Below are 57,671 nucleotides of genomic sequence, written 5' to 3'. Positions count from 1 at the left end.
GGGTTTACACTAAACCATTTCAGAACTAGCAAATAGAGCCGGCATATCTTTGCGGCCTCCGAGCCTTCTCACGACCGCTGTGTTTAAATTCAAACAGGAAAAGAATTAGAGCCAAAAATTGCAAAACCCTCTCCTCCAAAAAAGAACCTGCAAACAATTTCCTTTAATAAGTAAATATAAAGTGGTTATCTTGTGATCGAATATTGATAACCTTACCGCAGATAAAAGTGATAGAAAAAGAGAGTACCATTAGCATCAGAAAACCCAATTTTATCAAGTTGATAGTTATGTTCCTGTTGCTCTTTGCGGGCAGCAGGGCAATGGCCCAGCAGAACATGTTCAGCTATAACCAGTATGCAGATAACCTTACGCCCGTTAACCCTGCTTATTCGCTGCTTGATAAGGCCAACAGCCTCAACGTGCTGGGTCGCAGGCAGCTGATAGGCTTGGAGGGCGCGCCGAGCAGCCTGTTGCTCAGCGGCAGCTTTGCGCTGGAGCAAATGGGGGCAGCGGCAGGGTTCTTCGTGGTGAACGATAAGTTCGCGGTAGAGAATCAAACGGAGGTGAACGCCTTCTTCGCCAAATCGGTACAGTTGAGTGGCGGCAGCTACCTTTCGGTGTCATTGAATGCGGGCATCCGTAGCTACGTGGCCAATTACTCCACGCTGGATGCCAGCGACCCGCTCTTCAGCCAGGACGTTAGGGAGACGAAGCCCAACATCGGCTTCGGGGTGATGTTCTACGGGGATAATTACTACGTGGGGCTTTCGGTACCGGAGCTAAGCTTCCGCAACCTGGGGAACGCATCGGTACAGCAGGCCAATTACCTGCGCAGCCACTACTACTTTAGCGGCGGCTTCCTGGCAAAGCTGAACGAGGACGTGCAGCTGAAGCCTGCGGCATTGGTATCGTACCTGCAGGGCTCGCCTGTGGTGGCGGATTTTTCGGGCACTTTCTACCTCAAAGAGCAGCTGGGCCTTGGGGTAAATTACCGCACCAACAAGCAGGTGGCGGGCATCATCTCGGTAAATGCCAACAGCTTTAAAGTTGGCTACAGTTACCAGTTCAATACATCATCTACCAACCTGGGGGGCTTCAACAATGCCACCCACGAGGTAAGCATCAGCTACCGCTGGGGTACCGACCTGCAAAGGAAACTTTTGTAAGTATTGTCAAAACTTTAAAGAAGAGAGTCTGTATCATAAATAAAACCCAGGGTTAAACAACAACCAACTAAATTTGGTCAAGATAGGCTTTGTGCCCTTTGCGCTAAACTATATGCCAATCTTTGCGGACTTTGTGGTTAAAATTTTACCACAAAGTCCACAAAGGGAGAAACGCAAAGAACACAAAGCCAAATTTAATTTAAGTAAAATGCCTAAAATGTATTTATGATACAGCCTCTTTTTGTACGTAAAATCACCGAATTTGATGTCGCCGATGAACTCTCATCCATATTAATCAGCTAATTTTATCGGCCAGCAAAATGGCAATGGCTTCCTTGCCGCAATTTACGTGCAGCTTGCGATAAGTGTTGCGCAGGTGCGATCGGGCGGTATCGTAGGCAATGCACATCTCATGTGCTATCAGTTTTACGCTGTAGCCTTTGGTAAGCAGCTGCAGTATTTCGGCCTCGCGGTTGGTTAGGTCGTACTTAAGCTGCGGGCTACTGCTGCTTGCGGGTTTTTGCATTTTAAAGGAGTTGATTACCTTTTTAGCAATCAGCGGCGACATGGGCGCACCGCCATTCAGCACATCTTTAATAGCATCGAAAAACTTTTCGGGCGAGGTTTTTTTGAGGATGTAGCCATCTGCCCCAGCGCAAATGCTTTTGAACAGCCGTTCGTCATCTTCAAACTGGGTGTACATAATAATGATAGTTTCGGGGCGTACCTCTTTTATTTCGCCTACGGCGGTAATGCCATCTTTGCCGGGCATGTCAATGTCCATAATCACCAGGTCGGGCTGGGTAAGGTTTATTTGCGTTAACGCATTGTTTACGTTGTTATAATCGCCTACTACGTTATAATTCTGTGAGTTTAAAAGATATACCAGCGAGCTGCGCAGGGCCTCATTATCTTCAAATATCACCAGTTTCTGTTCCATATTCTTCTAGGTTATACCCTTTGGAAACGCTTTACGCCCCAGGGTTTGTTTTTTTTGGTTATCGGGATGGTGACGCTCACCAGCGTGCCATTATCTGATTGCATTGTCAGTTTGCCGCCCCATTTTTCTATACGGGTTTTAATGTTCTGCAGGCCGTTGCGGCCCTTGCTTTTTACGGCATCCGGGTCGAAACCCCTGCCATCATCTTTGATGGTTATCTGCATCTGCCCCTTATCGGCCTTAAGCGATATAGCCACGTTTTTGGCGGCAGCATGCTTGCGGATATTGTTTAGTATCTCTTTATACATCAAAAATACGTCACGCTGCTTTTCGTGCGAGAGGGTGTTATCGGCAAATTTTTCGTCCATATCCAGTCGGTATTCGATGTCATGGTCGTCGAATATATCTCCGGCGTAGCGCATCATGCGCACCTGCAGAGTGCTGTGGTCGTCGGGCTTTGTCTTCATGTTCCATACGATCTCGTCGAGCGCCTCGGTAGATGCCAGCAACTCTTCCCGTATATCTATGATGAAATCCTTCTCGCTCTTCGGCCCGGTAATGGGCTGGCGGAAAAGCTCGGTAAGGAACTGGATATTGGTAAGCCGCGAGCCGATATCATCGTGCAGGTCGCGTGCAATGGCTATGCGCATCTCGTCCATTTCTATGATACCCTTCGCCTTTTGGATGGTACCGTTGCGGTAAGCCGCTATGGCGATGATGAGCAGGAGCAGGCCACCCACTACAATGTATGCATATCGCAGCGTGGTTTGCTTTTCCAGGTTTGTTTTGTTTATCTTTTGGTCTTTCTTCAGCAGGGCAATTTCCTGTTCTTTGCGCTGTACGTTAAAGTTTTCTTCCAGTTTTTTTATCTGAAGGGTAAGTTCGTTGTTTTGGATGGCATCTATGGCGGCGTGGTATTTCTCGTTATACAAAAGGGCCTTCTCAAAGTCCTTTTCGTCGGCATAAAATTTGGCCAGGTATTTATAATTATCAACCTCCTGTTGTTTATCCCCCCTTTTTATCGATGTATTTACAGCCGTAAGCAGCTTCTCTTCCGATTGTTTTTTTGCCTTTGTGCCGGCCTGCAGGTAGTTTATTTTGGTATCAATAATGGTGGCGGCAGCGGTATCGCCCATTTTTGCAGCCAAAGCCCGCGCTTTATTAAGCCAGGCAATGGCATTCTGTGGCTTGTTCATTTCGCCGTAGGTGTTGCCAATTTCTGTAAGGGTAGTTACCTGCTCGGCAGTCAAATTCATGTCTTTTAATACTTGCAGCGCTATATTAAACTGTACAAGGGCATCTTCATATCTTTTTAACCCCCGGTATATAATGGCCAGCCCAATACTTGCCGACGATGCCCCGCGTTTATCGTTTATTGTTTTTTTGAGGGCTTGCGCTTGTAAGGCATAGGGGAGCGCCTGGCCATACAGTTGCAGCTTGGTAAAATCTTCGGCCAGGGCCTGGTAGGAAAACGATACGCCCTTTTGGCTATTAACCTGCAAAAAAAGCTTCAAGGCCTTCAGGTGGTAGGCCAGTGCTTTTTTATAGTCGGCAAGGTTTACATAAGTATTGCCAACATTAAGGGATTGCCCGGCAGTGCCTTCAAGGTCCGAGGGGTCCTGCCCCAATTTTTTACTCAATTCCAGTGCGCTTAAAAAATTAGGTTGGGCCTTGTTATAATTGCCTTCCATTTTATAGAGCAACCCCGCCGAACTATAATAATTCATTTTTGCCCTGATATCATTTTTAGAGCCCGAATTGGCATTGTCTGCTATCTCTTTCGCTTTACTTAAATAATATTCGGCACTGTCTCGCAACCCTGTACCATAATAAATAGTGACCAATTGCGCGTATGATGCGCTAAGGCTACGCGGGCTGTTTACTTTAGTACCCAGCCTGATGGCATTGAAGAGGTGATACTTCGCCTGGTTCATATCGTACCGGGTAAGTTGCGAGGCCAATCTGTTCAGGGTGATGCATTCAGTTTCATCGCCCTTGTGCAATGCAATAATTTTCTTCAGGCTATCAATGGCCGGGTTTTGCGCTTGCAGCCTAAGCGTTACTATAAATAGCAGTAAAATTAAGGCGTAAAAACGTTGCATTCGGTGTAGGTTTTATAAAAGCATATACTTTCACCTAAAGTAACAAAATATAATGTTTTAGCCCCGCAGATTTTTACTGATGATTATTCACCAAAATCTAACCGATATTCTGCGTTTTAAGTCGCCTCAAAGCAAGCAAAAAAGCCGTGATTAAAATATCACCCTAAAAGACGATTTTTCACCAGCGTGCGCACAGGTATCTTTGTGCAAAATATAGCCGTAAGCAGTAGCTTTAAATGTTTGAGGAGATTGGCATACGGTGATACATACTACTTAACACCTTAAAATCACACCTATGATAAAGTACCTACGCCGCAAACTGGAGGAATTACTTCTCTTTCTGCTAAACAAGTTTAGCTGCAAATTTGCCCTTATATGTTTCTTGAATTTAACATTGGGGCTAACGGCCTTTGCGCAGCAACCGGTGGTAGCCAGCCGCCCCCGCATATTTTTAGATGCGCCCACCAAAGCGGCCCTGTTTGCCAAGAAGAACAGCAACAGCGCCGACTGGACCAACCTTTTGGCTGCTGCAAATAAATATTTACCACATACTGTTATACCGTGGAACCCGGTTAACGCAGGGAGTTCGGCTTACTACAATACCGGCGACGTGTTTTATTCCTACTGCGGAAGTAACTGGGAAGAAGCTGCCCTTATTTTGGGTATGGCGCACCAACTCACCAAAACCAATAATGCCGGCGCAAACGCTACAGCTTATTCTAACAAAATGCTGGCATTGGCAGATGTGATTATAAAAGGCTATGCGGACTACCCTCCGAACACCACTTATCAGCCAAATATATTTCAATACAATAGTTCTTATGCCACCCGCCATGTGGGTAAAACAATAGCCGTTATATACGATTGGTGTTATGATGAACTTGGCGCAACACGTAAAGCCGCGCTGCTGAACGTAATGAAGGATTGGTTCACGTTTATGAGCGCCAAACCTTATGTACTGAACCAGCTGCAGGACGACCCCACCGGCAACTATTTTATTGGGCACCTGATATGTGCCGGCTATATGGGCTACGCCATTGGCAGCGACGACCCGATGTCGCAAAAGATGATTGATTTTGCCCGTCAGCGCGCTATAGGTACACCCGGCAGCTTAAACCCGAATACCACAACATCTGCAGAGACTGCACACAATTATTTTACGCAATCAGTTAAAGGCGGCTTACCTTCTGGCGCTTCAAAATCATACCTCGGCCCTAAAACTATCTTAGCAGCCCCGCAACAAGATGGGATTCCTGTACAGGGCTGGAGTTATGGAGGTGCCTCAACCAGTTTCCTGATAGATTACTATTACCTAGTAAAAAGCTGTACCGGGGAAGACCTGATGCAAACAGACGCCAGCTTTAAAACATTCATGACCAAAACGGCGGAGGCCTTGGTGCACGCCTATACCCCAAGTAATTTTCAGTACGATAACGCTAATGATAACGGCTCTTTTTTGGGTTGTGTAACTTCTTATGGATTGCCGCTGCGTTTATCTGCCATATTAGAGGGCACACCGCAGGGGCCAAACATAGAATACTTTTATAAAACTGCGCTTAAGCCGGTAAACTTGTTGATTTACAGTGTTGGATACCTCGAAACAACCTGGGAGAAAATGCTCTATAGCAAAACGCGTGCATCTGCGGCTTATAATTACAAGCCTTATTACCCTATTCCAACGGTTAATACTTATAACGCCGTGCCGGTTAACACCGGTCTTAATAAGTTTTACATGCGGTCCGACTGGACGACTGGCGCAACCTGGGCGGCGCTGGAGATGGGGGTAGCCGCATATGATCAGCATAACCATAACAATGCGGGCCACTTTAAAATTGTACGCGGCGACGGCCATGATGGGGATGATCTGCTATTGGTAGGGGCTAATGAGGTGCCTGCAAGCGGCGGAAACGGAATTAGTGGGTCTACAAACTACTCTTATTGGAGCAGCCAAAGCAATACATTATTCATAAACGATGGCACGGATTACGACCCACCATACCCTGATCCGTCACATACCGTTGGTGGCCAAACTTCATTTGGATATGATGAGCCAACTCACCAGGAGCAAAACGATCAATTTTCGTACTTCCGGTCGGACCTTACCAGCGCGTACTACATAAGCTATTATAATCCCGACACCAGCAAGCGGTCCGTCCGGTATTTTTACCGCTCTTTTTTGTACCTGCGTAACTCCAACGTATTTGTAACTTATGATAATTTCCAGGCAAAGAACAGCACCAACGCTGCAGGGCAATACAAAAAACATTTACGCTGGCACTTTTTAAACCAGCCGGTGGTAAACGGTAATAACGTTACCGCTACCATAGATAATTCAAAATTATTCATACATACGGTTATCCCTGCTGTGGTAAACGTGGCTGCTGTAAACGAAAGCAATAATCCTGATAATGTTTATGGAAGCGGCGTTAATTACGCATTCAATACCAACACCTGGCGGGCAGAAGTAAGCGTACCCAACAATCCGCTTAAGCAAGATATAGTAACGGTAATGCAGCCCGGGGCCAAAATAGCTACGGAAATGGTGACCACAGCCATGGCCACCACCCAGAACAATATGGAGGGTAGCCTGATAACCGTAAACGGTAATACCGAAGTGGTTTTATTCAACAAGAGTATTGCCAAGTACCCTGTTCCGGTTTCGGTAGCATCGTATGCTTATGCCGGCCCCGTTGCGGGCACCCACACGCTTTGCGGTTTAGATCCCGGTAAAAAATATGCAGTTGCTTATAATGGCACCATGGTTACGGTAACAAAATCTGCCGCTGGTACCGAAACAGCGTCGCCGTCCGGCGTGCTTAGCTTTAGCTTGCAGGTGCCAGTACAATCTGCCAATGCCGACCTTATTAAGCTTACTTGTAGTAATAGCCCACTAAGCCCCGCTGTTACGGCAGCAACTACAGCTTACACCGCGTTAGTAGGTAATGGCACCGCAACGCTTACTTTTACACCCACAGTTGCTGATGCAACCGCAAGTGTTACAATAAACGGAGTAGCCGTCGTCTCGGGCATGGCATCGCAGCCTATTGCAGTGGCAGTAGGGGCAAATGAAGTTACAATAGTAGTAACCGCCCAAAACACTGCTACAAAAACCTATAAGGTTACTGTTACCCGCAAAGCATCATCCAACGCAGTTTTAAGCAGTATTGTTACTAACCCGGTTGCTGCGCGGGTTGCCACAACCGGCCCGGCAGATTATAACAGTGCGATTACGGTTGAGTACAGCACCAGCACCATTAGCATAGCTGCAACACCACAAGATGCTAATGCAACTATTAAAATAAAAGGCGTGGCTGTGGCGGCCGGAGCATTTTCTGCACCAATTCCATTGGGTGTCACTACGCTCATCAACATAGTAGTTTTGGCACAGGATGGTACTACCGTAAAAACGTATGCAATAACTGTAAACCGCAAGCTGCCATCATCAGTGGCTACCTTAAGCAGTATTGTAACCAACCCAGCCACCAAATTGGTAAATACTGCAGGCCCTGCCGACTATAACCGTGCGGTGTCTGTTTCGGCGAGTGTAAACAATATCACATTTGCCGCAATACCTCACAATGCCATGGCAACTATACAGGTAAACGGCGTAACCGTACAGGCAGGGGTTGCTTCGGCACCAATACCTTTAACCGGCACAGCAACTTTAGTAACTATTTTAGTTACGGCAGAAAATGGAACAACTGAAAAATCGTATGAAATAACCGTTAACCGCCCTGCGCCTGTAGCATTGGCATGGGCCGGTAGTAACCAGGTGGATGTGCTACAGCCAAACCAGGTAGATGATAAGCCGGCACGGGAGGAATTGATTGTGCGCCAGGGCTTATCGCCAAATGGAGACGGCATTAATGACAGCTTTGTAATAGAAGGCATAAACGCTTACCCCGACAACAAAGTAAGCATCCTGAACCGTAACGGCGGCCTGGTTTACGAAGCCAGGGGTTACGATAACTATGGCAAAGTATTCCATGGCCGCAGCGCAGGCGGCGCGCCATTGCAAGCCGGAACCTATTTTTACTCGATAGAATACAAAGCAGGTGATACGGTAAAACGCAAAAGCGGTTACCTGGTAATAAAATATTAACAACCATACACCCAGTAAAATGAACAATACAAGGGCGGCGGGTAAGCATCAACTACCGTTGGGGTAGCGGCCTGCAAAAGAAGCTTTTATAAGAAAGCATGTTTTGGGGGTAGAACGTCGTAGGTGTAATGCCTGCGGCGTTTTTTTGTTATATTATCAAGAAATTATTTAGATTTATAGTGATAAACCTCATCATGAAAAAAATCTCTCTTATCCTGTTTTATATAGTGCTGATGCCCTTTTGCTACGCGCAGGAGATGCCATTTGATACGCTTTTGAACCGGGCGAAGGCCGAGTTCGCGAAAGATTTCGATGCGCAGGATTACGGTGCTGCTATAAAATACCTCACCAGCGCTATTGAATTAAACCCCAGAAATGCCGAAGCGCATTACTGCCTGGCATATGCCTACAGCCGCTTTAATTCCAAGGATGCGTCTACCATACCCTCGATGGGGCCCAAACTAGTTTTAAAGTTGACGGACGAATTGCAGCAGGTTTTTAGTTTATCGCCAAAATATAACGGGCCGTTCGTCATACTGGACCCTTATTCCAAATTAACTTCCGAATGGGGAAGTTTGGCTATCGGTTACCAGTTTATGAACAAGCCCGACTCTGCCCTATGGGCACTTAAAGAAGGCAAAAAGCGCGGTGCATTCGATGACTTTATTTTGTCTATAAACCGCGCGATGTTGAACAGCTGCAGTAATAACGCGATTTTGATAGCTTCCGGAGACAACTACACCATCCCTTTATATTATTTACAAAAAGCAGAGCATTTACGCACCGACATCACTGTGGTAGATATAGCCATGCTGAACACCGTATGGTATCCTAAAATGCTCCAAAAGGACTATAACGTAGATTTCGGCATGACAGAAATGGAGCGGGATTCACTAGGGTACAGGGCCTGGGCCGACTCTGCCATCTTCATCCCGACAAATATTCCCGGTGAACGGTTCGCCTGGGTAATTAAGCCAAGCTATCAGCAAGGCTATCTTCTAAGAGGCGATAGGCTGTTCCTGTCTTTGCTGCAAAGGAACAAGTTTAAACGCAATGTGTACTTTACCAAAGGGTTCAGTACGGAAGACCAGTTGAGCCTGAATACGAATTTACGTGCTTACCCGATGGTAGACAAACTAAATCCGAATGGCAGCAAACAGCTCAGCCTTAAAGAATATCTGGCAGAACTGAAAAAGCACGTCGCGACTTTTACGAACGTCAATAAGAACGCCCCCAACGAATTACTGCCGATAGATTTGATTAGATACGACCTTATAGATTTGTTTGGCAAAGATACCCTGAGTACCGACTCTGCTAAAGCGAAACAATTACTAAAGGTATTGAAGACCTATCTGCCGGAGGATAAATATCCCTATACAACAGAAAGCCTGCGCGAACTTTTAGGCTCACCGAGAGAATAGGCAGGCTTTTGCCTCATTACCGCATGCCGCCCACTTCCGAAAAAAAATAAATCCCGCTAAACCTTAAAAGCGATTTCCCTGGTAGATTGTGCATAAAACGGGCTTCCTGGTGTTGAAATATTATTTACAGGAGAGCTGGCGGGGTTAACAAAGAAAAACCTCTAATAAACATAACGGCCCGCGGTGAAAACCAGAGGCCGTTGCGTTTATGAACTATCCTGAAGTATATAATTATACTGTTAATCAGAATATTATTTATGACTACTTTTGCATCGTTAAAAGAAATATCGGTTATATTTAACATGTTATAATTTAAAAGAAGATTTATCAGCAATACCTAAGCCTTTATATGAAGAAAACCTTACTTTTTAGCGCCTTTTTTGCTGTATTTAGTTCGTTTGTATTTGCGCAGGCCCCCAATATAAGTTACAGCGCCGCGCCTGTTTTTACTGCAGGGGTAGCCATAACTTCGTTACAACCATCAAATACCGGTGGCATAGTGCCGGCTAACAATTACGGAGAGGTTAGCGGCGTAGCCGACTCTACCGGGGTTTACAGTAGCACCGGTGTGCGCAACCCGCCTGCGGGTTTGCGGTATATCAGGGGCTTAACAATGGATAGCCAGGGGAATGTTTATGTTGCCATGGCGGTGTCTAATCTTATTAAAAAAATAACCCCGCAAGGCACAGTAAGTACATTTGCCGGTACAGGCGGATCTAATGGAAAATTCTATTTTCCGGGTTCGATGTGTATTGATAAGGCCGGGAATATTTTTTTGACAGACAGTTTGTATAGGCAGGTAAAAAAAATTACCCCGGCGGGTGTTGTCAGCAAATGGGGGGCGGCATCAGATTACCTGGGTGGAATTGCGGTGGATAAGGCCGGTAACGTATATGTAAGCGAGGGTATAACCAACCGCATACGGAAAATTGATCTTAGCGGGCAATCAAGTACGTTTGTTAGCGGTATGGCACCTTCCGCAATGACAATAGATAAAAATGGAAACTTTTTTGTTGGTATTGCAAGGCAGGTAAAAAAGATAACGCCCGATGGGGTTGTCACTACTATTGCGGGCAAAGCCGAAGGAGGCATTGTAGATGGTGCCGATACCTCAGCCAGGTTTTGGGGGCCAAGTAGCTTAACTACGGATAATTTAGGTAATATTTACGCGGCGGACTATTATACCATCCGCAAAATAACTCCGGCTGGTGTAGTATCTACCATTGCCGGCGCACCCTTTAAATATGGGTATGAAAACGGAATAGGCCCGTCGGCGAGATTTTACGGAGTGGGGCACATCACATTTGACGGTACGGGAAGCCTGTATGTAGCGGAGGATATCGATGTAAGGAAAATTGTATTAACCGGTTATCGTATTGATAAACCCCTTCCGCCAGGTTTAATATTCGATGGAAAAACAGGGATCATCAGCGGTAAGCCAACCGGCACCTTTCCGGCCACCGTATTTAAAATTACTGCCCACAATTTAATAGGGGAAAGTACCGCATCGGTAACCTTGCGTTCGGTGTCATCAAATGCCGGGCTTACCAGCCTGTATATGAGCAACGGCGTGTTAAATCCTCTTTTCTCCTCCAATACGCTCAAATATAGCGCTACTTTTGCCAGCACTATACTAAGCACTTTGATAACGCCTACCCTTATCGATAGTACTGCAAGCATAAAAATAAACGGTGTTACAGTAAGTAATGGGTCGCATAGGCTTGTACAATTGGTTACCGGCACAAACACTGTTAATATTGCTGTAACAGCTTCAGACGGTGTTACCAAAAAAAGCTATACCCTAACGTTATTCAGGCAGCCATCTGCCGATGTAAGCACTACAGCACTGCAAATAAGTCCGGGTATTTTAAAGCCCACTGCCAAAACTGACAGCCTGATGGCGACAGTGGCCGGCAGCATAAGCAGTATAAGCGTGCTGGCAACCGCTACAAATGCCGGTGCTACTGTTAAAGTAAATGGCGTAGTTACGGCACAAAACACCTATTCGGCCCCGGTAGAGTTACATCTTGGAGTAAACGTTATCCCGGTAGTAATAACTGCGCAGGATGGCTTTACTCAGCGCAAGCTTACCATAACCATCATACGCGGCTCGGCAAGTACCGCCGTAACGCTCATAAAAATAAGCCCGGGCAAGCTTTTAAGGATAGGCACTTTAGACAGTTGGACGGCAGCCGTTGGGGCAACAACCACCAGCGTGCGCGTTATCGCAGCAGCGTCAAATGCCGGTGCTACTTTTAAAGTAAATGGCGTAGTTACGGCCCAAAACACCTATTCGGCAGCGTTGCCTTTAAGTATTGGTGTAAATACAATTTTAGTAGAGCTAACGGCAGAAGACTGTGTTACCAAACGTACCCTTACCCTAACCGTTGTACGCGGATCTGCCAATACCGGCGTAAGCGCTTTGAAAATAACGCCCGGTACCCTAAAAAGGGATAGTGCGAGCAACTACTGGAACGCGGCGCTAAGTGCAAGTGTCACCAGCCTGCGGGTTCTTGCTGCAACCTCAGATGCTAATGCTAAAATTAAAATTAACGGTGTTGCTGTTGCATCAAACACCTATTCGGAACCGGTGCCTGTGCACACAGGTGTCAATTACATTCCTGTAGAGATAACTGCGCAAGATGGCGTAACTGTACGTTATCTATGGCTAGCCATTGCCGTAGGCTCTTCAAGTACCAACATTGCCGAGTTGCAGGCATATACACGGGTAGGAACCCTTACGCTTAAACATGTAGCAACCGATAACTGGATAGCAACGGTAGATAATATAGCCGATGGGGTGCTGTTACACATCATTCCAAGTAACCAACACACCGTAATTATGTGGAATTTCATATGGTTATATGCCTCCAACTATTACCCGGTTACCATTCCTTTAAACGTTGGCATCAATTACATTCCTGTACAGATTTACGCACAAGACGGTGTAACAATACGCAATATTGTTTTAACGATTACAAGGCTGCCGGTCGGCACCGTGAACAGGCAAGCATTAGCCGTAATACAAAAAGCCGGACTTTTGCCTGAGGCATTGCCGCAGGAGATAAACGTTAAACAGGCTGTATCCCCTAATGGCGACGGTATTAATGACAATTTTGCCATTGAAGGCATCAACGCTTTCCCCGAGAACACCGTAAAGGTGATGAACCGAAATGGTGATGTGATATACGAAGCGAAAGGCTACGATAACGGTAGCAAGGCCTTTGACGGGCACAGCAACAGCGGCACCCTACAACAGGCGGGTACCTATTTTTATTCGATAGAGTATAAGGCAGGCGATGTGAAAAAACATAAAACAGGTTATTTAGTGCTCAAATACTAACCGCAGTATCGCCCCAGTCTGCCATAATCGTTTATTTACCTAAAACCAGCAAGCTTATAGCCGGCTGGTTTTTCTATTTTACGCCTGAGGTGCGTAACCAAATACCCGCCTGGGGTACCTACATTCTTCCCGGTATTGAAATGCCTTGTCCGATATCGGACAAATTCCCAATTGAATATTATTGCAATAATCTAATAATCAATAATTTAAGTTTGGTACAAGGCTTGCAAACCCCTGTGCATATAACATTATCGCAACAATATGGATCAGGTAATAGAACAAGAAGTAACAGCCCGCAAAAAGAAGAAGGGCATCATCATAGCCATCATAGCCATTGCGGTGCTGGTAGGGGCCATATGGCTGATGCGCAGCACGCTGAAATCGAGCGTTAGCCGCTCGGAAATAACCACCGCCGTGGTAGGCGAGGGCAGCGTAGAGAACACCCTCAACGCCACCGGCGAGGTACTGCCCGAGTTTGAAGAGATACTTACCAGCCCCATCAACGCATCTATCAAAAGCGTGGTGATGGATGCCGGGAATAAGGTTGCTGCCGGGCAATCGATACTGGCACTGGACAAATCGGCCGCACAAACCGAGTTCGAGAAAATCAACTTCCAGATGCAGAGCAAACGCAACGAGATTGCTAAATTGAAGCTCGACCTGAACAAAAGCTTCTTCGATATCCAATCGAACAACGATATCAAACAACTACGCATCAGCAGCCTGGCTGATGCGGTTGAAAATGCCAAACGCCTCTTCAAAGCGGGCGGCGGTACCCGCGAAGGCATAGAACAGGCCGAGCTTAACCTGCGCGTAGCCCAGCTTGAAAAGAAACAACTGGAAAACGAGATAAAAAGTAAGCAGCAAACGATGCAGATTGAAATAAAGGAAGCCGAGATTGCCCTTGCCATACAACAAAACGACCTTACCGCCCTGCAGCGAAAATTACAGCTGGCCAACATCGTAGCTACCCGTAGCGGCGTGGTAACCTACGTAAATAAAAACATTGGCGCAACCGTGCACGAGGGCGATGCCCTGGCCCGCATTGCCGACCTCAGCAGCTTCAAAGTGAACGGCAGCATATCCGATACCTACCTGGATCAGCTACACGCCGGTATGCCGGTAATTGTACGTATCAACGAGGTGCAGATGAAAGGTCACGTCATCAACGTCTACCCATCCATACAAAACAGCATCGTTACCTTCGATGTGCAACTGGACGAGCGCAACAACAAACAATTGCGCCCAAACATGAAGGTGGACGTTTACCTGGTTACCGATGTGCATAGCAAAACCCTGCGCGTAGCCAATGGCGCAGCCTTTAAAGGCCCTGCGGATCAGGACATCTTTGTGCTGAATGGCGGTAAGGCTGAGCGCCGCCATGTGCACATAGGCCTTGCCAACTTCGATTTCGTGGAGATTAAGGATGGCGTAAAGGCCGGCGATGTGGTCATCACATCAGACATGAGCGAGTTTAAAAACGCTAAGGAGCTAACCCTTAAAAACTAAGGCCATGAAGTACTTATATATATTTATCTTCCTGTTTATCGCCACCAATGCCAGCGCGGCAGCCGGCGGCGATACCCTGCGCCTGAGCTTACAGGATGTGGTAGAGATGGCCAAACGCAATTCCATCGCTGCCAAACAGGCCACCACCGTGCGCGAAACCAAGTATTGGCAATGGCGCACCTTCAAATCGAACTATCAGCCGCAGTTATCATTAGGCGGCATATTGCCCGGTTACAGCAAAACCACACAACCGGTACTGCAGCCTGATGGCACGATACTGTTCCAGCCCGTGCATAACGATAATTCCTCGCTGCAATTGGATTTCAGTCAGAGCATCACCGCAACCGGGGGTACCGTTTACGGCACCACCTCCATGCAGCGTTTCTACGATTTCGACAGGCATAACCAGTTTTACAATGGCGTACCTTACGCAATTGGCTACAGTCAGCCACTCTTCCAGTTTAATGCCTTAAGGTGGGATAAAAAAATAGAGCCGCTTAAATTCAACGAGAGCAAGCAGGCGTACATCGAATCGCAGGAGCAGATTGCGATTACGGTCACTGGCTACTTCTTCGATTTGTTGCTGGCGCAGGTAAACCTGCAAATCGCCGAGACCAACTTTACCAATACAGAAAAGATATTGACCATAGCCAAGCTGAAGTTCGACCTGGGGAAGATATCCAAGAACGAGATATTGCAGCTGCAGTTAGAACGCCTTAACGCCCTGAAAGCCGTGGGTACCGCCAAACGCGATATGGAGATTGCCACCCTTAACCTGCGCACTTACACGGGCCAGGAGGGGGACGATAAAATAGCCCTGCAACTACCGGGCGCCACTATTGATATGGAAGTATCGGCTGATAAAGTGCTGGCGGAAGCTTTTGCCAACCGCAGCGATGCCATTGCCTTTGTACGCAAAATTGCCGAAGCCAAGCGCGACGTGGCGAAGGCAAAGGGCCAAAGTGGATTGGTGGCTACATTAACCGCTAACATTGGTTTTTCCAATACCGCCCGTAACATCCCCGATGTGTACCGTAACCCGCAGAACCAGCAGTTGCTGCAATTACAGTTCAGTATCCCGGTGCTGGATTGGGGTCGTTCCAAATCGCGCGTGAAAACGGCGCAGGCAAACGAGCAATTTACCGAATACGCCGTAGAGCAGGACAAGCAAACCTTTAAGCAACAGATAGTAACCCAGGTAACACTCTTCAACATGATGAAGGATCAGCTGGTATTTACCGCCCAGGCCGACAGTATAGCATCCGAAAAATACAAAATAGCCCGCGATAGGTATGTGCTGGGAGACCTAAGCATTACTGACCTCAGCATAGCCTTCCAGGAAAACGACCAGGCCAAACGTGATTATGTAGCCGCCCTCCGAGATTTTTGGGGAGCATATTACCAGCTAAGGTATTTAAGCCTTTATGATTTTGAACGGAAAGAGAAGATAAACTACAAGTAGAGGCGTAGCCTCACCCCAAACCCCTCTCCAAAGGAGAGGGGCTTAAAAGGAATATTTTTTTAGAACCCTCTCCTTTGGAGAGGGCAGGGTGAGGCTCAGACAAAGCGATTAGCAAACTATAAATTAACAATAAATCAATAATTCAAAACCAACCCATGATACAACTACAAAACATTGAAAAGGTGTACCGTACAGACACCATCCAAACCTTAGCATTAAACAGCATCAGCCTCGATATTGAAAAAGGGGAGTTCCTTTCTATAATGGGCCCGTCGGGCTGCGGTAAAAGTACCCTGCTGAATATAATGGGTCTGCTGGATGCGCCTTCTAAAGGCAGCATCAAAATAGATGAGCAAGTTACCGGCGGCTTCAACGATAAGCAGTTGGCTGCTTTCCGCAATAAAAAGCTGGGCTTCATTTTCCAGAGTTACCATCTCATAAACGATTTGCAGGTGCTGGATAACGTAGAGCTCCCCTTGCTTTATCGCAACACCACCGCCAAAGAGCGTAAACAACTGGCTACCGAAGCTTTGGAGAAAGTAGGGCTGAGCAACCGAATCAAACACTTTCCTACGCAGCTATCGGGCGGGCAACGCCAGCGCGTGGCAATTGCCAGGGCCATAGTAGGCAGGCCCGAGATTATCCTGGCCGATGAGCCTACAGGTAACCTGGACAGCGCCATGGGCAACGAGATAATGGATATCCTTTTACAGCTAAACCGCGACGAAGGCACCACCATAGTAATGGTTACGCATGATGAGAACATGGCCAAAAAAACGCACCGTTTGGTGAGGCTGTTCGATGGTTCGCAGGTACAATAATTCATCAGCGTAAAACATTAACATCATGCTAAAAAATTATTTCAAAATAGCCATAGCGGTGCTTAAACGCCGCAAGTTTTTCACCTTTCTCAGCCTGTTCGGTATCAGCTTTACGCTGACGATTTTGCTGGTGATGACCGCCTTTATAGATAAGGTAGTGAACGACGATTACCCCGATAAAAAACGCGATCGCTCGCTTTATATCAGTCGCATGGAGCTGAGCGGAAAAGAATCGATGAACTCGAGCGCATTGAGTTATTACTACATTAACCATTACGTGGCCAAAATGAAAACGCCCGTTAAGATCGCTATTTCATCAGGCTTTGGTTCTACCAATACTTATGTAAACAATCGTAAGATCGTTATCAACTACAAGTACACCAATGCCGATTTCTGGGATGTGCTCGATTTTGAATTTGTGGAGGGTAAACCCATCAGCAAGCAGCAAACTGATAATGCCGAACGCGTTACCGTGATATCTGAGGATATGAAAAAGGAGTACTTTGGCGACGACAACAGCCCCGCCGTTGGTAAATACATAGAAGCCGATAACATTAAATACCGGGTATGCGGTGTAGTGAAAAGCCTGCCGATAACCTCGTACGTGCTGTACTCAGACATCTACCTGCCTATTACTACCTCAAAAACAAAACTGGATGCCGATAAAAGCTATTTGGGTAATTATGGCGCTATTGTTTTGGCAAATAACAGCGGCGACGTAGCAAAAATGAAAAAGGAGTATGCCGATATCGTGGCCAAACTACCTATACCGGGCAAGGAGTGGGACCATATTTATAGTCACGCCGACTCGTACCTGGAAGGCTATGTGCGCACCGGGAACGAAAAAAGCTCGGGCATGGTGTATGCTTTAACAGCCATCAGTCTTTTCGCCTTGTTTGTGATGCTGTTGCCTACATTGAACCTGGTGAACGTAAACATCACCCGTATTATGGAGCGCTCATCAGAAATTGGGGTGCGCAAAGCTTTCGGGGCATCATCAAAAACACTGGTGTACCAGTTCATTGTAGAGAACCTTATCCTTACTTTTTTGGGCGGGATGATAGGCGTAGTACTATCGGTAGTGGTGATGTACTTTATCAACCAGGCGCAGTTTATAGCCAACCTTACGCTCCGTTTAAACTTCACCGTGCTGGGTTACGCCTTGCTTACCTGTATCTTTTTTGGACTGCTATCCGGCGTTTACCCGGCCTGGCGTATGTCTAAACTCAACATCGTAACGGCTCTAAAGGCTCAATAAAATGGAGGAGAGCGCTTTTAATTCCCCTCTTGAGAGGGGGCGGGTAGGGTTGAGCGAGTGGAGGGGTGTGTTAGCCATCAACAGTTTCGCGTTTAACACACCCCTGCATCCCTCTCAAGAGGGGAACCGCACTGGCCTTTGCGCGCTTTATTATCAAATATATTTATCAACCTTAAAATCAACATATTATGTTCAAGCATTTATTTAAGATGATCTGGAATAAAAAGAAGCAAAACTCGCTGCTCATTGTGGAGATCCTGCTTTCGTTCCTGGTTATATTTGGGGTGTTCAGCTTCGCGCTCAACTCCTATAACAATTACGCCAAGCCCATGGGTTTCAATTACGACAAGGTTTGGGCAATTAGCTACAACCATACGCTGGAAACCAAAAACCCCGATTCGGTAACCTTAGTTTACCAGATGTTGCTCCGTAACATCAAATCGATGCCATTGGTAAAAGATGCGGGTTACGCCAGCAGCAATATCCCGTTTAGCAACAACCATATGAGCACAGGTATAACCCTAAATGGCGTGCATGTAGATCACGTGAACAATTTTTTTATCGATGAGAACTACATTAACACCATGGGGGTTAAAATGCTTGCCGGCCGCTGGTATAACAAAGCAGATGCAGCATCTAAAGCAAAGCTTATTGTGGTAAATAAAACACTTAAAGAAAAGTTATTCGGCAAAACCGATGCTATTGGTAAAACCCTTGGCGACAAGGCGGAAGATAAACAGAAGATCATTGGTGTGATAGACGACATTAAAACCGACGGCGATTACCAGGCGGCAGCCCCCGGGCTTTACAACCGGCACGATACCTCCGCTTATAAATGGATGGGCAAGATATTGGTGAAGGTTACGCCGGATGCCGACGCCACCTTCGAAGGAAAACTTTATAAAGTGATGTCGAACACGTTTAAAAACTCCAATATCGAGATAGAGCACCTGGACAATAAGCTTACCGCTTATAATAAGTTTACGCTGGTGCCGCTCATCATCCTGTCTATTGTGGCAGCGTTCCTCATCATCAACGTGGCGCTGGGCATATTCGGCGTGCTTTGGTACAATATCAACAAACGCCGCGGCGAAATTGGGCTTCGCCGGGCGGTGGGTGCGCCGGGTAATGCCGTATCGGCACAATTAGTTTACGAGGCTTTGATATTGGCCACCTTGTCGCTCATTATCGGGGCGTTCTTCGCGGTTCAATTCCCGTTGCTGAACGTATTCGATTTGCCGGCAAGCGTTTACCTGTTTGCCATGCTCTTTGCAGTGATATTTATTTACCTGCTGGTGCTGGTATGCTCGCTTTACCCGGGCAAACAAGCGGCGGCAATTTATCCGGCGGTTGCTTTACATGAGGAATAAAAATTTAGCTTTGGCATATGATACTGGTTATTGACGATGATATTGCGGTACGCACCTCGCTACAGCTTCTGCTAAAAAGCGAAGGCTACACGGTAACCGGTGCCGAAACGCCCGAAGATGCGCTGCATATCATCAAAAACGATAACCCCGAACTGATTATCCTCGATCTGAACTTTTCTATTAGTACCACGGGCGAGGAGGGGATGCACTTATTAGCGGATATAAAGAAGCTGAACGCAACTATCCCCGTAATACTGATAACCGGCTGGGGCAGCATTGCGCTGGCTGTGCAGGGCATGAAGATGGGAGCCAACGATTTCATCAACAAGCCCTGGGATAACGGGCATTTGTTGCAATCGGTAAAAACCCTGTTGAACCTGCGCGAAGAGGTTGCTGTAAACCGGACCCGCAAGCAATTGGATAAGGAGTACAACTTTAAGCACATCATAGGCGAAGACCCACAGATGCTGCAGATACTGGAAACCATTGGGAGGGTGGCAGGTACCGATGCCTCCATCCTGATAATGGGCGAAAGTGGCACGGGCAAGGAACTGATTGCCGAAGCTGTGCACCAGAACAGCCTGCGCCGCAACAAGCCGTTTATCAAGGTGAATTTGGGTGGGATATCTACGTCCTTGTTCGAGAGCGAGATGTTCGGCCATATACGCGGGGCTTTTACTGATGCACGGTTCGATAGAGCAGGCCGTTTCGAGATGGCCAACAAAGGCACCATCTTTTTAGATGAGATAGGCGATCTGGATGCGGGCAGTCAGGTGAAATTGCTAAGGGTTTTGCAGGATAGGACTTACGAGGTGCTAGGCAGCAGCCGCACCAAATCTGTAGATGTACGGGTGGTTTGCGCCACCAATAAAAACCTTACGGCTATGGCTGGTAACGGCACCTTCAGGGAAGATTTGTTGTACCGTATCAACCTCATTGCCGTAACCCTGCCCGCCCTGCGTGATCGGCCAAAGGATATCCCGCTGCTGGTAGATTTTTTTATCAATAACCTCAAGCAAATATACAACCGGCCGGGGCTATCAGTAAGCAAAAGCGCCATGAAATGGCTGCAGCAACTGCCGTTGCCGGGCAACATACGGCAGCTAAAGAATTTGGTGGAGCGTTCCATACTGGTGAGTAGTAAGAACGTGCTGGAGATTGATGATTTTAAATCGCAGCTGGAGCTATCGCCCCAAAAAAACGGCAACACCAAATGGCCGGGCGTGGGTACCGTTACGCTGGAAGAGATGGAGATAGAGATGATAAAGCGCGCCATGGCCTTCCACAAAAACCGGGTAAGCAAGGCAGCAACGGCATTGGGCCTCACGCGTAGCGCGCTATATCGGCGGTTGGATAAATTCGAGATACCTTACGATGAAGCTGAGGACTAAGTACATAATCTTCGTTGTATTGCTGCATGGGCTTGTGCTCGCGCTCAGCTTTTATATTTTCGATAAAGACCGGGTTTTCTTCATCGTATCAGAGGTGGTGGTCATCATATCCATCATCATCTCCGTGAGCCTTTACCGGCAGCTGATAAGCCCGATAAAAATGCTGCTGCAAGGGATAGAAGCCATTAAAGACCAGGATTTTAACGTGAAATTCCTGCCCACGGGCAAACACGAAGTTGATGAACTGATAAACGTTTACAACCACATGATAGACGAATTACGGCAAGAACGTACCCGGCAGGAAGAACAGCACTTTTTTTTGGAGAAGCTGATACACACCTCGCCAACCGGCATAGTGATACTGGATCATGATAACCGCATACAGCAGCTTAACCCCAAGGCTGTACAGATATTGGGCCTTACCGAAAAGGAGCTGAAGGGGCAGGAGATAGGCGCAGTGCATAATCCGCTTTTAGAGCAGGCCGCCGCTTTGCGTGCAGGCGATACCCTCACTGTAAAGCCCGATGGCATCAATACCTACAAGCTACAGAAATCGCATTTTGTGGATAGGGGCTTTCAGCGCGGCTTCCTGATGATGGAAGAGCTCACCGCCGAAATTTTGGCGGCAGAAAAAAACGCCTATGGTAAGGTAATACGTATGATGGCACACGAGGTGAACAACACCATCGGCCCGGTAAATTCAATATTACAATCGGCCCTGCGTACCGACAGTCTCTGGCAAACCCAAACCGATGGGCTGCTAAACAATGCTTTGCAGGTAGCTTTCGACCGCAACCAGAACCTAAACCACTTTATGCGCAACTTTGCCGATTTGGTTAAGCTGCCCCCCGCCAACAAAAAACAAACCGATTTAAACCTGCTGCTTAGAGCTGTGATAGAACTGATGCACATAAAAGCAGAAAGTAAAGGCGTGCAACTCGTATTTACTGCTCCTCCCAAACCCTGCATCATCAGCGCGGATGTGGAGCAATTAGAGCAGGCGCTTATCAATATCGTAAAAAACGCTATTGAAGCCATCGAAGGCAGCGGTTTAGTGGAGTTTGCCATCAACCCCAAAACACGTCTGCTTACCATTACCGACAGTGGCAAGGGTATTACCGGGGAAGAGAGCGCCCAGCTGTTTTCACCCTTCTTCAGCACCAAAAAAGATGGGCAGGGCATAGGCCTTACGCTGGTGCGCGAAATTATGCTGAACCACGGCTACGAGTTTTCCTTAAAAACCCTCGCTCCGGGTACAACGGTCTTCACGATCAGCCTTAATTAGGGAAAACCTTCCTGTGCCATGCCGGAATGCTGTATGTCAGTCTTTTAGCTTTGGCTATCGCCTCAATTTATAATTAAAATGTTTGTCGCATTCGTAAGCCGCGCCGCGTAATAAATGCGTTACAATTAAGTTTTTAGTTCGTTTTTTCTCAAAGTGATTGATTGTTAATTAAAAGTACGTAAATTCATAATTCCAATTACCATATTAAAAAATGAGAAGTACTTTTTACAAATACGCAATAGGCTGCTGCACAGGCCTGCTTGTGGGTATCAGCAGCTATGGCCAGGGCAGCTATCCCGATACCGCTGCGCGCCAGGCGCAACTGGATAATATCGTTGCAAACTATTACGGCACCATTGGCGATCAGTCGCGTTTGTACAATGGCCCCGAGTACAACTTTTATCCCAAATCGATAAAAGGGAGCGCCTATTTTGCCGATGCGCTTGATTTTAACACCGGCGGCGTGCAGTACGATGGCTTTGAGTACAAAAACCTGCAGGTGATGTACGATTTGAATAAAGATGCTATAGTAATGCAGATGCCAAACAAGGAGGCCAGCATTGAATTGATAAGCGAGCGGCTGCAGGGCTTCGATTTGATGGGCCACCACTTTATACGCATAGAACCCGCCCTGCTGGCTAACGCCCAAAACCTTACAGCCGGTTTTTACGACCAGATGTATAAGGGCAAAACCGAGTTTATCATCAGGCGTGAAAAAGCCATACAGAACAATACTTCGGGCGTGCTGGATCGTTTTTTTACCGATGAGAGCCGCAAGATGTATTTGCTCATCAACGGGACATACAAAAGTTTCAGCAACCAAAACGGCTTATACGATGTTTTGGGCGATAAAAAAGAAGAATTGAAGAAATACGTGAAAGATAACCACATCAGTTTCCGCGACGAAAAGGAGCAGGCCATGGTAAAGGTAATAGCCTATTATGACCAGATAACTAACTAAATATGAGAAAACTTTACTTGTTTTGCCTAAGCCTTCTGTTTACAATCCACTTCGCATCCGCGCAGCAAACGGCTAACAAAACCATCAGCGTAAACTTTCAGCAGGCAACCATCCAAACAGTAGTTGCCGATATCGAAAGCAAAAGCGGCCTTTACTTTTATTACGATGCCGCCCAGTTCGATAGCGTTAGGGTTACCCTGCAGGCAACCGACAAAACAGTAAGCAACATATTGGATCTAACCTTTAGGGGAACAGATTTTAGTTACGCCATCAATGGCAAACAAGTATTCATAACCAAAACGCAAATCCTGCAAACCGCACTCGCGCCGGGCTACTTTGGCACTTCGCCGGCACCTGTAACAGCGCCGGTTGTTACCGTACCCGCAGGTACGCCATTGGCACTTACCACAATAGCAAAAGCCCCTGCGACAGCGGCCCCGACTCCGGGAGGTGCCCCAATTACAGCAACTGCGCCCACAACGGCCCCGGTTACCGCCCTGTCAGATAATCGCGACAAGATAATCGCTGCCGCTAACGAAAATAAGCTTTACGAGATAGGCATAAAAACCAACGATATAAAAGCGGGCAAGGCCACGCTCTCGGGTTACGTACGGGATATCAAATCTGGCGAACCGGTAACAGGCGCCAGCATTTATATAACCGAACAAAAAACCGGCGTGGCTACGGATCAGTTCGGCTATTTTACCATTACCCTGCCTCGTGGCAAGCATTTGCTTAACATACGCGGTGTAGGCATGCGCGATACCCGCAGGCAAATTATGCTGTACTCAGATGGTAAGATTATCATCGAGCTACAGGAACAGGTGACTACCTTAAAAGAAGTAAAAATATCGGCAGATAAGGTTGCCAACGTAAAAGCGGTTGAGATGGGTATTACCCGGCTTGATATCAAAAGCATCAAACAGGTGCCCACGGTATTTGGCGAGGCCGACGTGCTGCGCGTTGTATTAACGCTACCCGGCGTACAAACCGTAGGCGAGGCTTCAACAGGCTTCAACGTGCGCGGCGGCTCGGCAGATCAGAACCTGATTTTGCTTAACGATGCCACTATCTACAACCCATCGCACTTCTTCGGCTTCTTCTCAGCGTTTAACCCCGATATCGTGAAAGGGGTGGAGTTGTACAAGAGCAGTATCCCCGAGCGGTTCGGTGGCCGCCTGTCGTCGATATTAGATGTTAGCGATAGGGAGGGCAACAAAAAGAAATTTACCGGTTCGGCAGGCATTGGTGCCATTACCAGCCGCTTCAATATCGAAGGGCCGATAATTAAAGATAGAACCTCGTTCATTTTCGGCGGCCGTGCCACCTATTCAGATTGGCTGCTTAAGCTATTGCCCGATGCTTATAAAAACAGCCAGGCATCTTTTTACGATTTCAACCTCGATATCAGCCACCAGCTAAGCGATAAGGATAATATCTATATCACCACCTACATTAGTCGCGATAAATTCAAGCTCAATAGCGATACTGGTTACAGCTACAGTAACCGCAACTTCAATATCAAGTGGAAGCACAACTTCAATAATAAGATGTTCGGCGTGTTTTTAGCCGGTAACGACCGCTACCAATACGATATCTCCAGTTTCGATAACCCCATTACAGCCTATAAGCTTAAGTTCGATATCAACCAAACCAACTTCAAATCCGATTTTACTTACTACCTCAATACCCGCAATACCATCAGCTTCGGCCTAAACAGCATTTATTACAAGCTGCACCCCGGCACCTATGGGCCAAACGATGCGGCTTCTTTAATCATACCTGATGTTGTGCCCGCGCAACAGGCCCTTGAAAGTGCCCTTTACCTCGGCGATAAATTTGACCTGAACGACGACCTTTCGGTTAGCTTCGGTATCCGGTATTCGCTCTATAACTTCCTCGGCCCACAAACCGTAAATAATTACGCCCCCGGCGTGCCACGCAGCAACACTACGTTGATAGATAGCACGCAATACAGCAGCGGCAAGCTCATCAAAACTTATGGCGGCCCCGAAATAAGGCTATCGGCAAGGTACAACCTGGGCGATAACCTGTCGGTTAAGGCAGGCTACAATACCTTAAGGCAGTACATACACCTGCTATCTAATACCACTGCCATTGCGCCTACCGATGTTTGGCAGCTCAGCAACCCCAACATAAAACCACAATTTGGCGATCAGGTATCCTTGGGCCTCTACAAAAACCTGAAAGATAATACCATCGAAACATCCGTTGAGGTTTACTACAAACGCCTGCGCGATTATTTAGACTACCGCAGCGGCGCTACGCTGGTGCTTAACCACCACATAGAAACAGATGTGATCAATACCAGGGGCAAGGCTTACGGCATAGAATTTATGGTGCGCAAAAACACCGGGGCCGCCAATGGCTGGATAACTTACGCCTACTCGCGCACTTTCCTTAAACAGGACGACCCAACCCTGGGTCAGCCCGTAAACAATGGCGATTTTTACCCCGCCAATTACGATAAGCCCCATAGCTTCAATTTTGTAGGCAACTACAGGTTTACCCACAGGTTCAGCATATCGTTAAATGTTACGTACAGCACGGGCAGGCCAATTACGCTGCCAACGGGCAAATACTACTACGCAGGATCCGAGCGGGTGTATTATTCAGACAGGAACGCCTACCGCATCCCAGATTATTTCCGTAGCGATTTCTCGCTGAATATAGAAGGCAACCACCGGGTGCACCAGTTTTTCCACAGCTCGGTAACGCTGGGCGTGTACAACCTTACGGGCAGGCAAAACGCTTACTCAACCTACTTTACGCAGGAGAGCGGCGTTATTACCGGGTATAAGCTATCCATATTTGCGCACCCGATACCGTTTATCAACTATAACCTGAGGTTCTGATGATGCATAAACCGGCATTGATATTCCTGATTTTGGCTATGGCCGTGGCAATTGCCGCGTGCCGTAAACCATATTTGCCGCCGGCCGTTGCTGCGAGTACCAGCTTGCTGGTGGTTGAAGGCGTAATTGTGCCCGGGGCCGATTCTACCATCATCAGGTTGAGCCACACCGTAAAACTATCCGAAAAAACAACAAGCCAGCCCGAAACGGGCGCTACCGTTACCATAGAGGGCAACGGGGCAACCTACAGTTTGGCAGAACGAAGCAGTGGCACCTACGCCGCAACCAACCTCAGCCTGAGCGCTGCGAATAAATACCGCCTTAAAATACGCACCGCATCGGGTCAGGAGTATCAGTCGGACGAGATGGAAGTAAAAATTACTCCGCCTATCGACAGCCTCGGTTACAAGATAGAGGCAGACGGGTTGCACATCTACTCAGCCGCGCACGATGCAACCAACAACACGCGTTATTACCGTTGGGACTATCAGGAAACCTGGCGATACAATTCGCTTTTCGAATCGAAATACAAGGTGGCCCCCGATACCGTTATACCACGCGAATACCCGCAGGACGAGATTTACAAGTGCTACGGCTCGTACCAGGCCAGTACTATTCTATTGGGCTCTACCGTTAAGCTGGCTCAGGATATTGTGACGCAAAACCCCATAACGCAGATTGCGCCCGGCACCGAGCGGCTGAGCATACGTTACAGCATCAAACTTAATCAGTACGCCTTAACCAAAGAGGCTTACGCTTTTTGGGAAAACCTAAAGAAAAATACCGAGCAATTGGGCAGCATTTTCGATGCCCTGCCGTCAGAAATATCGGGCAACGTGCATAACCTAAGCAATCCGGCCACCCCCGTTATTGGCTATGTAAGCATCAGCACGGTAAGCTCTAAACGCATCTATATCGACAGGACGGAGCTGCCTTTTACGCCCGAATGGCAAGATGTTTACCCCTACGATGGCTGCAAATCAGATTACGGCCTTTACGTTGACCCGCGCTATAACAACACTAACACCGTTGAGGGGAATATTATCCAAAGCATCAATTTCCCTGTCGATGCTATAACGGTGCCCAACCCGCGCACCAAAACAGATTCTATAATAGGGTTTTCGTATGCCTCGCGGCAATGCGTAGACTGTACGCTGCGCGGCAGCCCGAAACGCCCGGCATTTTGGGCAGACAAATAAGGAAGGATATGGTAATGACAGGGAAGATAAAATATATCGCGTGCATGGGGCTTCTATTAATGGCTTTAGGTTGCCGTAAGGCCTACCTGCCGCCTGCAATAGCATCAGCAGGCGGCGTGCTGGTAGTTGAGGGGGTAATTGTGCCTGGAGCCGACTCTACCATTATCAAGCTTAGCCATACCGTAAAACTATCCGAAAAAACCACCAGCCAGCCCGAAACAGGCGCAAAGGTTACCGTAGAAGGTAACGGCGCAACTTATAATTTAGCAGAAATAGCTGGCGGCACCTATGCAGCCGCGGGTTTGAGCCTCGATGCAGCAAAAAAATACCGCCTGAAAATACACACCGCCGGTAACCAGGATTATTTATCTGACGAGATGGAGGTAAAGATTACGCCGCCTATAGATACACTGGCCTATGAAATCCAAAGCGATGGGGTGAACATCACCTCCGCTGCGCATGACCCGCTCGATACCACCAGGTACTACCGTTGGGAATACCAGGAAACCTGGCGTTTCAATTCCGAGTTCGAATCCAAGTATAAAGTGGTGGGCGATACCCTGCTGCCCCGCCAGCATACATTAGAAGATGAAATATATAGTTGTTGGGGCAATCATGGTTCAAACGTTGTCCTTTTAGCTTCCACCGTAAATTTGCAGCACGATGTAGTAATCAAAAACCCAATCGCGTTCATTAAGGCCGGCGACGAAAAAATAAGCATTAGGTACAGCATGCTGTTAAAACAGTATGCGCTTACTAAACAGGCCTATTTTTTTTGGACGGAGTTGAAAAAGAACACGGAGAGCCTGGGGAGCATTTTTGATGCGCTGCCTTCGCAACTAGCGGGTAATATACATAATACAGCAAATCCTACGGCACCGGTAATCGGTTTTGTAAGCATCAGCACCGTATCCACTAAAAGGATTTTTATAGATAGGAGCGAAATGCCTTTTACCACGGCCTGGCAAGTAGTTTATCCCGATTTTTTTTGCGAGGGAGGCACAGCGCAGGATCCCGATGCGTTTGGTAACAACACCATAAAAGCCGATATAATTTATGGTCCGCATTATGCATTGGATGCGTTTTTTGATCCTAAGGGGCACATGTATGCCGCAGAATACAACACCGGCGAATGTGTAAACTGTACATTGAGGGGCACAAACAGGAGACCATCTTTTTGGAAATGAATATAAACGGCATCATAAGATATATAGCTTTTGCCTTACTGTTATTAACGGCAACTGCTTGCCGTAAGGCATACTTGCCGCCTGCAATAGCATCGTCGGGCAGCTTATTGGTGGTAGAGGGCGTAATTGTGCCGGGTGCCGATTCTACTTTTATAAGGCTTAGCCACACCGTAAAATTATCCGAGAAAACATCCAGCCAGCCCGAAACAGGCGCAACAGTTACGGTAGAAGGTAACGGCTCGACTTATAATTTAACAGAAATATCGGGCGGTACCTATGCATCGGCAGGTTTGAGCCTCGATGCTGCAAAAACATATCGGCTGAAAATACATACCGCCGGGGGGCAGGATTACCTGTCTGACGAGATGGAGGTGAAGATTACGCCGCCTATAGATTCAATTAGCTATAAGATAAAAGGCGATACGCTCGATTTTTATTCGGCGGCGCACGATGCCACGGGAAAAACGCAATATTACCGCTGGGATTACCAGGAAAACTGGCGCTTCAACGCGGCTTTTTTATCGGAATTTAAAGTGTTTGGCGACACCATCATAGAGCGCGAATTCCCGCAGGATGATATTTATAAATGCTACAGTTCGTCTAAAAGTAGTACTATCCTTTTGAATACATCGGTGCGTACGAGCCAGGATATCATCAGCCAAAACCCTATTACCCAAATACCGGCCGGTTCCGAAAAGATAAGCATAAGGTACAGCATGTTGCTGCGGCAGTATGCACTTAGTAAGGCGGCCTATGCTTTTTGGGAAAATCTGAAGAAAAATACCGAGCAACTGGGAAGCATATTCGATGCGCTGCCCTCAGAAATTTCGGGCAACATACACAATGTGGCCAGCCCGCAAACGCCGGTTATCGGGTACATCAGCATAAGCACCATTGCATCAAAGAGGGTGTATGTGGATAGGTCCGAAATGCCCTTTACCCCGGCCTGGCGTACGGTGTACGCCTTCGAGGGTTGTTCCATCAGGATACCCGAGGGGAATGAGATACAAGAGAGCGTGATTGATGGCAACGGTGTAAATATTCCCATTAAGGCCAATAACTATACCAGCAGGCAATGCGCCGACTGCACTATACGCGGAACGCTGCTTAAACCTGCGTTTTGGACGGATAATTAAAATATACTGTAACCGATATAACAATATTTGATGAACATGAACAGTAAGAAAATATTAGAGTTGCTTAAGCACACTTTGTTTATGCCGGCGCTTGCGCTTCTGGTTGCCCAGAGCCACGCTCAGGATGTACAGCCACTGCAAAATGCTTTTAACCAATACACGCAAAAAGCCTTGCAGGAGAAAATATTCGTGCACACAGACAAAAGCACCTACCTGGCCGGGGAGATTATCTGGTTCAAAATATACTGCGTAGACAATGCTTTGAACCGCCCTTTAACCCTTAGCAAGGTGGTGTATGTAGACATTTTGGATAATACCCAGGCAAGCGTAATGCAAGCCAAGATAGCGATGAAGAATGGTACAGGCAGCGGCTCGCTGGTGGTACCTGCATCAGTTGCAAACGGCAATTATAAGCTACGGGCTTACACCAGTTGGATGAAGAATTTTGGCCCGGAGGGCTTTTTCGAGAAAGTAGTTACCATCATAAATCCATTGCGCACGCCGGAGCCGACAGCCAAAATACAATCGCCCAATCTCCACGTGCAATTTTTCCCGGAAGGGGGCAATCTGGTGGTTGGCTTACCTGCTAATGTTGCTTTTAAGGCCACGGGCAAAAACGGGGAGGATTTAACATTTAAGGGTGCCATCCTAAATGACCATAACGATACGGTGGCTCGTTTCCAGCCGCTTAAATTCGGCATGGGGCATTTTGCCTTTACGCCTGTTGCGGGCAGTACCTACCGGGCCGAAATAAAGGTCGGCAACACATCGTCGGTTGTGGCGTTCCCGGCTGTAACCGCTAAGGGTTATACCATGCGCGTTACCGATGCAGGCAACGGCACGCTGAGCGTAACCGTAAATACCAATGCCGGCGATGGCCAGGCGTACCTTTTCGCCCAAACCCGCGGAGTAGCCAAAGTGGCCCTCAGCACCGCCGGCAACGCAGGCGTGGCCGTATTCGCCATCAGTAAAGATAAACTGGGCGATGGCATTACGCAGCTTACCGTTTTCGATGCTAACCGCCAGCCCGTTTGCGAACGTTTATATTTTAAACGCCCTAAACAAAGCCTGTTTGTTGATGCCGCCGCCGATGCGCAGCAATACGCTACGCGCAAAAAGGTGAACGTAAGCGTAGCCGCTAAGGATGCCGCAGGCAAGATGCTGGCATCGGGCTTATCGATGTCGGTTTACCGTATCGATTCCCTGCAAACGGCCGACCGGCAGGATATCCTGAGCTACTTTTGGCTCGGGGCCGACCTTAAGGGCAATATCGAATCTCCGGGGTATTACTTTACCGCTACCGGCCCCGAAGTAGACGAGGCCACCGATAACCTGCTGCTTACGCAGGGCTGGCGCAGGTTCCGTTGGGAGGAGGCCCTGTCTGGCACTGCGCCCGCATTTAAATACCTGCCCGAGTATAACGGTCACTTGGTGATTGGTAAAGCAACAGATGCCGCACAAAGAGGAGCTAAAGATGTTACGGCCTACCTGGCCGTACCGGGCAAGCGCGTACAGGTTTTTGCGGCAAGGAGCAACGCCGACGGAATATTATACTTTAATACCAGCGAATTGTATGGTGCCAACGAGATTGTAGTACAAACCAATACCGAACGCGATACTGTCCACAAACTGGAGATATTGAGCCCGTTTTCTGAGCAATATAGCACTACCGCCCTACCTGGCTTTGAACTTACGCCCGGCATGCAGGGCGCATTGACGCAGCAGAGCCTGAGCATTCAGGTGCAGAATATTTATGCCGGCAATAAGCTGAGGCATTATAACCTGCCCGCGGTAGATAGCGCGGCGTTTTTCGGCAAACCGTTTAAAACCTACAAGCTGGATGATTTTACCCGCTTCGTTACCATGGAAGAAGTGGTACGCGAGTACGTGCGTGAGGCCTACAGCGTATCTAAAACAAAGGGGCGGTCGCATATCACCCTGATGGACAACAAAACCCCGCTGAACGGCGACCCGCTGGTAATGGTTGATGGCGTGCCGGTGTTCAACCTGAATAAACTGATGGACGTAGATCCGCTTAAGGTGCAACGGCTGCAGGTTATGCCCAACCGCTACTTTTGGGGGCCCGCAATATTCGAAGGCATCATGAACTACACCACCTATAAAGGCGACCTGGGCAGCTCCGAATTGGACCCCCACGCCCTGGTAATGGACTACGAAGGCATGCAAATACAGCGCGAGTTTTATTCACCCGCGTACGATACCGAAGAGCAGATACGGAGCCGTATGCCCGATTTTCGCAACCTGCTGTTCTGGTCGCCCGATATAAAAACCGGTACGCAAACGGCCAACAAAGTTGCTTTCTATACATCAGACCAGACCGGCAAATACTTCGGCATAGTACAGGGGATGGATGCCAAGGGCGATGCTGCCGCGCAAACCTTTACTTTTGAGGTGAAGGCGGATAGCAGGCCTTAAGGGGTAAGTCAACAAACCGTAAATTTCGGTAGGGGAGACGCCAAAACCGGTGTAGTTGCGCCATCTTTATCGCAAAAAAAAGATGGAGCAGCAATTATTCGTAACCATGGCACTGCAGGGATGGAACACCCAGGTRGCACGTGCCGAAAAATATTTTAATGCCCTTAGCGATTCCGATTTCCAGAAGACGATAGCACCCGGCAAAAACCGTATCATATACCTTTACGGCCACCTTACCAGCTACCACGGCCTGCTTAGCGAAACCCTGGGCATTGGTGAGGCCCTATACCCCGAATTGGCCCCCGCATTCCTCCGCACGCCAGATGGCCCCAGCGTAGATGCTTATACCGTTGGGCAGCTAAAACAATATTGGGCAGATGTACACAGCCGTCTAAATGAGCTATTTGCCGCTTTGCCAGCCGAAGATTGGTTTAAACGCCATAACGCCATGACGGATGAGGACTTCGCCAAGGACCCCACCCGCAACCGCCTAAGCGTGTTGCTCAGCCGCACTAATCATATAGCTTATCATTTTGGGCAATTGGTGTTGGCGTAGGGATTTAGATTAACATCATGCATGCTTGTTTCAGTACCCCACACGGCGGGTTTACGGTATGCAAAGTGGGTTAGCATAGTGGCCACTATTATGATGGGGTGCTGAAAAGATCAGCATGACGTTATAGTGTTTAACTACCCTTTACTATCCTTACCACATCCATATAATCCTTCCCCCTATAAGTTACGGTAGCATCGGTGTGGCGGTCGCCCGGGTCAAATAGGAAAGTATCTATGCCCAATTCTACGGCTGCTTTTATTTCAGATTTGGGGTCGTCGCCTATTACCAGAACATCCTCGGTGGCGTAGCCATTTTCGGCCATGATGTTGGCAAAAACATCCTTTTTGGTTTGGGATGACTTCTCGGGGTCCACGATATAAATACCTTTGAAATCTGCTTCAATACCCAGCATTTTTACCTTGCTCATCTGCAGCTTAGTAAAGCCGGTTGTTACCAGGTATTTATCTATAGCAATACTTTGTATCTGTGCGTATTGCTCAAACGCCCGCATGGGTATATCCAGCTCAATGTTATTAAGCATTTCCATGCCTGCGGCTTTCAGTTCGGCACTGAAGCCGAATTCGTCGGCCACGTGTTGGTATGGGCGGCGGGTAAGCTCGTCTTTGGCTTTGTTTACCATATCGCTGTCGGCAGGTTCTAACCGCTCGTCTATCAGTTTAAACAGGTGACCGAATAGGTGGTTGGCTATAGAGTTTACCGGGTAGATGGTATTATCAAGATCGAGGATGAGGACGCGTTTCATGGGGGTAAAGATAGGGAGGAGGGTTGAAACTAAGGGTTTCGAAAATTTAAATTAACGTGTTGAAAATTACTTTAGTTAATTGGTGAAACCTTTTGCCCAACCCTGCGTTGCCTCCATAACATATTCACAATTAAATCCTTACAATACCAGCATGACAAACCCATCCTCCCCCAAAAGAATCACCTGGATTATTGGCTTAGCCTGCGGCATTGCCGGCATCATAGGCCATTTAATAGCCGTGCCCTATTTAACCCTTTACAGTTTTACGCTGGTGATGATAGGGTTTATTGTTTTGGCCGTGGGCACAACTTTCCGCGGCTTTTAAAGGCCTCATTCCTGCATCTCCGCTTCGGCGGCTTTGATGTCGGCCACTACTTTGCTTTCGGCGTTGAATTTATACATCAGCAATACGCCCACGGCTACTACAGCGCAAATGCCGCCAAGCAAGCTCCACAGTACCTTAAAGCCGCCGTGCTGTATCACCTGTGCACCTAATGCCGGCGCTATAACCTGCGCTGCCGACCAGGACATGGTGTACAAAGCCGCGTACTGCCCACGGTTATGATCAGACGAGCGCGTAACCCAAAATGAGGTACCGAACGGCATGCTCAGCATCTCGCCGAAGGTGATGATGATAACCACCAGCAAGCCTGCGACAGCAGTGGGCGGCAGGTAGTTGAGCAGCAGGAAGCCGCTGCCTGTAACCACTACGCCACTTGCAATGTATATCAAAGGGTGCTTTTTGCCCTCCAGGTAATTGATCATCACCATCTCTACCACCACGATGATAATGCCGTTAAGTGCCAGCAGGAAGCCGATAAATCGCTCGCCGAAGTGCCACTCCAGCTTGTAGAAAACCGGCTCCATTACAAAAAACTGGAAAAAGCAGATATTGAAAAGCGTGGTCAGTCCGATAAACAGCAGGTACGTTTTATCTTTATAAGCCGAGGAGGCAGCAGCAACCGCGCCCACAACTTTAACCGGCTTTTGATAGCCCGAGCGAGGCATCAGCCATAACAGCATCAGCGCTGCCAATATATTGGTGCAGCCATCTACCCAAAACAATAAATGATAATTAAAAGATGCCAGAAAACCGCCGGTTGCCGCGCCGACCGTCCAACCCAGGTTTACCGCCAGGCGATGCAGCGAGTAAGAGCGTGTTTTGTTTTCGGGACTGCTGTAATGGGCAATAGCCATAGAGTTTGCCGGGCGGAAAGATTCGTTGCAGAAACTGAGTACGAAGGTACCCGCCCCCAGCATAACGAAGGTATGTGCAAAGCCCAGCAGTATAAACATCAGCCCGCCTGTAACCAACGCACCCACTTGCATATCGTAAAAGCCAATCTTATCAGACAGCAGCCCGCCGCAATACGCGCCGATGATAGAACCAATGCCAAACAAGGCCATTACGGTCCCCGCCTCGGCCACCGTAAAATGAAGTTGGTTGATGCAATAAATGGTGAGGAACGGCACAACCATGGTACCGCTGCGGTTTATAAGCATCACTATGCTTAGGTACCAATTGTTGCGGGCTAACCCGCTGTAAGCGTTTTTGTAAAGTTGTAACACGGCTTTAGTATTAAGGCGAATTTAACAGGATTTAACTGCCTGGTTATCCGCCGGTGGCTTTATTTTTTATATGGATCTCTTTTTTGCCTCAAGGCAATTTGCAAAGGCCCTAAAAACAGAACACCCTCGCCGGTCAAGCCGGGAGGGTGTCGTTATACGTTCCGTCCTGCTGGCTTGCTATTTATTCCAGGTAATTTTTTCTTCAATAGGCGTTTTGCGGACGCCTGCTGGCTGTGTTTCGGTGTAGCCCAGGTAAATGACGCCTAACACGCTATCCTCTGCACCCAGGCCGAAATGCTCGGCAAAGGCAGGCTTAAGGGCCATACCGCCGGTGCTCCAAAATGCGCCTATGTTAAGAGCCGTTGCACCCAAAAGCATGTTCTGCACGGCGCATGATGTCGCTATCACTTCTTCAAACTGCGGTATCTTTGGTAAATCGCCGCGTTTTTGGTAGGCGATAACCACATGCGAGGTATTATTGCCCTGGCTGCTTAAATTGGCAAAAGTGGTTGGGTTAAAAGTTTCTTCGGTAGTGCCGGCCTTATATATTTCGGCGTGCTGGGCGCAATATTTCAAAGGTTCTTCAAAAACAATGAAACGCCATGGTTCGGTTAACCCGTGGGTAGGCGCCCAGTCGGCGAGCTCTAAAATAGAGGCTATGTGGCCGTTGGGTATCTTATTGCCGTTCATGGTAGAGGGCTTAATGGTACGGCGGCCTTTGATGATATGAGCGATAGTTGCGAAAGTAGTCTCCATTTGTGATGCTTTTTTAGCTGAAAGGCAAAAGTAGCAAAATAGGCTTTGATGCTGTGCAGATTTATCAACTTTCTGAAAAGTCTTGGTCACAGTCGGTCCCACCGCAATATAGTCCGATAAATTTTTTACTTTCACCGATGCCGTTTTGTGGAGGCTTAATTTACTTATGAATAACAACTGGTTTAAAAACTACAGTAGTATTATCTGGCTGCTTACGGGCATTATTGCGGGTACTATAGCAGGTATCGTGCTGAAGAAAGATGCCGAGGTGTTGAAGCCTATCGGCGATCTGTTCCTCAACCTGCTGTTCGTGGCCGTGATACCGCTGGTGTTCTTCGCTATTTCATCGGCAATAGCCAACCTGCAGGGCACGCAGAAGCTCAGCCGCATCATGGCTATCATGACCGGCGTTTTTCTGGGTACTGTGATTGTAGCGGCACTATTAACTATTGCCGCATTATGGGTGTTTCCGCTGGATAACAGTATGGCCAAGGCTGCAGCCGATGTTTCACAGGATGCCGGTAAAAAATTCTCGGGCGATTCTATCGTGCAACTGTTCACCACCAGCGAATTCTTCAATTTACTTTCCCGCAAAAACATGCTGGCCATGATCATTTTTGCCATTTTAGTGGGTTTTGGCGCACTACGAGCGGGTGAAAAAGGGAGGGCTTTCAGCGATTTTTTAAACGCCGGCAACGAGGCTTTCAAACAAGTTTTCATTATCATCATGAAAGCCGGGCCGATTGGGCTTGGTGCCTATTTTGCCTACCAGGTGGCAGAGTTTGGCCCGGCATTATTTGGCACCTACGCACATACACTAGGCATTGGCTACGGGGTGAGCCTGTTTTATTACGCCGTATTTTACAGTCTATATGCATTTATCGCCGGTGGTGTAAAAGGCATCCGCAGGTTTTGGAAAAACAATATCATCCCCTCTGCCACAGCGGTTGCCACATGCAGCAGTATTGCTACTATACCCGCAAACATCGACGCTGCCAAAAAAATGGGCGTAAGCGATGTTATCGCCGGCATAACCATTCCATTGGGTGGGCCATTACATAAAGACGGTTCCAGTGTGTCCTCAATCCTGAAAATGGCTGTGGTGTTTGCCATGTTCGGCAAAGGGTTCGATAGTGCCGGCGTAATTGCCGTAGCGCTGGGTATGACGGTGCTGGTGAGTATTGTAGAAGGTGGCATCCCCAACGGTGGGTACATTGGCGAATTGCTGTTCATCTCGGCCTACGGCTTCCCGCCCGAGGCGCTTCCTCCCGCCATCATTATCGGCACATTGATAGACCCCGTAGCAACCCTTTTGAATGCCACGGGAGATAACGTAGCGGCCATGGTGATTAATAAGTTTGCGGAGGGGAAACTGGTGCCTGAAGAAGGATAAGATGCCCTCGCTAGTTTCTCCTGCCTGGCATATGTCGATATACCCGAAAGCCCCGTTCAATCTGCTTTAAAAACAGATTAAACGGGGCTTTTGTTTGAAATATACTCGGAGTGATTTAATGTAAAGGCTGGCTGCTGTCTTACAGTTTCGAATTGCGGTTCCTTAACCAGTGGTCTGCCAGTACCAATGCGGCCATAGCTTCTACAATGGGCACGGCGCGCGGTACTACGCAAGGATCGTGGCGGCCCTTGCCGGATATTTCGGCGGCGTTGCCTTCGCTATCTACCGTTTGCTGGTTGTGCATAATAGTAGCTACGGGTTTAAAGGCCACCTTAAAATCGATAGGCATACCATTGCTTATACCACCCTGGATACCGCCGCTGAAGTTGGTGATGGTGCTGACCTTACCCGCATCGTTGGTGATAAAAATATCGTTATGCTCCGAGCCGCGCATTTCGCTGCCGCCAAAGCCCGAGCCGAATTCAAAACCGTGTACGGCGTTGATGCTCAGCATAGCTTTACCCAGGTCGGCGTGGAGTTTATCAAATACCGGATCGCCAAGACCGACGGGACAGTTCTGGATATGGCAGCTTACTTTACCGCCAACGGTATCGCCTTGTTTGCGGATACCGTCGATAAATTCTATCATCTCCACGGCAGTGGCCGGGTCGGCACAGCGGACGATGTTCTTCTCGCGTTCGGCTAAGAAATCTTCCGCGCTGGTAATGGTAACATTAGGCGCATCAATCTTACCGACGCTGCTTACATGCGCCAGTACTTCTATGCCTTGTGTTTTTAGTAGCAATTTTGCTAAGGCACCTGCAGCTACGCGCGCTGCAGTTTCGCGGGCAGAGGAGCGGCCCCCGCCGCGATGGTCGCGGATGCCATATTTAGTATGGTAGGTATAATCGGCATGCGAGGGGCGGAAAACATCCACATTGTGCCCGTAATCCTTAGAGCGCTGATCCTCGTTGGGGATGATCATGGCGATGGGTGTGCCGGTAGTTTTGCCTTCGAACGTACCCGAAAGTATCTTCACGGTATCGGCCTCTTTACGCTGTGTGGTTATTTTGCTTTGGCCGGGCTTGCGTTTATCCAGTTCGCCCTGTATGTAATCCAGGTCTACCGTTAAGCCCGCCGGGCAACCGTCTACTATTACGCCGATAGCTTCGCCATGCGATTCGCCAAAAGTCGTTATCCTGAATAATTGCCCGAATGAGTTACCTGCCATGATGTTAGATGTGCAAATGTGCAGATATGCAAATGTGCAGATTGTTTAATGTTATATTAATGATCGACCATATTATCCACTACGTCATTGCGAGGCACGAAGCAATCTCTAAGCTTTGCATCTCCGCCTTGCTTATCGGGAGATTGCTTCGTGCCTCGCAATGACGCGTTGGTTTTATTTAAACTTCGCGATACGCGAACCCTACTTTCTCCAGGTCTTTCCAAAATGCCGGGTATGATTTTTCTACTACGTCGGCATCTTCTATTTCCAGTTCTGGTATCAATATCGCCAACGGCGCAAAGGCCATGGCCATGCGGTGGTCGTGGTATGTGCTTACGAACATGCGCTGCGGCAATTGCTTTTCGCTGCAGTCCAGTTTGTAAACCTGGCCCTTTTCAATCAGCTTCACGCCAATTTTGGCCAGTTCGGTTTGCAGGGCCAAAATACGGTCGGTTTCTTTGATTTTTAAGGTTTCCAGCCCGGTGAAGGTTGCTTCGTGCCCTAACGTCGCGCATACTACGATTACGGTTTGCGCCAGGTCCGGGCATTCTTTCATGTCGAATATCTTGCGGAAGATGGGCTTTACCTCTTTGGTTAAATACACGCCGCCATCCTTAAACTGCGAGGTGATGCCGAAGTTGGCCATAATCTCGGTAATCACGCTATCTCCCTGCAGGCTGTATGATGTCAGCCCCGGCAGGAATAGTTCGGCTTCGTCGCTCAAAGCGGCTATGGCGTACCAGTAAGATGCTGCGCTCCAGTCCGGTTCGATGTGTAACGATGTAGTTGCAAAACCTTGATTTGGTATAGAGATGACATTCGCCTCCCAGGTGTGCAGTATATTCGCTTCCTTAAGCATAGCTAAAGTCATTTCCACATATGGGCGCGAAGTTAATTCGCCTTCGATATGTAATTCCAAACCAAAAGGCAGCTTGACAGCGATGAGTAATAGCGCAGTGATATACTGGCTGCTGATATTACCTTTTATACTGATCTTACGAGTACGCTGCTCAAAGCTGCCTTTTAGTTTGATAGGGGGGTACCCCTCTTGCTCTTCATAATCAATTTCGGCACCCAACTCCCTCAGCGCATCAACCAATATCCCTATCGGCCTTTGCTTCATCCTCTCACTGCCTGTTAATATTATTTCTTCATTACCAATAGCATAAAACGCCGTTAAAAAACGCATTGCTGTACCGGCGGGACCGATGTTTACAAGTTTTAAGTCTTGAGTCTGAAGTCCTGAGCCTGAAGATAGGAGTTTATCTTCGATAACTTCTACTTCATGTACCTCATCATCACCCACGACTACTTCCGGACTTTCGACTTTAGACTTCCTCAAAATTCCCGCCAACAACACGGCATCTGCCGCATCAGAAATATTCTCAACTTTTACCTTACCGTCGCTAAGCGCCTCTATGATCAAAGCGCGGTTGCACTCGCTTTTCGATCCGGTGAGCTGTATAGTGCCCTTTGCCGATTTGCCTGTTTTGGTAAGTATGATGTTATGCTTCATTTACTTAATAGTTCTCGGATAGTTTAATTTGCCGCTATCCATGTTTTTGCAAATTCAATAAATGCTTCGTTTACAAAGCTAAATACAGTTACGTTGGGGATATGGTTCACTTCCAGCAAGTAATTTTGTCCATCGGCACCTACCATATAATCTACCCCAACAATTTCGAGAGCGAAATGAGCAGCGATGTTTATGCTGTCTGCCAGTAAGCCCTCATTTATCTTCATTTGTCCCGCACCATCATTATGGATGGATTTTAGCCAGTCATCGCCTGTAAGTTTTATCTGCCAGGCTTTGTCGCCTATCAGCATAATTCTTACTGCATCGCCGGTTATAAACGTTTCAATAACAGAGGTCTCGTTACTTTGCCAATTGCCTACGAATCGTTCCTTGTCTTCTCCACAATGCCATATACCCCATTTTGCAACGCTTTCCGTTTCAGCAAAATACTCGTCCCGGCCAATAACCATTCCACGCTTGATACCCGGAAACCCGGATGCCTTCAGCGCCCTTTACCAAACCGGGTATGCGCTGCCGGAGGTCCATCATGGCCATAGCGTTGGGTAAACAAGGCCCGTTCCACAATGCGAGTAAGGTTATAAAGTCAAAGTCGTCCTCAAATATCCCGTGAAAGATAACAGCATTTATCTTGAGGTATTTGCCCGGCACTGTCGTGCTTTCGGCAAATAACTCCCCTTCAATAAGCTGCACTTTCGGCAAAACATCGGTGTGTAAAATAAGGTAGTTAAACCCGATACCTTGTTTTATTGCCTGTAGGTCTTGAGGTTCTAATCCTACTATCAGTAACCTTTTCTTTTCCATTGCCTTCAATTTTATAGGGGCAAAGGTGTAGTTTTTGCGCCCTGTGATACACGGCGCAAAAACTTATTTAAAGTTCCTTACGCGTGCGTTAATTTCTCTGCTGGTGCTGCTGCCTGGTCGCCGTTCATGATCTCGGTTTGCTTACGGATAGACTCGCTGTGCATCAGCTCAAGCAATTTCTCGGTAAACTCGCCGCTCAACTTAAGCGCTTTGGCGTAGCCAATACGTTTGTTTAATATCTCGTCCCAACGGTTTACTTGTAAAATGGTAATGTCGTTGTCTTTTTTGTAGTTGCCAATTTTCTCTACTATTTGCATACGCTCTGCCATTTTCTGGATAAGCAGGTCGTCAATTTTGTCGATCTGGTTACGCAGCTCGGCCAGTTTGTCGTTCACCTCAGCATTGCGGACTTCCGGTTTACGCAGGTGCAGGTTGTTAATGATATCTGCAAGGGCAGCAGGGGTAACCTGTTGTTTGGCATCTGTCCAGGCTACGCTTGGGTCGATGTGCGACTCGATCATCAGACCCTGCATATCCAGGTCTAACGCTTTTTGCGATATGTAGCCAATCAGATCGCGGTTGCCGGTGATGTGGCTTGGATCGTTGATGATAGGCAAGTGCGGCGCAAGGGTTTTAAGGCCAATAGCCAGATCCCACATTGGTTCGTTACGGAAAGCTGATTTCTCGTATGAAGAGAACCCACGGTGAATAGCTGCCAGTTTGGTGATGCCTGCATTGTTAATACGCTCTAAAGCGCCAACCCATAAGGAAAGATCGGGGTTAACCGGGTTTTTAACCATCACCGGTATATCAACGCCGCGCAATGCATCGGCAATTTCCTGTACGGTGAAAGGGTTAACGGTCGACCGTGCGCCAACCCAAAGGATATCAACACCTGCTTTCAAAGCTTCTTCTACGTGTTTGCCGGTAGCAACTTCTACTGCGGTTGGCAAGCCTGTTTCAGCCTTAGCGCGTTTTAACCACTCTAAGCCAATGCTGCCAATGCCTTCAAATTCGCCCGGGCGGGTACGTGGTTTCCATATGCCAGCACGCAACGCGCTAACCTTGCCGGTTTTTGCTAACAGGTGTGCGGTGGCTACCAATTGGTCTTCTGTTTCGGCGCTACATGGGCCGGCAATTAACAGGGGTTCTATACCGGCTTTATTGATCCAGGTATTAAGCGGTTGTATGTTTAAATTCAGTTTCATATTATTTTTTGTTTTGTGATTTCACCGATTAGGATGATTTCACCGATTTTTTTGGTTTGTCGTTAAATTGATTAGGGTATCGTTTATTCTATCTTTTTTATGGTGATATACTTTTTTGGTTTTTGCGCTTTTGGCAACAGCGGTGCAACTTCGTCTTCAAAGCGTTCGTACTCGCCCAAAATATTGAAGTTGTGGGTGTATTTGAGTATCTGGCGGATGCAGGCATCGTAGTGCTTGGTTTCCGTCCATTCAATGTCTACATAAAAATTGTACTCGTTGCGTTTACCCAAAACCGGCATGCTCTGTATCTTGCTCATGTTTACGTTTTCCTGTGCAAAAATATTGAGCACCTTGGCCAGCGAGCCCACCTCGTTGCTCACCTGGAAACAAAGCGAAGCCTTGTTACCTGGTTTCTTTTTGGCATTCTCGTGCGTGGTGAGGATAAGGAACCGCGTAAAATTCTTCTTGTTCGATTCTATCCGGCGCTCCAATACGTCGAGTTCGTAAAGCTGCGCGGCCAGGGCGTTGGCAATGGCAACAGTATCGGTAAGCTGCTCATCGCGGATGCGTTTGGCGCAGGCAGCGGTATCATTGCTCTCTACCATTTGAAGGTGCGGGTACTCGTCAAAAAAATCGATGCACTGGCGGATGGCAATGGGGTGGGAGGTTACATATTTAATATCCTCGAACTTTACGCCAGGCAGCGCCATAAGGTGCAGCTGTATGGGCACGTAAACCTCGCCTACCACCGGGAAACTGTAGCTCATCAGCAGCGAATAGTTGGGCAATATGCTGCCGGCAATGCTGTTTTCTATGGCCATTACCAGATAATCGGCCTGGTCGTTCTTCAGCGCCTCGAAGGTTTGCTTAAAAGAGTTGCACTCTACGGTGGTTATGTTTTCGCCAAAAAATTTAAATGCGGCTTCCTCGTGGAAGGAAGCGCGTATCCCCTGTATGGCAACTCTTGGTTTCTCGATTTTCATCATTCGTGTTAAAGCAAAAAGTCCCGCCTTTTTGGGCCGGGACTTTTCAGTTTTGTATGTTTTGTTAGTACATATCAGTCCCGGCTTTTACTGCTAAAGTAAAAGTAGAAACCATAAAAATATGCACGTGAGTTGTTCATTGTTGTTCTTATGCCGTAAATGTACAAGTAAAAAACAATTTGTCAAGAGATAATTTCATTTTTTGTGAATATTTGTAGGTGAACAGAATTTAATTGGGCGAAAAAGGCTAATTTCAGTTTAAATCATTATTATATATTGTTGACGATATATGGCCACACGTAAGCTTTGGATATTAGGAGTAGCAGCAGTAGTTATAGACCTGGTTGTTTATGCTTCGTTCGGGTTAATGCTGATGGGCTATGATGATGCTCATGACGGCGTCGAACCGGATTATTACAAATGGTCAGGTTATACAACTTTAGATAAAGCTGCAGTAATTGGCCTTTGGTTTTGGAACATTGTAAACATTTTGTTTTGGGGATATGTGGTTTATAGGGTTGTTAAGGAGAGACTGGTTCCACTTACAACTCGACCAAAATCCACTTTTTAACTATAACCCATTCCGGTTTAAAATACATGGGGAACTTTTGCGCGAGATTTACTGACAATAAGTTAGGGAATCTTATGCTTGACGAATCTTTAAAAACAACTTCCGTAAATGTTATTGCAAAAGGTTGTTTACGATTTATTGATGTAGTTGTAATAATTTTAACAACATCGGCTTTGTTGTAAGTTTTTGTTTCATCTAAAGTGTTGCCAAACGTAAATTCATTACTACCTCTTGCTATATGTAAATGTTGCCCTTTATAATTTTGCATTTTAACAAAGCAATAAATTGGCCCAACCCAAAACAATGTTGCTGTTAAAGCGAGATAGACTCCCGTGGTAATTGATGTTGGATTGTTAAATAATCCCAAAATAAAAATTATGGTAAATGCTAAAGCGGTTAATGTTATCCAAAACGTGCAAAAGAATACTTGCCAAGGCTTAACGGCATAGTTGAAATTTTTAGTTAAAAAATATTGCCGCTGGAGGTACGTCCATGGTTGTTTTTCCAATTGCTGCAAATTCAAGCCTCTTTCGAAAAAATCAATTACCATTTCCTCCACATCGTCTATATGGATGGGGTAGCGTTCGTAAAAACGGTTCTCCTTATTCAGGTAATAAATGTGAAAAGTTCCGCCATAATGGATGCCTATCTTTAAAAAATTACAGTCATTATCAACTATGGTTACAGATGGGCCGGTTAGGTCAATTTCAGCATAGCGTTCCCGTTCCCAGGGAAAGTTATTTATCAAGGCCAGCGTTTCCTCGAGCGTACGTGCCTGTTCCTCGTAATACTCGCCATCCTCGCAGGTTTTATATTGAAGTTTGGATATAAAGGCAGGCATTTGTTTTAAGATTGACGATGCCAAATTACCAATTTATCTTATTCGAATTGCCGTATCTTTAAACATCAATTCAAACCTATGTCCCCAACAGAATACATCAGCCAGCAAGCACCAGAACGGCAAGCTATCATGACTACCCTGCACGAGTCTGTTTTAGCAAATGATAAAACAGTAACACCCGTTGTAGAACCCATGATGGGTAAAGAAATGATCATCTACAAAGAGGGCAGTACCACGATGAAATACGCACTATCCGGTGTGAAAAAATACATGTCGGTACACTGCCTGCCCATGTATATGAACCCTGCTATACATGGAAAATACTCAGCTTTATTGCCGAACGTAGAATTTCAGAAGGGGTGTTTCAATTTTACAAAGGCAGACGAGGTACCATTGGATATTGCCGGCCAGTTATTTGCCGAGTGCGCCGCAATAAGCATTGTGGCGTTGTTGGCAAACAGGAAGAAGAAATAGAAAGATTAGGCGCTGTCTTTACAAAAAAGCTGTATAGACGACCTTTTGATTTTCCTCTCGGCGTGCCACACCTCGTAATTGTTTTGCAGGTTTATCCAAAATTGGGTAGAGTTGCCGAATGCTTCTGATAGCTTGACAGCGAGTTCGGGGCTTATGCCTAAATGCCCGTTAATAACGGAGGATAGGTTTGCCCGTGCCATGTTCAATCCTTTGGCTACTTCAGTAATAGTTAAGCCGCGCTCAACAATAAACATCTCCTTTAATATTTCTCCCGGGTGGGATGGCGGTAAATCTCTTTTTTGCATAGCCTCAATTTTGTAATCCTTAAAACTAAAGAGTAAATTTATCATATGAAAAACTTAAAGCGGGCTTTTCTTTCCATTTTCATGATATTACCATTTTCTGCTTTCGCCAGCGGAGGAGAGGCTTTGTTGGGCATAGAACTTCAGGTGACAGCGTTTCTTATTTTAATCGTCATGGTGCTGTTTAGCCGCCTGCCTTATTTGGCTAAAATTGGTTTATTAGCCGTTTATTTGTGGGTGTCCTTTTTAAACTTTTATCTTTTAAAGGATTTAAAATACGGGTATTATTTGAATAATGAAGTTGTAGCTAATATTCGATTTTTTCTGCCTCAAATTTTCGCTACAATATTGGTGTATTACCTGATACTAAAGAAATTAAAGAAGAAAGATATAGGTAATTTCTCTTTACAAGAATCTGTAAGCCGTCAAGACTCAATCCCTGAGGTTTTCAGTGATTTCATCCCAGAGAAATCCGCTGAAGAATTAATAACCGAACTTAAAAACGCAAGAATTTCAACACGCAAAATCGACGAAATTTAGAGATTATGCCGTATCCTTTTTATACTCCCTCTGCATCAACCTCGCCGTTTGCGTACTGCCATCGTGGCATCGGTTGAGACTTTTATCTACTGCAACACAATGTGAACATCGCCGGTAATTTTACTTTTCGCATTTTCCTTGTCAAAAAAGCGAACACTTACATGATATGTTTCGCCAACAAGGAAGGGGGGGCGCAGTGTCATATTGGCCGACAAGGCTGTAGCACTTGCAGGCTCAACGCCGTTTTTTGAATATGCTGCCATGGCATCGTCAATATGGCCCAATATCTTACCGCTTTTATCCTTAACCGTAATCTCACAGCCCGGATACGCCTTGCCATCTCTTAAGGTATAATTACTCACATTATTTGCAACCATAAAGATTGTGGAGCTAATAGGGATTTTGTTTGAAGATAAACGTTCGCCCGCTTTGTTGGTCAGAAAAACATCATCGACCTTGAAACCATTGTAGGATACTGAAAGGCCTGTGTTTAAGTCCTTTTTTGTTCCTACGCTAAATTGGCATCCCATTAGCATAAACCCTGCCAGGGCAAAAGCAAAAACGTTTAAAAAAGATGTTTTTTTCATTTTGATTGTGATAGTAGGTGCTGGATTCAAATAAACAAAAAAAGTTCGACTTAAAACTATTAAAAAGGGGCGTTTACGCCACATCTTTCTTATACTCCCTCTGCATCACCCTTGCCGTCTGCGTACTGCCATCATGGCTCCAACCCGGAGGGTTAAGCAAGTACAACAACTTATTCCTTAAGCCCGGCGCGCGTTTTACATCGCGCAGCAGATCCTTCCATTCGTGAAAAAGCACATTTACAGGCCCCATGTCTTGGGGTTGATGGGTGAGGCCGTATTTAACAGGTTCGGCAGGGTCTTCATCATGGAAGGTGCCGAAGAGCCTGTCCCACACGATAAACATCATACCCATGTTTTTATCGAGGTAGGGGATATTGCTGGCGTGGTGCACCCTGTGGTGCGCGGGTGTTACAAATATAAAAGCATACCATTTGGGCAGCGGAATCTGGTACTGTGTATGCACCAGGTTGCCGTAAAGCTGCGTGAGCAGGTAGGCGTATAAAATATCCACCGCGTTAAAGCCGAACAAGGCCAGGGGCATATAAAAGAAAGTGCGGTATAAAGGCTCGAAAACCGTAGAACGGAAGCCCGTGCTGAAATTGAAATGTTCGGATGAATGGTGCGTTACATGCATGGCCCAAAACAAGCGGCAATAATGCCCGCTGTAATGCAGCACCCAATACAAAAAATCCTGCGCTACTACCAGCACCAACCAATATGCAAATGGATTGCTTATTTGCACGAACCTGAATTGATAAGCAAAGCTGAGCAGGAAAAAGCCCGTGCCATTCACCAGCAGGTTCATCAAAAAGGCCAGCGTAGTGAGGTAGATATTGGTAAGTGTATCCCGTTTTTCGTAATAATGGCGGTTTTCGCGGTAGCTGAACCACATTTCGGTAATGGTTAAGCCTACCAGCAAAGCAACCAGCAGCACTACTGCTTCGTGGCGTGCATCTAAAGGGGGCATTTTTTTACAGGGTAGTGTAATATCTTAAACTATCACAAAGTTCTTGCTCTGTGCAGATATTATCAATACTGTAGTGTCCAATGCGTGTCAATAAAGTGCAATTTATTTGGCCGTTTTGATTTTTCTTGTCCTTCTGCATCAGTTCGAATAATGCAGGATAACAATCATCGGCTATTGAATGTTTTGGGTAAAGTTTGGTCAATACTTCGGCTATCTCCGTCAGTTCGGCATCAGGCAGGCCGGTTTTTAGGTTAGCCAGCCAGGCTTCGCAAACCATCCCTACGGCAATAGCCTCGCCATGCGTTAAAGGGTTGCTGTCGTTAAGCATAGAATAGGTTTCCACCGCATGACCCACGGTATGGCCAAAGTTAAGGGCCTTTCGGATGCCTTTTTCGTGCGGATCCTCAATTACCACTTCGTTTTTTATCTCTACGGAACGGTGTACCAGTTCTAAAGAAGGAATGCTAAGGTCGCTGGTTTTCAGCTTACCCCAGTAGGCTGCGTCGCAGATGAGGCCGTGTTTCAGCATTTCTGCAAGGCCGGATAAGATTTGGCGTTCGGGCAGGGTTTTAAAGAAATCGGCCACCATAAATACCGCTTTTGGCTGCGTAAAGGTGCCGATGATGTTTTTGATGCTATCTAAATCTACACCGGTTTTGCCGCCTACAGAGGCATCTACCTGCGAAAGCAGGGTAGTGGGCACTTGTACAAAATCGATACCGCGCTTGTAGGTAGAGGCCACGAAGCCCCCCAGATCTGTAACCACGCCACCGCCCAGGTTTATCATCAGGGCTTTGCGGTCGGCACCGAAGTCGATCAGCATCTTCCAAACGCCGATGCAAAAATCAAGGTTCTTGCTTTCTTCGCCGGCGTTTATTTCGATAATGTCGTAATTATCGGCATCGCCAAGATATTGCTGCAACAAGGGCAGGCAATGCACCGCGGTGTTCTCATCGGTTAAAACAAAACTGCGGGAGTATTTGCCTTCCTTTATAAAATTAACCAGTTGGGTTAGGCTATCATCGAAAAATATTTGGTAGCCGTCGCTTTGTATCGTATCCATATTTAAATAACCTTGATGGTCGTCCCCCGGAATTCCACCAGGTCGCCTGCTTTTACCTTGAGGCGTTTGCGGTAATCGACGGTGCCATTATAGCTTACCTCGCCATATTGCACCGCTATTTGCGCTTCGCCGCCGGTTTGTACCAGCCCCGCGGCCTTAAGCAGTTGTATCATGGGGATAAAATCGCCGATTACTTTAAATTCGATCATGGGTGGCAAAAATAAACTATTCGTACAATAATGGGTTATCATTTTATAATTTTGCACATTGGTTCATAGTTAATAGATTATAGTTGACGGGAACACCTGCAGCTACCATGAACTATCAACCATGAACTACGAACATTTTAGCATGAACGAAAAACTCTCCTTCGAAAATACCCAAGTCGCTTTTAAACATTCCAGCAATACCGACCTTAACCGCGCCTATTGGCTGTTCAGGGTTATCAACGTGAACTTTTTGGTAAAGATTGGCCCGCCCATCACCAACTTTTTTATGAAGATAGGCTTGCCCATCAAAAGCCTGATAAAGACCACCATATTCAAGCATTTCTGCGGCGGTGAAACCATTGCCGAGTGCGACAAAACCATTAAAAACCTGGCAGATGGCGGCGTAGGCACCATCCTTGATTATTCGATAGAAGGGGAAGACGACGAAACCGTTTTCGATAACACGCGCGACGAGATTATCCGCACCGTAGTGCGCGCCTCAAAAGATAAGGCTATCCCGCTTACCGTTTTCAAGGTGACGGGCGTTGGCCGTTTTTCGCTATTGGAGAAACTGGACGAGGGCTTGAAGCTAAATATGGACGAGCAGATAGAATGGCAAAAGGTGCAGGACCGCGTGCTGGAGATTTGCGAAATGGCGCATAGCGAGGGCGTACCAGTGATGATAGATGCCGAAGAAAGCTGGATCCAAAAAACTATCGACAACCTCGCTATCAACATGATGCGCTTTTTTAATAAAGAGGAAGCCATTGTTTACAACACCTACCAAATGTACCGCCACGATAAATTGGCATCGCTGATAACCGATTTTACCGTTGCCGAGGATGAAGGTTTTATCCTGGGAGCAAAAATTGTTCGTGGCGCTTATATGGAAAAAGAACGCAAACGTGCCGAAGAACGCAGCTACCCATCGCCCATACAGCCGGATAAGGCGGCTACCGACCGCGACTACAACGATGCCCTGGTTTTTTGCGCCGACCATGTAGAAAAGATAGCCATTGTTGCCGGCACCCACAATGAAGATAGCTGCCGCCTGCTGGCCGACTTGCTTGACGAGAAGAAAATCGCCCACAACAACCCACATGTGTATTTTTCGCAGCTGCTGGGCATGAGCGATAACCTGAGCTTTAACCTGGCCGATTCGAAATATAACGTAGCCAAGTACGTACCCTATGGCCCTATAAAGGCCGTGCTGCCATACCTTTTTCGCCGTGCGCAGGAGAACACAGCCATTGCCGGCCAAATGAGCCGGGAGCTGAGTTTGATTGTGAAGGAGAAGAAGAGGAGGGGATAGAGGTTTTTCCACCACCGCGTCATTGCGAGGCACGAAGCAATCTCTACACAGGCAGAGCCACTGAGCATGTCCGATTGTCTTGTCTGGAGATTGCTTCGTGCCTCGCAATGACGCTGGAGTAATTATTCCCTCACCACATCCGTATCCACAGGCGTATAATCGAGTTGCCTGCTCATACTTACCACCTGCCCTTTGTGGTGGAATTCGTGGGTGATGACGTGCGTGAATATCTCGAATGGCGAGCGGGTGAGCTGCGACCCGTCCGGCCGGGTAATGAGCCGCTGCTGCTCCAACGAGTCCGCAAAATAATGGAGGAACTCGTTCATCAGTAAATCTATCTGGCCAAATACCTGTATTACCGAAGCGATATCCTTATGTTCCTCGTTGTTGAAGAACGGTCGCGGCTGCTGCATCGCCGATTTAGATAGCCAGAACAGGTAGCAATTGGCTACGTGCATCAGCTGGCTCAGTATGCTTGCGTTATTGAACGATGGCAGCGGCCTGAGCAAATCTTCCGGCTTAATGATTTGGCAATAATCGAAAAGCGCGCTGCGCGCCGAAAGTACTAAACGGTATTGCTGAAGCAGGATTTGTTGCATGGCATTTTAGATTAAATGTTCGCGTTGGGCGAAAGCCTGCAGGGTATCCGGCGCGGTCATTAAAAACGTTTGTATGCCTAGCGTTTTAGCGGCTTCCAGGTGCTGCGGGCTATCGTCTATAAATAAAGTTTCTGCTGCAATAAGGTTGTTCTCTTTTAGCACTTGTTCAAAAATATGCGGTTCGGGCTTGCGCTTGCCCACCAGATGCGAATAATACGTTTTCTCGAAGAGATGCTCGTTATCCTCAAAGCCGAACTCATCCTTCAGGTACTTCATGATATAGGTGTAGTGGATATCGTTGATGTTGCTGAGCAAAAAGGTGCGGTATTTATCTTTCAATTGCAGCAGCAGATCATGGTTGCCGGGGGCGATGCCTAATAACAGGCTGTTCCAGGCATCTGTAATTTGCTGGTCGGTAACGGCGGGATTACCAATCTTCTCTTTTACGTATGCGCGGAACTCATCGGCACTGACCTCGCCACGGTCGAACTTATCGAATATCTGGTCCTGCTGGCGGTGGCCGAAGAAGCCCTCTGCATCGGCAATGCCAAGCTTCTTAAATTCCTGCTGCGCTATGCGGAAATCGATACTGAAGATAACGTTGCCGTAATCGAATATGATGTTTTTGATGTTTTGCATAAACATTTCGTAATTTGATGGCAAATATGTGCAAATGGCTTTAAAAACCTTTGCGCAAGGCCTAAAATTTAAAAATTGATACCATGCCCGGCACCCGCGCAAACTGGCAAATTTTATTGATACCCGCTTTATGCCTGGTAGCATTCCTAATCCTCACGCTAATGGGCAAACCGGTTGCCGGTTGGATGCTTACCCTGGCTTTCCTGTCGCTTGGCATTAGTTTCAGAGCCTACCCAAAGCTAAAGGGCTTCGCATTTACCATGACCATATTCGCGGCATTTGTAGTTGCTATGTATTACCCGCAGTATTTTAAGCAAGTCGGCGGGTTTAAGCTTTCTGCTTTGATTATTCCCCTGCTGCAGGTAATTATGTTTGGCATGGGGGCCGAACTCAGCTTTAAAGAACTGGCCGGCATCATCAAAATGCCTAAAGGTATTTTGGTGGGCGTGGTGTGCCATTACACCATTATGCCGTTGATTGGCTTCGGTTTGGCTAACCTGTTCCATTTCCCTAATGAAATTGCGGCGGGAATTATCTTAGTGGGTTGCTGCCCCAGCGGACTGGCATCAAACGTAATGGCTTACCTGGCGCGGGCAAACCTGGCGCTTTCTGTAGCGGTAACCACGGTATCAACCCTGCTGGCCCCTTTGTTTACGCCATTGCTGATGCGTTTGCTGGCCGGCAAGTTTATCGAAGTGCATTTTTGGGATATGGCCTGGGATACTACCCGCGTGGTGCTTATCCCAATATTTGCAGGGCTGTTGTTTGATAAGCTGGTACGCGGACGTCTGAAATGGCTGGATAAGCTGATGCCGGTTATATCCATGGCGGGCATCGGCCTCATCATCGTAGTGATAACCGCCGCCGGGCGCGATAGCCTTATCAAAGTAGGTTTCCTGCTGTTTGTGGCGGTGTTTATCCACAATGTGTTAGGCTATACTTTAGGCTATTGGTTTAGCAGGCTATTGCGCTTTAAGGAGAAAGACTGCCGCACCATATCCTTAGAAGTAGGTATGCAAAACAGCGGACTTGCTGCCGGCCTGGCCCTGTTAATGGGCGGGATGGGTACAGTAGGCCTGGCGGCGGTGATATTTGGGCCGGTGATGAATATATCGGGTTCCACGCTATCAAACTGGTGGCATGGCCGCCCGCCCGCGGACGACAAGGAAGCCTTGAACAATAGCCCGGTAAATAAAATTGCTAAAAAAGAGGTAGTTACAAACTTGTAATAAAAAAGGGAAATGAATTTTGCAATTTTCGCATCATTTCCCCATATTTGCAGCCTCGAAAATAACCGCGCCTATAGCTCAGTCGGTTAGAGTAGAAGACTCATAATCTTTTGGTCCCTGGTTCGAGCCCAGGTGGGCGCACAGAGATAAAAACCGCGATTCCAACCAGGATCGCGGTTTTTTTATGCTTTCCGCAGTATTTTCTCCATCTTTTTGCCTTTGGCCAATTCGTCTACCAGCTTATCTAAATAGCGAACTTGTTGTGTTAATGGGTTTTCAATTGTTTCTACACGGTAGCCGCAAATGAGCCCGGTAATGAGTGTAGCATTGGGGTGCAGCGAGGCCTGGCTAAACAAGGCCTCGAAGGTTGCTCTTTGCGCTATAAGGTCCTCGAGTTGCGCTGCGGTGAAGCCGGTGAGCCAGGTGATAACCTCGTCGAGTTCTGCTTTGGTGCGGCCTTTCTTTTCTACTTTGCTGAGGTACAGCGGATAAACGGAAGCGAATATCATTTTGGCGATGCGTTCATCGTGGGTGCTGGTGTTAGTCATTTTTTGATAATGAAAGGGGTAGTGGAGCTAAATTTAGGAATAAATCCGAATATTATTTAGTGTTCGGAGATGCCCGCGTAATGAGGGTTTTTGTCCAACTTTTATTTTATAGAAATTCAAAAAAAACAGGTGGAATTGTACTAATCCCGGGTGGACATATGACACCTTTATTTGGCTTAAAAGTCATAAAAAAACCTTAAAAATCTTTGTTTTTCTGTGTTTTTCGTAGTTTTTTAGCGTTTTTTTGACGAGATGCAAAACGGCCTTTTTGCATGGAAACGGCTTTTTCATGCAAAAAGGCGCAAATTTTTTCCAGCTTTTTCCAATAATCCGGGATGTTTTAGCTGTGATTTTCCAGGAAATTCCAGGGGTGTTGCAGGTATGCAGAAACTCATAGCGGGCATCAGCACGACCTGCTCTTGCAGGCCACTAGCTTGTTGAAAGGCTCAGCTTAGCCGCATGCGTTGTTGGTATGGGTAACCTTTCGCCGGACCTTCAGGGTATGCTTGAACAAGCGATCAAAATCTAATCTACAGCAACACCATTTCGTTAAGCAGCTGTTTGTTGATTAACAAAAAGGGGTGGATTATGAAAGCAATTGTTGTAACAGATGAGAATGCAGGAATAGCCGGGATGAAACTTGTAAACCTATCCGAGCCGCAGGCAGCGATAAACGATGTCATCGTTCAGGTTCATGCGGCCAGTATCACCGGCGATGAGCTATCGTGGCCATCAACCTGGACCGACCGCGCCAGCCATGACCGGACGCCGTCGATCCCCGGCCACGAACTGGCCGGCGTGGTAACTGCACTCGGTTATGGCACCACCGGGCTAACGGTAGGGCAACGGGTGTTCGGTCTGCAAGATTGGTACCGCAACGGTTCGTTGGCGGAGTACGTGGCCATAGAAGCAAGAAACCTTGCGCCGCTGCCAAACGATGTTGATTTCAATGAGGGCACTGCGCTCGTGATGCCGGGCCTCACTGCCTGGCAAGGACTTTTCGACCACGGCCGCCTTCAGGCGAAACAAAGGGTACTGGTACATGGGTCCGCAGGTATCGTCGGTTCAATGGCTGTCCAGCTTGCACGTGAGGCTGGCGCCTATGTGATCGGCACCGGGCGAACTGCCCACCGTGAAGCGGCGCTCGGTTTCGGCGCAAATGAGTTCATCGACCTGGATAATGAAGCTTTAGAACCTATCGGCCAGGTCGATCTGGTTTTTGATACCTTCGGCGGCGAAATCGCGAAGCGATCTTTAAACCTGATCCGTGCCGGGGGAACGTTCGTGACCATCGCCGGGCCCATCGAAGAGCGGGCCAACGGAGTTCTAAATATTGATTTTGTTGTTGAAGCCGATCGCTCTCAATTGATTGAGATCGCGAAGAGGTTCCGGGAGGGGCGTTTGCAGACGAATACTGGTAACATCGTTACACTAGACAATGCCATTGCCACCTACAACTCGACCGATCGGCTCAAGGGAAAGACTATTGTCCGCGTTCGCCCGTAAGTTATGTCAAAGGCTTTACTTATTATGGTAACGTGTGCGGCTACAAATTTTCTCCAGCTTTTTCCAATAATTCGGGATTTTTTAGCTGTGATTTTCCAGGAAATTCCAGGTTTGTTGCGGGTATTTAGCGACTAATAATGGGCATCAGCATGGCCCGCTCTTGCAGGCCGCTACCTTGTTGAGCATATCAGGTTAGCCGCATGAGTTGTTGGTATAGGTAAGGACATCGTAGCGATGCCTTCGGGTTTGCCTACCCATGGGCCTGTTGTAGGATCTTACGCAACGAAGCCTGCTTAGGCACGAGTAGCCCACGCTTAGTTCAGCCCGGATACGCGCGTTAAGTGATACGATGGGTACTTAGCTGTCTGACCTTTTAAATGAATGGACAATGATCCTGAAGACCAATTTCTGTGATGTTTCAAACAAGTCAAATTATTGTGTAATAGGCCGTGTAAAATAGCTCAATAATCTAAAATGTGTCCTGCTATTGTTCTGTAGTATCGTTAAAACACGGTTTGAATTTGGGTTAAAAGACGGCTTTCTGAAGGCGCTAGTGTCGCTAAATTTGTTTCAAATGGTACGCGATTTAAAACAAACTAACGGTATAGTGTAGCCATCAACCAATTAAATATTTAATTATGGCAGACACAATTATTTCCTCTTCGGGATCAGTACAGATTGAAAGTACTGACGGAACCACCCCAGACACCATTCAATTCAGTGGTGACACCATCAAACGACTATCTGACAATAAAGAGGTATTATTTACCGGCGATGCCGAACCGCCTTTGGGGTTTACGGCTGAGAATGTGTCTAACAAAAAGAATACGATCAATAATAGTGCTACTGAATATCCGAGCGGAGCAGCGGTATTGAATGCATTAAATTTGAAGCTTGACGCAGATAAACAATCTATCAATACAACGGTAGATGGATTACGAGCAATAATGGCTCCACAATTGGACGTCCTATATCAGACGACAGACTATGGGGGCGGTAATTGGTATTGGAACCCTGACGATTCAACTCCATCTAATACCGGTACTGTTATAAAAGCAACATCGATAGAGACAGGGCGCTTCAATCGTATCTATGCTAATAAAATAGTATACGTTACCTGGTTTGGAGCTAAAGGTGATGGATTAACTGACGATTTTGACGCAATTCAAAAAGCAATAGACTTCGTTGCTGGTAACGGAATTGTAGTTATTCCAGGCGGAGTATATCTACTTAGTAAATCTTTAGGTGGAGGTATTCGTTTACCATTTGATGCCCAAGGTATAACAATACTTGGTGCTGGTAAGGGTATAACTACGATTAAGTTAAGCAGAAATGTGCCAAGAGCTTTTGATATGAAATATCAAGGTGTTAATACTGCTGCAACGTTGTATCAAAATATTACACTCAAAAATTTCACAGTTGATAATGATAAACTAACCGGAACAATTATAGCGTGTTGTAAAACTATATCTAATTCAGTTACTGGCAATGGTACTTATTTGGATCTTATTGTGGGGGATAATACTGGATTCTTAAATGGGGGTGGAGTTTATTTCCCATTGACAAACAGTGGATCAGCCAAAGGATTATATAGGGCTTCAAGATTAAAACCTGGAAGTCCTACTACTATTCAAGTCTTATTAAATACTGGAGAAAATATAAGCGTAAATGATGTAGTTAAAGGTGGCGATCATAATCATAAGATTTTAGGTTGCTTCTTATATGGTAGTACTTCTATTGATAATAATTCAGTGTCTTATCGTAATCTGAATTTTGACAATATTACCGTTGAAAATATAGATCTAATTAATGGAATTGTTGAACCTGTGGCTACAGATATTGGCCTAACTTTACGTGGTTCAACATTTAGTATTGGTATATTTTTATCTAGTAATCCAACTCCGGAATATACCGAAACCTTATATGCAACCAATATCACAATAAAAAATGTAGGTATTTATGGCTGTGCAGCGGGGGTTTTTGTTGGACCTTCTGCAGGTAACTCAGCAGGATATGCTCAGACTTTTCTTGATAATATTTATATACAAGATTGTATTACTGACACTGGAATTACTCCTACCAACCAATTTAACTGTTTAGGTTATTTAATAGGTTCTAAGGGATTTGGTAATAGAGTTCTGATAGAAAATTGTGTAGCAATCGGTAGTGCGGATGTTGGGTTTGAAGTTAACGCTTTTAGTGATGCTAAATTAATTAATTGTAATTCTTTTAATTGCTATGGTTCAGGTTATTTTACAACTAATTACAACTATCCTGCGGCAACTATGGCAGGTACTCCTACTACTACTATTTCACATACAGGCGGCATTACCAATACCGCCACTGATTTGATAGTAGCTTCAATCCCAACTAATATTGCAGTTAAAGGTTATTTGACTATCGACGATACTGAACTACTATCCTACGTGTACAATGGAACTACTACACTAACTGTTGAAAGAGGTTTAAATCATGCGGCTGGCATTTCACATCTTAATGGAGCAGTAGTAAGGTTTTTTGAACATAAAAAACAAAGCTTGTACTTTGAAAACTGTTCTTATACCAATGATGCTCTTAATGCAGGTGCTTTACAAGGTTGGAGATCAAGTAGGGGATTTATCTTACCTAACTCTCCATTAAAGTTAAAAAATTGTATTTATAATAGAACAACTCCATATTTAGGAGCACAAGGAGAAGCTTTATATGTATTAGGTGAAAATACATTAACGAATATTGATGGCTTAACATTAAATATCGTAAATTTTAATGCCACCACAGTTGATGGACAAACTTCATCACCTATTCATTTTGCAAATAATGATTATGGTGCAAATGGAGTAGCGAGTCTATCCCCACAACAACAATTAAGAATTAATAACATAAATTTTAATCTTAATGGCATTTTAAACGATGGCATAACAGCTAACAATAATTATTTATTTGCGATTAATGTAGCTTATGGAAATTATATATTAGACTGGTCTAATATTGTTCTTGATATAAATTTGTCAACTACTGCCGCATCTAGATTATTTGGTATCGGTTTTTATACTTTCACTGACGACAACAACTTGTATGCGTCTGGTACAATCGATGGGTTTAGATGTTCAATGACCGGTGACTCTGCACCTACAGGGATATTTACTATTGATAAGACTTTTGTGAGAAACTTGATTATAGATCATGTTGATTATACCAATTTAATTTTTGCCTCAGGTGCAGGTAATGCAAACTATCGTGGGTATGTTTTGAATGCAGCTAATTCTGCGAATATATATATCAAAAACACCCAATATCCATTAAGCTATACGGGAACTCCTCCTATCTTAGATGTCTATTTAAAAACACCAAATACTTTTACAAGTGCACAAATTATTAGTTTAACTGGTATTGGTGCAACCACCAGTAGCGGCAATCAGTTAGTAAACACTACTGCTGCTACCAACTCGATACAGCAATATAGTCCTGCACAAAAGTTTACTGGTTATGGTTGGGATAACGCTAGCTCGCTAAGCAAGCCAG

Annotated in this window: 47 protein-coding genes and 1 tRNA gene (1 of these 48 cut by a window edge); 28 read left to right on the top strand and 20 right to left on the bottom strand. The window is 46.6% G+C overall.

All coding sequences use genetic code 11. The features are described 5' to 3' along the window. Window positions 1-203 precede the first annotated feature (203 nt). Window positions 204-1,166 (top strand): PorP/SprF family type IX secretion system membrane protein, encoded by a 963-nt coding sequence (locus tag AC1DYT_RS09995; protein ID WP_477469474.1) that lies wholly within the window; start codon window positions 204-206, stop codon window positions 1,164-1,166. A gap of 295 nt (window positions 1,167-1,461) precedes the next feature. On the opposite strand, the gene AC1DYT_RS09990 is transcribed toward AC1DYT_RS09995, so the two are convergent. Beyond that, window positions 1,462-2,106, bottom strand: coding sequence for a response regulator (locus tag AC1DYT_RS09990; RefSeq protein WP_477469473.1), 645 nt, complete (start codon window positions 2,104-2,106; stop codon window positions 1,462-1,464). Between the two features lie 11 nt (window positions 2,107-2,117). Then, window positions 2,118-4,208: a tetratricopeptide repeat-containing sensor histidine kinase gene (locus tag AC1DYT_RS09985; RefSeq protein WP_477469472.1), complete on the bottom strand. Its 2,091-nt coding sequence runs from the start codon at window positions 4,206-4,208 to the stop codon at window positions 2,118-2,120. Window positions 4,209-4,503: 295 nt separating this feature from the next. On the opposite strand from AC1DYT_RS09985, the gene AC1DYT_RS09980 reads away from it, so the two are divergent. From AC1DYT_RS09980 to AC1DYT_RS09900, 17 genes are all read left to right on the top strand, one after another. Then, window positions 4,504-8,310, top strand: coding sequence for a cadherin-like beta sandwich domain-containing protein (locus tag AC1DYT_RS09980; RefSeq protein ID WP_477469471.1), 3,807 nt, complete (start codon window positions 4,504-4,506; stop codon window positions 8,308-8,310). A 194-nt stretch (window positions 8,311-8,504) separates the two neighbouring features. Further along, a complete protein-coding gene (locus AC1DYT_RS09975; protein ID WP_477469470.1) occupies window positions 8,505-9,731 on the top strand; it encodes a tetratricopeptide repeat protein in 1,227 nt (408 codons plus the stop codon). A gap of 349 nt (window positions 9,732-10,080) precedes the next feature. Further along, window positions 10,081-13,074: a cadherin-like beta sandwich domain-containing protein gene (locus AC1DYT_RS09970; protein WP_477469469.1), complete on the top strand. Its 2,994-nt coding sequence runs from the start codon at window positions 10,081-10,083 to the stop codon at window positions 13,072-13,074. A 261-nt stretch (window positions 13,075-13,335) separates the two neighbouring features. Then, window positions 13,336-14,583 carry an efflux RND transporter periplasmic adaptor subunit gene (locus tag AC1DYT_RS09965; protein ID WP_477469468.1) on the top strand — a complete coding sequence of 416 codons (1,248 nt, stop codon included), beginning with the start codon at window positions 13,336-13,338 and terminating at the stop codon, window positions 14,581-14,583. Between the two features lie 4 nt (window positions 14,584-14,587). Further along, window positions 14,588-16,045 (top strand): TolC family protein, encoded by a 1,458-nt coding sequence (locus tag AC1DYT_RS09960; protein ID WP_477469467.1) that lies wholly within the window; start codon window positions 14,588-14,590, stop codon window positions 16,043-16,045. Window positions 16,046-16,200: 155 nt separating this feature from the next. Further along, on the top strand, window positions 16,201-16,866 hold the full coding sequence (locus AC1DYT_RS09955) for an ABC transporter ATP-binding protein (RefSeq protein ID WP_477469466.1): 666 nt from the start codon (window positions 16,201-16,203) through the stop codon (window positions 16,864-16,866). Window positions 16,867-16,891: 25 nt separating this feature from the next. Further along, entirely contained in the window at window positions 16,892-18,124 is a 1,233-nt protein-coding gene (locus AC1DYT_RS09950) for an ABC transporter permease (RefSeq protein WP_477469465.1), read from the top strand. 188 nt (window positions 18,125-18,312) lie between these two features. Beyond that, entirely contained in the window at window positions 18,313-19,494 is a 1,182-nt protein-coding gene (locus AC1DYT_RS09945) for an ABC transporter permease (RefSeq protein ID WP_477469464.1), read from the top strand. 17 nt (window positions 19,495-19,511) lie between these two features. Next, entirely contained in the window at window positions 19,512-20,885 is a 1,374-nt protein-coding gene (locus AC1DYT_RS09940; protein WP_477469463.1) for a sigma-54-dependent transcriptional regulator, read from the top strand. Continuing rightward, entirely contained in the window at window positions 20,869-22,170 is a 1,302-nt protein-coding gene (locus AC1DYT_RS09935) for a sensor histidine kinase (RefSeq protein WP_477469462.1), read from the top strand. The genes AC1DYT_RS09940 and AC1DYT_RS09935 overlap by 17 nt, the downstream gene beginning before the upstream one ends. A gap of 211 nt (window positions 22,171-22,381) precedes the next feature. Further along, window positions 22,382-23,131: a hypothetical protein gene (locus AC1DYT_RS09930; RefSeq protein ID WP_477469461.1), complete on the top strand. Its 750-nt coding sequence runs from the start codon at window positions 22,382-22,384 to the stop codon at window positions 23,129-23,131. Between the two features lie 2 nt (window positions 23,132-23,133). Continuing rightward, a complete protein-coding gene (locus AC1DYT_RS09925) occupies window positions 23,134-26,007 on the top strand; it encodes a TonB-dependent receptor domain-containing protein (RefSeq protein WP_477469460.1) in 2,874 nt (957 codons plus the stop codon). Continuing rightward, window positions 26,007-27,206 carry a DUF4249 domain-containing protein gene (locus AC1DYT_RS09920; RefSeq protein ID WP_477469459.1) on the top strand — a complete coding sequence of 400 codons (1,200 nt, stop codon included), beginning with the start codon at window positions 26,007-26,009 and terminating at the stop codon, window positions 27,204-27,206. Before AC1DYT_RS09925 ends, AC1DYT_RS09920 begins: the two co-directional genes overlap by 1 nt. Then, entirely contained in the window at window positions 27,146-28,393 is a 1,248-nt protein-coding gene (locus AC1DYT_RS09915) for a DUF4249 domain-containing protein (protein WP_477469458.1), read from the top strand. Before AC1DYT_RS09920 ends, AC1DYT_RS09915 begins: the two co-directional genes overlap by 61 nt. Beyond that, the gene (locus tag AC1DYT_RS09910; protein ID WP_477469457.1) at window positions 28,339-29,529 is read left to right on the top strand and encodes a DUF4249 domain-containing protein; all 1,191 of its coding nucleotides are present in this window, start codon (window positions 28,339-28,341) and stop codon (window positions 29,527-29,529) included. The genes AC1DYT_RS09915 and AC1DYT_RS09910 overlap by 55 nt, the downstream gene beginning before the upstream one ends. Before the next feature lie 36 nt (window positions 29,530-29,565). Next, the gene (locus AC1DYT_RS09905; protein WP_477469456.1) at window positions 29,566-31,965 is read left to right on the top strand and encodes a hypothetical protein; all 2,400 of its coding nucleotides are present in this window, start codon (window positions 29,566-29,568) and stop codon (window positions 31,963-31,965) included. A gap of 82 nt (window positions 31,966-32,047) precedes the next feature. Further along, complete coding sequence (locus tag AC1DYT_RS09900; RefSeq protein WP_477469455.1) at window positions 32,048-32,521, top strand: DinB family protein; 474 nt, start codon at window positions 32,048-32,050, stop codon at window positions 32,519-32,521. 130 nt (window positions 32,522-32,651) lie between these two features. Here AC1DYT_RS09900 and AC1DYT_RS09895 read toward each other — a convergent pair whose 3' ends face one another. Next, the gene (locus AC1DYT_RS09895; protein WP_477469454.1) at window positions 32,652-33,284 is read right to left on the bottom strand and encodes an HAD family hydrolase; all 633 of its coding nucleotides are present in this window, start codon (window positions 33,282-33,284) and stop codon (window positions 32,652-32,654) included. Between the two features lie 151 nt (window positions 33,285-33,435). Here AC1DYT_RS09895 and AC1DYT_RS09890 point away from each other — a divergent pair, with 151 nt between their 5' ends. Further along, window positions 33,436-33,609: a hypothetical protein gene (locus tag AC1DYT_RS09890; RefSeq protein ID WP_294949703.1), complete on the top strand. Its 174-nt coding sequence runs from the start codon at window positions 33,436-33,438 to the stop codon at window positions 33,607-33,609. Between the two features lie 5 nt (window positions 33,610-33,614). Here the strand turns inward: AC1DYT_RS09890 and AC1DYT_RS09885 are convergent, their stop codons facing one another. Together AC1DYT_RS09885 and AC1DYT_RS09880 are read right to left on the bottom strand one after the other, a co-directional pair. Next, on the bottom strand, window positions 33,615-34,853 hold the full coding sequence (locus tag AC1DYT_RS09885; protein WP_477469453.1) for an MFS transporter: 1,239 nt from the start codon (window positions 34,851-34,853) through the stop codon (window positions 33,615-33,617). Between the two features lie 177 nt (window positions 34,854-35,030). Then, window positions 35,031-35,609 (bottom strand): nitroreductase family protein, encoded by a 579-nt coding sequence (locus AC1DYT_RS09880; protein WP_477460250.1) that lies wholly within the window; start codon window positions 35,607-35,609, stop codon window positions 35,031-35,033. A 166-nt stretch (window positions 35,610-35,775) separates the two neighbouring features. On the opposite strand from AC1DYT_RS09880, the gene AC1DYT_RS09875 reads away from it, so the two are divergent. Further along, window positions 35,776-37,002: a dicarboxylate/amino acid:cation symporter gene (locus tag AC1DYT_RS09875; protein ID WP_477469452.1), complete on the top strand. Its 1,227-nt coding sequence runs from the start codon at window positions 35,776-35,778 to the stop codon at window positions 37,000-37,002. A 139-nt stretch (window positions 37,003-37,141) separates the two neighbouring features. Here the strand turns inward: AC1DYT_RS09875 and aroC are convergent, their stop codons facing one another. The 6 genes from aroC to AC1DYT_RS09845 form a co-directional block, all read right to left on the bottom strand. Then, window positions 37,142-38,233 carry a chorismate synthase gene (gene aroC / locus AC1DYT_RS09870; RefSeq protein ID WP_477469451.1) on the bottom strand — a complete coding sequence of 364 codons (1,092 nt, stop codon included), beginning with the start codon at window positions 38,231-38,233 and terminating at the stop codon, window positions 37,142-37,144. A 178-nt stretch (window positions 38,234-38,411) separates the two neighbouring features. Then, on the bottom strand, window positions 38,412-39,749 hold the full coding sequence (gene aroA, locus AC1DYT_RS09865; protein WP_477469450.1) for a 3-phosphoshikimate 1-carboxyvinyltransferase: 1,338 nt from the start codon (window positions 39,747-39,749) through the stop codon (window positions 38,412-38,414). Between the two features lie 23 nt (window positions 39,750-39,772). After that, complete coding sequence (locus AC1DYT_RS09860; protein WP_477469449.1) at window positions 39,773-40,219, bottom strand: hypothetical protein; 447 nt, start codon at window positions 40,217-40,219, stop codon at window positions 39,773-39,775. Continuing rightward, the gene (locus AC1DYT_RS09855) at window positions 40,188-40,571 is read right to left on the bottom strand and encodes a hypothetical protein (RefSeq protein WP_477469448.1); all 384 of its coding nucleotides are present in this window, start codon (window positions 40,569-40,571) and stop codon (window positions 40,188-40,190) included. Before AC1DYT_RS09855 ends, AC1DYT_RS09860 begins: the two co-directional genes overlap by 32 nt. Before the next feature lie 77 nt (window positions 40,572-40,648). Then, window positions 40,649-41,779 (bottom strand): chorismate mutase, encoded by a 1,131-nt coding sequence (locus tag AC1DYT_RS09850; RefSeq protein ID WP_477460255.1) that lies wholly within the window; start codon window positions 41,777-41,779, stop codon window positions 40,649-40,651. A gap of 83 nt (window positions 41,780-41,862) precedes the next feature. Further along, window positions 41,863-42,762, bottom strand: a complete 900-nt coding sequence (locus AC1DYT_RS09845; RefSeq protein WP_477469575.1) for a prephenate dehydratase — start codon at window positions 42,760-42,762, stop codon at window positions 41,863-41,865. Between the two features lie 289 nt (window positions 42,763-43,051). Here AC1DYT_RS09845 and AC1DYT_RS09840 point away from each other — a divergent pair, with 289 nt between their 5' ends. Next, window positions 43,052-43,333 carry a hypothetical protein gene (locus AC1DYT_RS09840; RefSeq protein ID WP_477469447.1) on the top strand — a complete coding sequence of 94 codons (282 nt, stop codon included), beginning with the start codon at window positions 43,052-43,054 and terminating at the stop codon, window positions 43,331-43,333. On the opposite strand, the gene AC1DYT_RS09835 is transcribed toward AC1DYT_RS09840, so the two are convergent. Then, window positions 43,305-44,174, bottom strand: coding sequence for a PH domain-containing protein (locus AC1DYT_RS09835; RefSeq protein ID WP_477469446.1), 870 nt, complete (start codon window positions 44,172-44,174; stop codon window positions 43,305-43,307). The genes AC1DYT_RS09840 and AC1DYT_RS09835 overlap by 29 nt on opposite strands. A gap of 78 nt (window positions 44,175-44,252) precedes the next feature. Here AC1DYT_RS09835 and AC1DYT_RS09830 point away from each other — a divergent pair, with 78 nt between their 5' ends. Further along, the gene (locus tag AC1DYT_RS09830; protein ID WP_477469445.1) at window positions 44,253-44,648 is read left to right on the top strand and encodes a hypothetical protein; all 396 of its coding nucleotides are present in this window, start codon (window positions 44,253-44,255) and stop codon (window positions 44,646-44,648) included. A gap of 5 nt (window positions 44,649-44,653) precedes the next feature. Here the strand turns inward: AC1DYT_RS09830 and AC1DYT_RS09825 are convergent, their stop codons facing one another. After that, window positions 44,654-44,998, bottom strand: coding sequence for a HigA family addiction module antitoxin (locus tag AC1DYT_RS09825; RefSeq protein WP_477469444.1), 345 nt, complete (start codon window positions 44,996-44,998; stop codon window positions 44,654-44,656). Between AC1DYT_RS09825 and AC1DYT_RS09820 the strand changes: the two genes are divergently transcribed. After that, entirely contained in the window at window positions 44,999-45,490 is a 492-nt protein-coding gene (locus AC1DYT_RS09820) for a hypothetical protein (RefSeq protein ID WP_477469443.1), read from the top strand. 86 nt (window positions 45,491-45,576) lie between these two features. Here AC1DYT_RS09820 and AC1DYT_RS09815 read toward each other — a convergent pair whose 3' ends face one another. The 4 genes from AC1DYT_RS09815 to AC1DYT_RS09800 all read right to left on the bottom strand — a co-directional run bounded on the left by AC1DYT_RS09815 (window position 45,577) and on the right by AC1DYT_RS09800 (window position 48,316). Then, window positions 45,577-46,077: a hypothetical protein gene (locus tag AC1DYT_RS09815; RefSeq protein WP_477469442.1), complete on the bottom strand. Its 501-nt coding sequence runs from the start codon at window positions 46,075-46,077 to the stop codon at window positions 45,577-45,579. A 73-nt stretch (window positions 46,078-46,150) separates the two neighbouring features. Beyond that, the gene (locus tag AC1DYT_RS09810) at window positions 46,151-47,044 is read right to left on the bottom strand and encodes a sterol desaturase family protein (RefSeq protein WP_477469441.1); all 894 of its coding nucleotides are present in this window, start codon (window positions 47,042-47,044) and stop codon (window positions 46,151-46,153) included. Between the two features lie 4 nt (window positions 47,045-47,048). Continuing rightward, window positions 47,049-48,107 (bottom strand): 3-dehydroquinate synthase, encoded by a 1,059-nt coding sequence (gene aroB, locus AC1DYT_RS09805; RefSeq protein ID WP_477469440.1) that lies wholly within the window; start codon window positions 48,105-48,107, stop codon window positions 47,049-47,051. Window positions 48,108-48,109: 2 nt separating this feature from the next. Next, window positions 48,110-48,316, bottom strand: coding sequence for an RNA-binding S4 domain-containing protein (locus AC1DYT_RS09800; RefSeq protein ID WP_477460262.1), 207 nt, complete (start codon window positions 48,314-48,316; stop codon window positions 48,110-48,112). Window positions 48,317-48,437: 121 nt separating this feature from the next. Here AC1DYT_RS09800 and AC1DYT_RS09795 point away from each other — a divergent pair, with 121 nt between their 5' ends. Further along, the gene (locus AC1DYT_RS09795; protein ID WP_477469439.1) at window positions 48,438-49,628 is read left to right on the top strand and encodes a proline dehydrogenase family protein; all 1,191 of its coding nucleotides are present in this window, start codon (window positions 48,438-48,440) and stop codon (window positions 49,626-49,628) included. Window positions 49,629-49,750: 122 nt separating this feature from the next. Here the strand turns inward: AC1DYT_RS09795 and AC1DYT_RS09790 are convergent, their stop codons facing one another. Beyond that, the gene (locus AC1DYT_RS09790; RefSeq protein WP_477469438.1) at window positions 49,751-50,227 is read right to left on the bottom strand and encodes a DinB family protein; all 477 of its coding nucleotides are present in this window, start codon (window positions 50,225-50,227) and stop codon (window positions 49,751-49,753) included. A gap of 6 nt (window positions 50,228-50,233) precedes the next feature. After that, on the bottom strand, window positions 50,234-50,866 hold the full coding sequence (locus AC1DYT_RS09785) for an HAD family hydrolase (RefSeq protein WP_477469437.1): 633 nt from the start codon (window positions 50,864-50,866) through the stop codon (window positions 50,234-50,236). 83 nt (window positions 50,867-50,949) lie between these two features. On the opposite strand from AC1DYT_RS09785, the gene AC1DYT_RS09780 reads away from it, so the two are divergent. Both AC1DYT_RS09780 and AC1DYT_RS09775 read left to right on the top strand, forming a co-directional pair. Continuing rightward, complete coding sequence (locus AC1DYT_RS09780) at window positions 50,950-52,095, top strand: bile acid:sodium symporter family protein (RefSeq protein WP_477469436.1); 1,146 nt, start codon at window positions 50,950-50,952, stop codon at window positions 52,093-52,095. 67 nt (window positions 52,096-52,162) lie between these two features. Further along, window positions 52,163-52,236 (top strand) — tRNA-Ile (locus tag AC1DYT_RS09775). Window positions 52,237-52,277: 41 nt separating this feature from the next. Here the strand turns inward: AC1DYT_RS09775 and AC1DYT_RS09770 are convergent. Beyond that, window positions 52,278-52,643 (bottom strand): DUF2200 domain-containing protein, encoded by a 366-nt coding sequence (locus tag AC1DYT_RS09770; RefSeq protein ID WP_477469435.1) that lies wholly within the window; start codon window positions 52,641-52,643, stop codon window positions 52,278-52,280. 588 nt (window positions 52,644-53,231) lie between these two features. On the opposite strand from AC1DYT_RS09770, the gene AC1DYT_RS09765 reads away from it, so the two are divergent. Both AC1DYT_RS09765 and AC1DYT_RS09760 read left to right on the top strand, forming a co-directional pair. Continuing rightward, a complete protein-coding gene (locus AC1DYT_RS09765) occupies window positions 53,232-54,149 on the top strand; it encodes an NADP-dependent oxidoreductase (protein ID WP_477469434.1) in 918 nt (305 codons plus the stop codon). Window positions 54,150-54,787: 638 nt separating this feature from the next. Beyond that, window positions 54,788-57,671, top strand: the 5' portion of a protein-coding gene (locus AC1DYT_RS09760; RefSeq protein WP_477469433.1) for a glycosyl hydrolase family 28-related protein. 878 nt of this gene lie beyond the right edge of the window; the window shows 2,884 of its 3,762 coding nt (coding positions 1-2,884); it begins with the start codon at window positions 54,788-54,790; the stop codon falls past the right edge of the window.

The sequence above is a fragment of the Mucilaginibacter sp. P1_D10 genome (assembly GCF_056406215.1).
Note: the sequence above shows the minus strand (reverse complement) of the source record. Positions and strands in the feature narration are given on the sequence as shown.

Coding starts and splice junctions, on each gene's coding strand:
- AC1DYT_RS09965 (WP_477469468.1), top strand. CDS start 13,336: ATGGATCAGGTAATAGAACAAGAAGTAACAGCCCGCAAAAAGAAGAAG.
- aroB (WP_477469440.1), bottom strand. CDS start 48,107: ATGGATACGATACAAAGCGACGGCTACCAAATATTTTTCGATGATAGC.
- AC1DYT_RS09890 (WP_294949703.1), top strand. CDS start 33,436: ATGACAAACCCATCCTCCCCCAAAAGAATCACCTGGATTATTGGCTTA.
- AC1DYT_RS09925 (WP_477469460.1), top strand. CDS start 23,134: ATGAGAAAACTTTACTTGTTTTGCCTAAGCCTTCTGTTTACAATCCAC.
- AC1DYT_RS09880 (WP_477460250.1), bottom strand. CDS start 35,609: ATGGAGACTACTTTCGCAACTATCGCTCATATCATCAAAGGCCGCCGT.
- AC1DYT_RS09985 (WP_477469472.1), bottom strand. CDS start 4,208: ATGCAACGTTTTTACGCCTTAATTTTACTGCTATTTATAGTAACGCTT.
- AC1DYT_RS09915 (WP_477469458.1), top strand. CDS start 27,146: ATGCGTAGACTGTACGCTGCGCGGCAGCCCGAAACGCCCGGCATTTTG.
- AC1DYT_RS09850 (WP_477460255.1), bottom strand. CDS start 41,779: ATGAAACTGAATTTAAACATACAACCGCTTAATACCTGGATCAATAAA.
- AC1DYT_RS09780 (WP_477469436.1), top strand. CDS start 50,950: ATGCCCGGCACCCGCGCAAACTGGCAAATTTTATTGATACCCGCTTTA.
- AC1DYT_RS09955 (WP_477469466.1), top strand. CDS start 16,201: ATGATACAACTACAAAACATTGAAAAGGTGTACCGTACAGACACCATC.
- AC1DYT_RS09980 (WP_477469471.1), top strand. CDS start 4,504: ATGATAAAGTACCTACGCCGCAAACTGGAGGAATTACTTCTCTTTCTG.
- AC1DYT_RS09940 (WP_477469463.1), top strand. CDS start 19,512: ATGATACTGGTTATTGACGATGATATTGCGGTACGCACCTCGCTACAG.
- aroC (WP_477469451.1), bottom strand. CDS start 38,233: ATGGCAGGTAACTCATTCGGGCAATTATTCAGGATAACGACTTTTGGC.
- AC1DYT_RS09840 (WP_477469447.1), top strand. CDS start 43,052: ATGGCCACACGTAAGCTTTGGATATTAGGAGTAGCAGCAGTAGTTATA.
- AC1DYT_RS09815 (WP_477469442.1), bottom strand. CDS start 46,077: ATGAAAAAAACATCTTTTTTAAACGTTTTTGCTTTTGCCCTGGCAGGG.
- AC1DYT_RS09920 (WP_477469459.1), top strand. CDS start 26,007: ATGATGCATAAACCGGCATTGATATTCCTGATTTTGGCTATGGCCGTG.
- AC1DYT_RS09825 (WP_477469444.1), bottom strand. CDS start 44,998: ATGATAAATTTACTCTTTAGTTTTAAGGATTACAAAATTGAGGCTATG.
- AC1DYT_RS09990 (WP_477469473.1), bottom strand. CDS start 2,106: ATGGAACAGAAACTGGTGATATTTGAAGATAATGAGGCCCTGCGCAGC.
- AC1DYT_RS09975 (WP_477469470.1), top strand. CDS start 8,505: ATGAAAAAAATCTCTCTTATCCTGTTTTATATAGTGCTGATGCCCTTT.
- AC1DYT_RS09875 (WP_477469452.1), top strand. CDS start 35,776: ATGAATAACAACTGGTTTAAAAACTACAGTAGTATTATCTGGCTGCTT.
- AC1DYT_RS09960 (WP_477469467.1), top strand. CDS start 14,588: ATGAAGTACTTATATATATTTATCTTCCTGTTTATCGCCACCAATGCC.
- AC1DYT_RS09970 (WP_477469469.1), top strand. CDS start 10,081: ATGAAGAAAACCTTACTTTTTAGCGCCTTTTTTGCTGTATTTAGTTCG.
- AC1DYT_RS09895 (WP_477469454.1), bottom strand. CDS start 33,284: ATGAAACGCGTCCTCATCCTCGATCTTGATAATACCATCTACCCGGTA.
- AC1DYT_RS09950 (WP_477469465.1), top strand. CDS start 16,892: ATGCTAAAAAATTATTTCAAAATAGCCATAGCGGTGCTTAAACGCCGC.
- AC1DYT_RS09930 (WP_477469461.1), top strand. CDS start 22,382: ATGAGAAGTACTTTTTACAAATACGCAATAGGCTGCTGCACAGGCCTG.
- aroA (WP_477469450.1), bottom strand. CDS start 39,749: ATGAAGCATAACATCATACTTACCAAAACAGGCAAATCGGCAAAGGGC.
- AC1DYT_RS09795 (WP_477469439.1), top strand. CDS start 48,438: ATGAACTACGAACATTTTAGCATGAACGAAAAACTCTCCTTCGAAAAT.
- AC1DYT_RS09785 (WP_477469437.1), bottom strand. CDS start 50,866: ATGCAAAACATCAAAAACATCATATTCGATTACGGCAACGTTATCTTC.
- AC1DYT_RS09905 (WP_477469456.1), top strand. CDS start 29,566: ATGAACAGTAAGAAAATATTAGAGTTGCTTAAGCACACTTTGTTTATG.
- AC1DYT_RS09830 (WP_477469445.1), top strand. CDS start 44,253: ATGTCCCCAACAGAATACATCAGCCAGCAAGCACCAGAACGGCAAGCT.
- AC1DYT_RS09855 (WP_477469448.1), bottom strand. CDS start 40,571: ATGGAAAAGAAAAGGTTACTGATAGTAGGATTAGAACCTCAAGACCTA.
- AC1DYT_RS09790 (WP_477469438.1), bottom strand. CDS start 50,227: ATGCAACAAATCCTGCTTCAGCAATACCGTTTAGTACTTTCGGCGCGC.
- AC1DYT_RS09845 (WP_477469575.1), bottom strand. CDS start 42,762: ATGAAAATCGAGAAACCAAGAGTTGCCATACAGGGGATACGCGCTTCC.
- AC1DYT_RS09860 (WP_477469449.1), bottom strand. CDS start 40,219: ATGGTTATTGGCCGGGACGAGTATTTTGCTGAAACGGAAAGCGTTGCA.
- AC1DYT_RS09835 (WP_477469446.1), bottom strand. CDS start 44,174: ATGCCTGCCTTTATATCCAAACTTCAATATAAAACCTGCGAGGATGGC.
- AC1DYT_RS09800 (WP_477460262.1), bottom strand. CDS start 48,316: ATGATCGAATTTAAAGTAATCGGCGATTTTATCCCCATGATACAACTG.
- AC1DYT_RS09770 (WP_477469435.1), bottom strand. CDS start 52,643: ATGACTAACACCAGCACCCACGATGAACGCATCGCCAAAATGATATTC.
- AC1DYT_RS09935 (WP_477469462.1), top strand. CDS start 20,869: ATGAAGCTGAGGACTAAGTACATAATCTTCGTTGTATTGCTGCATGGG.
- AC1DYT_RS09810 (WP_477469441.1), bottom strand. CDS start 47,044: ATGCCCCCTTTAGATGCACGCCACGAAGCAGTAGTGCTGCTGGTTGCT.
- AC1DYT_RS09910 (WP_477469457.1), top strand. CDS start 28,339: ATGTGTAAACTGTACATTGAGGGGCACAAACAGGAGACCATCTTTTTG.
- AC1DYT_RS09945 (WP_477469464.1), top strand. CDS start 18,313: ATGTTCAAGCATTTATTTAAGATGATCTGGAATAAAAAGAAGCAAAAC.
- AC1DYT_RS09765 (WP_477469434.1), top strand. CDS start 53,232: ATGAAAGCAATTGTTGTAACAGATGAGAATGCAGGAATAGCCGGGATG.
- AC1DYT_RS09820 (WP_477469443.1), top strand. CDS start 44,999: ATGAAAAACTTAAAGCGGGCTTTTCTTTCCATTTTCATGATATTACCA.